This is a genomic window from Agaribacillus sp. DX54 (genome assembly GCF_056858335.1).
On the sequence record NZ_JBXEQE010000005.1, the window covers coordinates 57672 to 115342 of the forward strand.

Sequence of the window (57671 nt, forward strand, 5' to 3'; positions counted from 1 at the left end):
CCTTGGAGACAATGGCGGTATCTCTGACTTTTCGGTCTCTGATAACAGTTTACCACAGAATAATTGAAGGGACCAGTCCGTATTAAAACGCTCAATTAGCTTTTCATCGCTGGTATCCAGTAAGTGTTTTAAAAACATGAGCGCCAACATCCCCTGATTGGTAAACCAGGGCTTTGGGCCTGTTTTGGATTTATCTATCCGTGGAAGGCAACTTGAAAGCGCTTCCCAGGGAATGGTCTGATGGATTTGGCCCAAAGCGGTCTGCTTGAATAAGTGCAATTTTGGATGATCAAACTGCTCAACTTGGAAAAGTGTTTGTTGCATAGTAGATTGAGGTTTGGATTGTTATTTTTCTCAACTACAATCTAACACTAAACCCCAAAAAATGCTATATGTAGTACGTTTTTGGGGTTTTTATTCTAATAATTAACGATCAAAACCCCTAAAAATGCCCTCTAAAGCCATTTTTACCAGAAATAATTAATTAGAAGCGAGGCCTTTTTAGAGCACTTATTACACATTTCATATCGATATTAGTATCAAAATTTTTTGTTTTTATACTCAGATTACCTACAAATACCAAAAATTAACTTTCTGTTTTTCTAAAATATGCTCATTTAAAATCCACAAAATCCCTGTACATTTACCCCAAACATAGATTTTTTTGGTTTTTGCCTTTTTGTAATAATTAACTTTCTGTTTTACCCCCCATACTAAAAGGGTACCAAACTGTGAAATTTCCAATGGAGTGACTGATTAAAAACCAGGGACCTACAAATTTTCTGAAAGTAGTGATCTCGAAAGGATCACGATATCATTTCTATCTGTCTGATATTCAAAAATTTGCCAGGAAACCAGTTTAGACGCCCACCGCTTTGTTCACAAAAAGTGACGGGCTATTATCTAAGAGAACGTATATGACACAATTTTAATACAATTTGAATAAAGATGGCATAGGTTTCCTTAGTTTATTTTGGTATCCCCCATATCTCCCCAAAAAGCATGAAATTCCGTAACATCTTTGATTCTCTGCAACAGCCCTCGGTTACCTAATCCCGGATATAACTGCCAATTAAGCGATTGTTCATGCGGATAGCATCCCAAAACTGGTATAGATTACCCGTAGAATTTCCCATGGAGTGGGCATATTCGCACCAAATCACGGGTCGGTACTTACCCTCAAGATTGGACATTTCAAATTTACCCGATTGAATTGTATATACGGCTGACCATGTCCACATAGTCAGTATCTTTAATCACCCCATCCAAACTTTTTGTTTAACCCCGTGGTTTGTGCGCCTTCTTAATGCATGGATCGCGTTGGATCAAAAGCCCGTATCCAATTGAACATGGTGGTGTAATTGAAACCAAACCTGATTCGTTGCCAAGGATCAGATGGATCATCTAAATCAGCTTTCCGGGACACCTATGTCCTACGAAATGTATGCTTTGGTTAAATGGCTTACCAGTACTTTGGGCTTTCACGGTGAAACGACTTTCAATACCATGCCTGGGACCGAAATATCTCCTTCATCATTTCCCATGGTTCCGATTTCCTCAATCAAATTCCCGGGAATTTTAATATTATCTCCATTGATTTCTACCTTTTCAGTGATGTCTATCGCTTCCGTTGCAAGAAGATCTTGCGCCCATATTGATATGCCTTCCGGTAGCCCTTCCCGGAACTCCATGGATAAAGAGGCATAATTTCCAAATATTCCTATTAATGTATCTATCGTGGCTTCCTTCAAAAAGACATGGGCTTTTGGCTCTATCCAACTGTTTTCTGGAGTAACCCGACCTTCTGTGGCAACGGCAATTGCCCCATTTGGAAATTTGGATGCCATTACGTATGGTTGTATATCGTCTGTCCGTACATTGGGCAAGGCAATGTTGCGGCTCATAATGGCAGGGGCACTTTGTCTCACCATTTTTCCATGTGCCCTTTTAAACCAGGTGTCGTTTACGCCAAATACAATACTATCCAGAAGATTGTGTGCGGAATGTAAATAGGTTCCATAACCAGCGGGCATCGGAGGTGCGATCCGCTGCCACACGGCCAAACGGTCCATTTCGTTGAGTCGTTTGTCCACTTGGCGGTCTCCGGCCATTTGTAGATGAAAGTCTTTTCCCTGGTACATCCTCGGCGTTTTCATGGGGTGGCGCTTCACCGCAACCAAGGTGCCCATTGCCGCAGCAACATTACAGTCATCCTGGATATTCAACATGGCCTTGTACTCCTCATTTCCTGCAGTCTCGACCAGAATATCGTGAATTCTCTGCATGGTGGTCGTAGATACCAGGAGTGGTGCGGCATCATAGGTCCTGAATACATCGGTATTTTTAATGGCATTAAATGATGCTTCTACTTTTTTGGTAGCTCCATCCAATGTAGTGGACTCTTGTAGTTTTTGTGTTACCAATTCCTTTTTACTGTATACGGAAGGGTAATAATCAAGGCCAGACTGATCCCATTTAGGGTTTACAGGGCCAGCACCGGTAATATGCTCCAATACCAATTGGGGATAAACCTCCTTTTTGATCTTTGAGGCGTAGTAGTGTTCAGTATCCCCTCCATCTATTTTCCAGTATTCGATCCCGGCATGTTTGCTCCATGCTATTTGCACTCGCATTTCTTCCTCGGTCAATCTCCCTCTGTACCATAAGCCCAGTCCTTTCCAACCTAATTCTTTGATGTCTTCGTTCATTTGCTTCAATCGATCTTTCGGGGTCAAATGCGAATAACGCGGAAAATCAATGGTATCCATAATCCCTGTAAAGAAGGTGTTCTTCCCTATCCTCTTATCCTGCCAACCATGGTCTATCAAGAAGTAATAATCCCCTCTTGTTTTGGGAAGCATGACCCGGGCCATGCCCTGTTCACCAAAAGTGGTCTTTTCTGTGAGTTCATCCCGAGCCGCAGGGTTCGAGTAGATAGCCCTTGCATCCGGATTGGTAACAGGTTGCCCTTTAAGGATCAGGTAATTTTGCCAATACCAAGTACACCAGTAATTAGGCGCAGTACTAGTTTCCATAGGCACCAGATTTACTGTCTCTTGCGCCATCACCTTATCCAAGTGTTTACAACCGCAGAACGCAAGTATTACCATCAGTGCAATTATTCGATTTGCCTTCATGTTCTTTTTTTGAAATTTTGTTTATTATTTTTAATCATTGAGACTCGTTCAGTTTTAGAGGGAATCCTTTAAAAGTACTCCTCAGGAAATATTTCTTGAGGAGTTACATACTAAATTACTCAACTTAGACTAACTGTCATATAATTCAAAACAGTTCTAGTTCTTAATATCCCGGGGTTTGTCTTAAGACTTCAGTACCCGCTCTCTCATTGGCAATTTCTATGGAGTTGGGATTCAGTGGGAAAAGTACATGGAATGGCTGAATATTTCCTTGTGGAAAATAATCGGGCCCATAATCTACGTTTCGGACAGTTTCTATCAGTCTTCCCCAACGTACCAAATCATATCTTCGGTGCCCTTCCCCGGCCAGTTCATTTCTTCGTTCATCAAATAGGATATCACGAATATCATCTGTAGATAATCCGGTCAAAGGAGGTCTATCCGGTTCATAAGCCCTGACTCTGATCTGGTCTATATGCGCTGCCGCTTCTGCCGTCTTGCCTTGTTCATTTTCGGCTTCGGCCAACATTAAGATTACATCTGCCAATCGAAAAACTATGATGTCTTCTTCGTGATTGGTACGGGGTGATGTGGTCTGGTTAAGACCTTGAAATTTTGCGCAATATGTAAAATTCAAGGGAATCCCTTCGTAAGTATCTACTACAGTGATGTCCTTACGAGTATCATCATCATCAAACCCGGCAATAAGAGTAGGGGTTGGCCCGGCCAGTCCATAACCCGTGAAACCTTCATCATTTGCAGCCAGCGCGTCGATCAATGCTTGTTTTTGTTCGGCATCGGCAGGTTCATCCCCAATTCTGGGGTTATACCAATCGCTAAAATCCTGAGCGCTTAGGTTGCTAATGTATACCATTTTCCAGATTACCTCCGGATTATCCTGATCCCTGGTTGCCCATATATTGGCATAATCCGGATCTAAGCTTAAACCCGATAAAGACAAAATCTCTTCTCCCACGGCTTCGGCCTCTGCCCATCTTCCCAAATACAAGAGCAACTTCATCTGTAAGGTTTTGGATGTCCATTTGGTAGCTTTTCCCGCTTCTGCTGTATTGGGAAGTTCATTACTGGAATCTGCAAGGTCTTTTTCAATACTTTCGACAATAGTAACGGCTTCAGTCTGGGTTAGAAGCTCAATTTCCTCGGTAGACAAATCATCCGTGTAAAATGCATTATCACCAAAAGCATGAGTAAGATGGTAATAGGCCAAGGCTCTTAAGAATTTTGCCTCTCCCAAAACTCTTAACCGGGTTTTTTGGCTTATAGCTTCATTACCTTCTACATTTGCGATCACCCCATTAGCATCAGTAATGACTTTCCACATGGGCCACCAAATTTGATCTGTCCAGCCCCGATCTGTAGAGTTAAGGGTATAGTCGCACAATGGCAAAGCCGGACCGAAGATTCTGGTCGGTACCATTTCGTCAGTCCCAAAAGTATTCCAGATCATCAATGTCCTACCATACAAATTTTGCGACCTCCATTGGGTATACACACCGGCAATGGAAGCATCGGCCTCGGCATCAGATTTAAAAAAGTTATTTGGTGCAAGGATGCTTCTAGGATCTTCAGCTAGGTAGTCATCACAGGAAGTTGTAACTCCCAAAAACATTAGTGATATGTATATAATCTTTTTCATGTGTTTCTTTAGTTAAAATTTCATGTTCAACCCCAGGGTGAAACCCCTATTGCGTGGGTAGGTAGCTGAATCCTGACCTCTTACAACCGAAGTGCTACCCCCGGGAGGGACATTAACTTCAGGATCATACCCAATATAATCCGTTAGAATGGCTAGATTATCTCCAATCACATAAAGATTGAGGCCTTTGATACCTTTAATTTTATCGAACGGAATATCATAAGCCAGTCTCACTGTCCGTAATCTTAAAAATGATCCGTCAAACACAAATTGGGAGTTGGAGGTGGAAGCAGCAACAAAGGAATGCGTACCAGCTCTGGGAACATTTGAAGTTGGATTCTCCGGACTCCATCGGTTTAGTGCGGATACAAAAATATTTGAGGCATGGTCTCCAAAAAAACCTCTCCATGCCATATCCCTCCAAAATATATCATTGCCTTGTGAGAATTGGAGAAACACGTCCAATGTGAAACCTTTATAGGAAAAGGTGTTATTAAAACCTCCAAAAAAATCAGGTTCCGGATCACCTAGTGTCACATAATCGTCTACACTCAACCCTCCACTTTCGTCCAAATCACGAAACACTGGAAAACCTAGTTGGGCATTTCCAGGAAGGAACCAATCTGCCGGCGGATTATCCAGATCGGACTGGTTCTGTACTGTGCCTATGTATTCTAATCCTTTGAATAGTCCCACTGGCTCGCCAACAGTAATTCTTCCCTGAACACCACCAAGAAAAGGGGCGGCACCAATATCCAAAACTTCACTGCGGTTACCGGATATCGCCAGGTTACTTGTCCATTTAAAGGAGCCATTGTCAATATTTACCGAAGACAAGGTCAATTCCAATCCCTTATTCCGAATAGCTCCAAAATTTGCCAATTGGTTTCCGAAACCTGTAATAGGGGAAATACTTACCCCCAAAAGGAGATCTCTTGTCTTTTTATTATAGTATCCTACTTCCATGTTTAGCCTATCACCAAAAAAGCCTGCTTCAAGGGATATATCCAATTGTTCGGTGGTTTCCCATCTTAAATCTGAAGGGGGTCTTCCTTTTACTACGCCCAGCGTTTGGGAAGTACCAAAAAATGCATTCATTGTGTTCAATCGGGACAATGTCTGATAAGGACCTATTGCCTGTGATCCGGCTTCGCCATAACTTGCCCTTAATTTTAGATTGGTAAACGCAGTCAGGTCCCACATAAAGGGTTCCTCGATAATGTTCCAAGCTACAGAAACCGATGGAAAAAAGGCATACTTATTACCTTCTGTAAAAACCGATGAACCATCTACACGCCCTGCAATGGTAAAGAGATACTTATATCGATAGTTGTAATTTATCCTTGCCGGCCAGGATACAATACTCCTTTCCACAAAATTGGAACCCAACCTGTTCTGTTCAGGATTTCCAGTTCCCATATTATTAAATGAAAGTGCATCATTGGTGTAACCTTGGCCTTGACTGAAGGAAGTTTCTTGTTGGGTGGTTTGCCAGGTAAAACCTACGAAAGCATCAAAATTATGGTTATCTCCTATATTCCCTTTATAAGTCAATGTATTTTCATTTAAAAGACTGATAAAGGAACTATTATTGATCGTTGCGAAACCTCCCTGGTTAGAAGCAGCTCTTTCCGGAAGGGTACCTGGTCTATAACGGTTACGTTTTGTTATCCGGATATCCGGACCAAAAGTAGAGCGGAAGGTAAGGCCGTTGATGGGTCTGTAGTCTAAATAAACACTACCCAGAATACCGGTGTTAAATTGATGGTCCTCTACTTCGTTGACGATTTGCACTGGGTTGTTAAAAATATCTAACGTGACCGGGTGTAAATCTGAGTATTCCCCATTTTCATCAAAGACGGGCATAGCGGTAAAGGCCTCTTTGAGTACGGTAAAGAAATTGGTTTTATTGTTTTCAGCTCTACTTCTGCTAAGGTTGAGGCGTGTTCCGACAGAAATTTTTTCCGATGCCTTCTTATCCAGATTCGCCCTGAACACAACCCTGTCCAATCCTGAGTTCTTTATGATACCAGTTTGGTTAAAATAATTGAGCGAGGTATAATAGTTCAAATCCTCGGTATTCCCTGAAAGTGAAGCATCCACATTGTGTATAAGGCCGGTTTGCGCAATTTCTTCTTGCCAATCCGTAGTGGTTACTGCATCCAAATCGGGAAATGGTAGAGGGATATTTCTTATAATAGCCCCTTCATTTTGATATTCCGCAAGGTCTCTACCATTTAAAACATCTATTTTTCGAACAAAGTTTTGCTGGCCCGAGTATGCATTAACAGTAATTTCGGACTGTCCCTCGGACAAACCCTTACCTGATTTTGTGGTGATCAACACCACGCCATTGGAGCCCTGGGCCCCATAAACAGAGATGGCTGTCGCATCCTTTAATATATCAATAGATTCGATATCATTAACATTTAATGCATTCAGGTCGAAGTTTGTGCCAACAACAAACCCGTCCAACACATATAATGGCTCATTATTGGCGTTAATTGAATTGCCCCCCCTTATACGTATGCTGCTTCTTTGTCCTGGCGCACCATTAATACTGGTAACCTGGACACCGGCTGCACGACCGGCGAGAACCTGGTCTACTCTGGAAACAGGCAAGTTTTCAAGTGCCTCAGCATCCACATTGGACACAGACCCCGTAAGTTCCTTTTTGGAAACCTGACCATATCCAATGACCACCAATTCTTCAAGAGCAGAGATGGAAGTTTCCAATGTTATTGAAACATTGACCCTTCCATTAAGTGGTATTTCTTGTGTCGTAAACCCAATATACGAGATCACCAATACGGCATTTTCATCTGCAACTTTTAAGGTAAAGTTCCCATCACTATCGGTTAGCGTGCCATTGGTAGTTCCTTTTTCGACAACATTGGCCCCGGGGAGTGGTTCTCCCTCGCTGTCGACCACGTTACCGGAAATACTCAACTGCACCGTAGTTTCTTCCTTTACCGCCGTTATTTCTTTGTCGACGCCTTCATTGGTAGTAGTTTGTGATTTTTTCTTCGTGAGCAATATTTGACGATTGAGCGTCTTATAATCTATATCAGTGTTTTTAAAGAGCAAATTGAGAATATATCTTATATTCTTTCTGTTTACATTAATACTTACCTTACGATCGAGGTCGATTTCCTGGCTTTCAAATAAAAAACGAAACTCTGACACAGATTCAATTTGATTGAACACGTGCTCAATTGTCACGTCTTCAAGTTCCAATGTCAATTTTGTGTTCTGCGAGTATGTAAAGTTGGCGTGAATTTCGAACACTGAAACTATTAGTAATAAAGTAGTTAGCTTCATTTTCAAGTTAGTTTTGGTTGGCCGAATACTAAATGCCCAACCAAAAAGATATTTTTTCATACTTTTGTATTGGTTAATAACTATACTTTTTTAGTTGTTTGATCAATTAATGAAACCGGAAAATGCTAGACCCATTTTTCGGTTTTCTTTTTTGTCAATAAATCGGAAGACGCTAGACCCATTTTCCGATTTTTTTGGTGATAATTAGTTTTAAGTAGGATTTTTCACTTCATATACCTTTTCGATTTAGTTGATGATTATATTATTGTCTTCAATTGTATATTCAAATGGTGTAACGCTACTAATCGATTGCATCACATCCTCTATGCTTTCAATGTTCACATCAAATCTTGCGTTGAATTTTTTTTGGCTCAAGTTTGCATTCCTATTATAAATTGTAACATCGTATTTTCGCTCTATTTTTTTCATCATATTCTCAAATGACGATTTTCTGAAAATCAGCTCACCATTAATCCAACTTACATGCAAGTCCAAATCAACAGCATTGGTTTTTATAGAATGTTCATTTTTATCAAACCCGGCCTTAAAACCAGGACTCAGTAATACTTTATCGACAGGTGCGTCAGTATTGGTCAATTGTATGGAACCTTCCACTAAAACAGTACTTATTTCCACATCTTCCTCATAGGAAGACACGTTAAATTCCGTACCCAAGACCTCTACAACCAACTTTCCGGTATTTACAATAAAGGGATGTCCGGTATCTTTGACTACCTTAAAATATGCCTCTCCATTGAGGGAAACCTCTCTATTGCCATCACCAATAAATCTGATAGGGTACCTGATGCTACTTCCAGAATTAAGGTGAATAATAGTCCCATCTGACAACTCAATATTAAATATTTTGCCATACGGCACCCAAAGCTCGTTATAGAGCATTTTATCTACATTGCTTTGATTGTAATACACAAGTGAGTTGCCTTTTTGTAGGCCAATGACCGTACCGTCAGAGGATAGGATCTCTTGGTTTTCACCCTCATTAATCATTTTGACCTCTTGTTCCCCGATTTTTAATGTGATAATATTTTCATCAATGGCATTCACAATAGGACCTTGCTTCTTCAGGAACATATAAGAAATTATCGCAATACCTACCAATACTGCCGCATACTTTAAAATTGTAAATCGCACTTTGCGCGCAGAATTGGCTTTCTGCAACCGCTTTTTTACCAAATCCCAATCCGCTTCCGGATCCAGCTCATCCATTAATTGTAAAGAATGTTTTATCAGACCTTTCTTGTACAGGTCTTTCAAAAGTTCCTTTTCGTCTTTTCCCAACAACTGTTTCAATTTCGGATTAATCTTACCTTCTTTTTCAAGTTGTTTAAGCGCTTCCAAAAGCCTTTCCTGATCGCTCATAGTATGGGCAGTTTTAATAATATGTTATGTTTTCTTTTTATTGGGGTGACAGAGATTTTTATGTTTTTTGAAAAAAAAGAGATTTTTATTGCTTTTTTTTAATAAAAAACAATAAATTTTCCAGCGAAATTTCTTATTCCTGTAATAACTATATGATGATAGTTATTGATACAAGTTTGGTAAAATGGCGAAAGAAGAGGTCGATATAGGCGATCAGTTCAGGCAACATTATGCCTTATTGTCCATGGTTGCTTTCAACATTGTAGAGAACCAAGAGGTAGCGAAGGATATCGTACAGGATTTTTTTGTGTGGTACTGCCAAAAGCATAATAGTATTACTTTACGATATTCTTTCAAAAGTTATGCTGTTAAAGCGGTTAAAAATCTTAGCCTGCAATATCTTGAGAAAAAAGAACGCAAAATGAGTTTGCTGAAAAAGATGGATTTGCCTACTTATCAATTACCCAAGTTATTTGAAAAGAGCATTGAGGAAGAAGAATTACAAAAAATACTTGAGAAATTACCTGAAACCCGACGTGAAATCTTTATTTCTTATGTGGTAAGTGGTATGAGCTATGCAGAAATTGCGGACACTTATAACATCTCTATTAATACTGTAAAAACACAGATGAAACGGGCCTATGCTTTTTTTAAAAACCACGTCGTAAAAAAGCCCCTCATATCTATATTCTTGACTTTTTTGCTGTTTGGAAAGGGGCTTTTGATTTTCACGGGTTGATAGGAGAATGATGGTAACCATTCTTATTTAGCCCGGATTTCTACAATTGGACTTGATATTTAATAGGTTAATATGTTTGTGAACATGTTTTCCATAGCTGAACGAAATTGGCGGCTGCCTCCCGGTGGCTGCCTTTTTCCATTTTAAGCTCCTACAAACCATTATTTTTCTTGCTGGTATTAGATTGCTTTTAAACTTCCCCTAAAAGGTTGACATCTCAAGTTATGAAACTTAGTAAAGTACAATTTGAGATTCTCATTTGTATAACTAATTATTGCTCTTTATTTTTAAGTTTTAAGCTGTTGCGGCCTTTAGAATTAGTTAACTTTTGGTTTTTCCAATTATTAACTTTTCGTTTTTCCGTTTATATACCCTTTGTATTTATTTGCCTTGAATTCCAGAAAATATCTATATAGTTATAAAAAATAATAAAAAAGTTATAGTACTTTGAGTAGTTTTGCTCAAAGTGTGAAGCACACGCGCAGACATCACCTCGTCCAAAATCTTGATCTTTTGAAGCTTTATTACCTGGGCTAATCATGGAAAAATCAGCTAATTAGGACACTATTGGTTATATTTATGCCTGGATTGTGGTAGGTGAATCAGCAAACCTCAAGCTCAAATTTTAAAGAACCAGGGAAAGTAGTGTTGTGACAATACCTGGATTTTATTAATGGGATAGATGCCGGACAGATACCTGGCAGAACAGGTGAGTCGACCGGCATGCTGGGTTTTTTAAAATTTCAATGGTAGATACATGAAAAAGATTGTCTTTTTTTTAGGTTGCTTGGTATTTGTTCAGGTTATTGCTTTATCTCAAACCGGCCCCGGAGGTGTAGAAAACACTGCTACGGTTCAGGGGTTTTGGTTCAAGGCTGGCGGTATTGACCCTTTGCCAGCCGATGGTGATGATGCGGGTACATGGAATGATTTGTTTGTAGGTGGCACCGATCATGATGCCACTGATCCAGGCGCTGTGGCACCCTCATTTCAGGATAACATCATAAATGGATTTCCGGCTCTGTTCTTCGATGGCACAGAGGAATTAGCCATCGGTACGGAATCAAATATCAATACCAATGGTCCTTTCACCGCCAAAACCTACTTTATGGTTTTCAGGACGGGGCCTTCTGTAGGTGCTACGCAGGTATTGTATGAACAAGGTGGAAACTCGAGAGGCATTGCCATGTATATTAACGGTGGGGATAATAATCTCTACATGGGTATCTGGAACAATAGCAGTGGCAACAACACCTGGTATGTGAATTTTCCGGTTAGTGCCAACCAAAATTATCTGGTAATGCTCCGGTATGATGGCACCGGAGGTACTGTAGAAGGTTTCGTGAATGGAACCACTAGCACCATCACAACCAACGGTTCTGCTACTGTTCCGGCTTCACTCGATGATCATGGAGGTAACATTGGCCTGGCAAGCGTTAATGGAAATATGAGGGATGCCGGTTTTACCTCACTGACCGACAATGATTTTACAGGATACATTGCTGAATTCATACACTTCAACAAAGCGGTAAATGCTGCCGAAGAAAAGATTATTAAAAATTATCTTAGTGCCAGGTATGCGGTGAATATTCTGACCGATGAGGTTTACACAGGTGATGATAACGGCAACGGTGATTTTGATGATGATGTAATCGGGGTGGGGCGAGAGTCGGGAAGCAGTCATTCGGCCTCGGAGTCCCGGGCTGGTTTGAATATCTCTGAATTTAACAGCAGTCTGGCTAATGGCGATTTTGTACTGGCAGGAAATGACAACGCAGCCACGCAACAGACCACGCTTGATGTGACCGGAAGTGTGGAGGCCCGGTGGTATAATAGCTGGTATTTGGAAAAAACCGGAACGGTCGACCTTAAATTGTCCTTTGATTTTGGTGATGCCGGAGCCTCTGTCACACCAACAAGTCCCGGAACGGACTATGTTTTATTGTTCAGGCCTTCCAACAGCGGTAATTTTACCGGGGTTTCGTTTACAAACCGGGGCACTGAAAATACGGATCAGGTGTATTTCGAGGTGACCAATGCCAACCTTTCAACAGGCTATTATACCCTGGGAACTACGGATGCTGCCAACAGCCCGGTAGCTAACGCACCGCCTAAAACCTGGTACAGTTATAAATCAGGAAATTGGAGTGATCCGACCTCCTGGACCCTGGATGGCTCAGTGGTGCCGCTCTATACTAATCTTTCCGGACAAGTACCCGCCGTAAATGATAGGGTTATTATCACCGCGGGAAGAACTGTTACCCTCGACATAGACCATGTCAATATTCAACAAATAGAAATTATCGGTAACCTGGACGTTGCAAGTACGGCGAACCACGATTTTACTACGATAACCGGTGCAGGAAGAATTAAAATATCAGGCCACAATCCAGGGGCCGGTGTCGTGGATAATTTTCCCGCAGGGGATGCTACAGGCTTTATCGATGCCACATCAGGCGGAACGGTAGAAATAAACGGTACCGGGGTCACACTGGATCAATCCAGGACTTTTAGGAATGTCATTGTTAACATGACTTCGGCGACCGACGCTGCGGTACTAACCGGTAACTACACAATTAATGGGAGCCTTACCATTGAAAACGGAATATTGCAGATGAACGACAACACCGGCACCACGGTTCTGACGCTGGATGTCAAAAATGATGTAACCATAGAGAGTAATGGCCGCATCACAGTAGGTTCAGGCAATACAACCGGCACCTATAATATTGCTGCTTCCGGGGAGGGCGACAGCAATCTGCCGCCGGTGGGGAGTTATCATGCTATCTATCACCAGTTTTATATCGGGGGTAATTTTAACAACCAGGGAATTGCCCGCTTCACCAACCAGACTAATCCTGATTATAACGATTTCTATACCGGAGGTGCTGCCAATGTGTTTTTTACCGGTGCACGGGATAATATCGCAACGCTGAATGGCCAAACGGACTTTTACAATCTCATTATCGACAAGGGGGTGGATCAAACCTATGTTCTGGAGATTAACTCATCGGCTAACTCAAATTTCATGTTATTTGGGCCCAATGTTTTGGTGCATCGGACTGGTTCACCGTTTTCTTCCTCAAATCCGGAAGTGAGAAAACCGCTTTGGATCCGGAACGGTACCTTGAAGCTTACGGGTAATTTATTTATTCCAACATTGGCAGAAGGTGTGGGGTTTAACTTCAGTTTTACCAATGATTTGATAATTCCGCAAAATGGAGCGCTGTGGCTTGCCGGTGATAATGTAACCGTCCATTCCACAGCTTTGAGCACCGATGCGGAAGTTGCCGGGCATGATGGTGTTGAAAATAATTACTGGGGCCAGGGTTTGGCAGTTTACGGAAAACTGCAGGTATCTGCCGGCACCTTGAATACCAGGAATTCCTGGGAGGGGTTGATCTTTTACCCTGGCGTTTCCGCACCGGAGATAATTATTGAGGGAGGAACAGTAACTTCAGGCTGGCTGCGTGATCAGTTTTCTTCGGGCAAGGCTTCTTACACCCAAACAGGTGGCGTGTTTAACGTAACGGGTGGTAACTCCAGCCCTCCTGGTTCGGCAAGATTCGGTATTTCTTCCCCGGACATGATCTTTAATATGTCAGGGGGAACCATTCACCTTGGAGGTAATTCCAGACCCATCACCTTTATTGTGAACTCCGCCCCCGGAAACTACAATGTCACCGGTGGCCGCATCGTCTTCGATATGGATGCTGACGGCAGTACGCTTACTTCGACAGCCAACTTATGGGATGTGGATATCAACAGCACCGGTGGAAGCCGTACACTTACCCTGGCTACTAACCTGACGGCTTCTAATGATGTTAAAATCGGTAGTAATGCGACGCTCGATGTGGACAATACCGATAACTATGACGTTACCATCGGAGGGGATTTTACAATAGAGAATGGCGGTACCTATACACACCGGAATAACACTACCACATTCGATGGCACAAAAGACAGTAACTTAATTTTTAACAATACCGCTGTCACGCAGACCTTCAACAACTTAACCATAGATAAAGTAGAAGCAGGAGACGAGCAGGTGAGGATAGCCGCCGGTGCCACCGTAGCCGTGCAGGTAGATGGAGAATTGAGGTTAGAAAACGGTACACTGGCTTATCAAACTTTCACGGTGAATGCCAAGTCAGATGTTTACATAGCAGATACATTAGGAGTAGTTACTTCAACCGGTAAACTTTTGTTGGATGCTGCTGTCGCCCAGACCATCACTTCCAACAACGGCCTGATAGGTAACCTGGAACTGGATAATAATAATGGGGTAAGCCTGGCAAACAATGACCTGAGTATCAGCAACACCTTGACCCTGACCAATGGTATTTTTGATATCAACACCTACCAATTGACGTTATCGGGCGCAGCAGCTAATATAGCTGGCTCCGGATTCGGCACCACCAAAATGATCCGGACCGATGGCAATGCTTCGGACGGTGGTTTAAAGCTTTACCTCGATGCCGATGAAACATTAACTTTTCCCATAGGAACAGATGCAAACGGGACGGCCCGATACACGCCGGTAACCGGAACATTTAGCAGCTTTTCTGATGATGGATACATCAGAATCAGTTTGGCAGATGAAGAAATTCCTACGGCAAACCCTTCTGCCGGAAGCATTCTATCATATTATTGGAGGGTCACCCACCATGATTTTACGACCTTGCCTAAAGTGACAATTTATGTATTCGGTGGTGATGAGACAGATGATGGCACTAATCCTCCCGATGCCTTCCCAGCTTTGTGGAGACCCGGAAAAATTCTTACCGGATCCCCGTTCACGAGGTCGACCGAAGCCGGCGGAAACATTTCAGGGCATAACATCACCTTCAATGGAGATGGTACGCCCTTCGACCTTGAAAATTGCAGCTACTCAGCAGGCGAAGAGGATAGATTTACGGGCACGCCGGATATCTTCTATAACAATGATAATGCCGTAAGAAACTGGAATAATCCGGGCACCTGGTCTACAGATACGCATAACGGAACCAATCCGGGTAGTCAAATCCCAGGAGCCGGTGACATAGTTTATATTTCCAATCCTAATGGAAACGCTAACACAAATCACTACGTAATAGGCAACGTAAATTTCCAGGTAGGGGCAATCATTTTTGATAAACCCGGAGGAGGATGGGGACCAAGGCTTGTTTTACAAAGAGACAGGACTTATAACCTGGGCTTGGTAAGTGGAAGCAGAGGTCAAATAGGTATTGATCTGGATAACACCTCTTCCAGGAACCCCAATATATCCGGTGATTTAGGAGCCTTCAATACAGAGAGTACCAACCAGGTGATATTTTTTCCCAAGGATAACAACAGTACTATTCCTCATGAAGTACCTTCCAACCTGACAGCGTTTCCCGGAGTCAGGATTCATGGAAGCGGTAACAACGTTTATCGCATCGTGACGTTTACGGAAGATGTTGTCATAAATAATGACCTAAGAATTGACGTGACATCCCAGCTCCGTTTAAATGACGGAGCAAATGGAGATGTCATCATTGTTGACGATTTGTACATCGCTGACGATGCTCGTGGTGGAAGACTCATTTTTCAAAATAGTGGAACAGCCAGAATCGTGACCATTGGCGGCGATTTGAGAATCGAAGGTTCATCGAATGGTTCCGGTATTTCTTCACTGGCGGTGGAAACCGGAGGAAGTGCAGATTTGGAACATCGAATCAGGTTGTCGGGCAACTTTTCTTTGGAAAACGGTAACCGGACCTCCATTGATCTTTTTACGAATAACAGCGGCGGCAGTAACGTAATTCTGGAAGTAACCGGCGAAACCAACGCCGCGCTGATCAAAGAAGCATCCGTTACCACCGTTGTTCCGGAGCTATACAGCGTTGTGTCCAATAAAGGGATCGATCAGACGTATTCATTCGGTTTTAATGAGAATTTTAGTTTAAATGGATCAACGAATGGAGCCACAAAAGCCCTGGAATTACAAAACGGTACCATTGTTATCAACAATAATGTTATCAATATTGACTTAACGACCGGAGGGGATGATTTTAACATTCCCTCAACAGCGGCCTTGGAGGTTACACAAGGTACCGTAAATGTGCGTGGAAACAATACCGGTATCCTGCTTGATGGTTTGTTAAAAATAAACGGGGGTACCGTTGATATGGATGATGGTGCCGGAAACGGTAACAACTACATTGAATATACCTCTACCGGTAATGCCATACTGGAGGTATCGTCAGGCTCCCTGATTGTGGGTTCTCAGATCAGGCGGAACACAACCTTTAGCTCAGGGGCTTTGAAATACAGGCAATCGGGCGGCACAGTGATTATTGGTAAAAATGCCGCCTTTGAAGCCGCCCGTGGCATGTTTGAAGTGTTAAATGCCGGCAGTGAATTTACACATACAGCCGGTGATTTAACCATTGTGCGTCAGAATACGGGTTCACCGGTGGCCGCAGCTTTGATCCTCGACCCAACCACCGGTGATGTTTCCGGCACCAGTACCATAACCATAGGAAATACCGACACACCTTCAGGTCAAAATAACCTGGGCATTAATGCGGCTATTGCTTTAAATAACCTGACCATGAACGGTACCGATAGCCCAACTGCTCGACTCAGCGTCAGGCCGTTAACCGTTAATGGGTTATTGACGGTCAATACAAACAATACTTTAGATGCAAATGGATTGAATTTGACCCTTGGAGGTAATTTTGTAAATGACGGAACTTACCTACCCAATGGTAATACAACGTTGTTCAATAGTTCAGGCAGCCAGCACTTTTCCGGTTCAGGAACTTCTGATTTTTACGATTTCACCAAAACCGGAACGGGAACACTTAACATCGGAAAAACCATCACCATTAATCACGATCTCCATTTAAGTATGGGTATTCTGGCTGATAATGGTAACGCCATTAATGTACGTGGCAATGTCACCAACGATGCGACGCACATAAGTTCAGGGGGCAATGGCATTGTCTTTACGGGCAGCACGTCACAAAGCCTGGCCCGTTCTGCTTCCGGTACCGGTGTTTTTGGTGTAATAACCATCGATAATCCTAATGGTGTTATTATTCAGGATGGCAATGGTTACCATTTTGATATTAACGACAATCTCAGATTATCAAGCGGTGTTTTTGGAATCGGAGGAAGCCTGTTAACCCTGGACAGTGATGCGGTGATCACACCGGTTAACCCCTTTAGCATTACAAATATGATCCAAACCAACAGTTCTTTTACAGACAACGGTGTGAAAAAGGAATTTGCCGCGGCTACTACCTCAGATTTTACCTTTCCGGTTGGAGAAAGCAAGTTTACCCCGGTCACTTTCAACTTCTCCGGCCCCGGTTATACCACGGGAAGCGTCGCAGGGAGCATCATCGTCCGTCCGGCCAACGAACCGCACCCTTCTATCAATGATGGGGTAGACTGGACTTTCCCGGGTGATCCGGACAATGTGTTGCAATATTACTGGATCATAAAGGCACAAACCTTTGCCAATGACTTTGTAGCGGATGCCATATTTACCTATGATCAATCAGATGTGGAAACCGATGATCCGTTATTTACGGAATCCGATTACATAACCGCCAGAATATTAAGTGAAAATAATTCCACTGCTTCGATTAACAAGTTCAGTACGGCGGATGTGAATACCTCGGCAAATACGCTAACATTCAACTTCAACGGTGTAGACTATACGGGTATTGCCGGTGATTATTTTGCAGGGATAGATCAAGCCATTCCACCATCGGTACCGATTTATACCACTGATGCATCCGGGAATGTGGCCGACGACATTTATGATCTTGACAATCCCGGTGGTGCGCCAAGCGGAGCGATTTTAGTGGTTGACAATCAAATGGTGACTTTTGATGTAAACGGGATTTCCCTTTATCAGACGCAGATTGTAAATAATGGTGAGTTGATCATTGATGAAACAGAGGCGCACAGGCTGGGTGAGGTATCGGGAACAGGCACGCTGAGACTGGTCAGTAATTCGAGCTCAGTAGTTGTTCCGGCCGGTAATTATGATGATTTCTTCTCATGTACGGGCGGTACCCTGGCATATGATGGCACCGGCAGCTACGAGATTATGAGTGGGCTGAATCAGATCAGAAACCTCGTGTTAAATGGCTCTGGAACAAAAACACTGGCCAACAATGATATTGTAGTTTGCAATGATATGACTTTGGGAGGACCTGAGTTTGATAATACCAATAACCGGAACATCACCATCCGGAATGATCTTATGCTCAATAGCGGGACTTTTAAAAGCGGTGTTTCCAATACGGTAACAGTCAATGGCAACCTTACAGTGGCCGGAGGTAACTTTAACGGACAATCAGGGGGTACGAGTTCGATCGATGGCGACCTGACCATTAACAGCGGAACTTTCGATATAGGAAATGGCGGTGAGGTCATCGTTCGTGGCAATGTCACAAGATCAGGCGGTACTTTTACCGGTGGGACTTCTTCTGCCAAATTTGTTTTACAAGGCAGTTCAAACCAGGTGATTACCGGGAGTTTTACAGGTATAAATCAAATGCATAAACTGGAAGTCGATAACGGCAACGGGGTTACCCTGACAGGCGATGTGGACGTGAATGACGAGTTGCTGCTTGCCAACGGGTTGATTACCCCTGGCAGCAATAAGTTGAAAATAGATGCTGACGCCATCATTTCACCAGCCATAGGCAAGTCAAATGCCTACGTCAATGGGCCCCTTTCAAAAGTGATGAACCTGAATGCCAGTTTTACATTTCCCGTGGGAAAAGGCAACAGATGGGGCTATGCTTCTGTCGAAGAAGTAACTACCGGCGGGACTGAGTGGACCGTTGAATATTTTAACAACTCTGCGGAGTCAGAAGCCTCCGTTAGCAATTTAATTCCCGCTCCATCTACACCGCAGATCATGACCATTAGCAACAATGAATACTGGAGAATATCGGATAATCCTTCAGGAGCCACTGCAAAGATCGGTCTCAGATGGGATGGACAAAGTAATGTATCGGAGGAGTTGATTGAAAGGGAGACTTTGGAAGTGATGGTTTGGAATGCTGCCAACAGCAACTGGGACAATTTCGGTGGGGAAAACTTCAGCGCCGGCCACACGCAGAGCAATGGTTTTTTCAGTGCGGTTAACCGGATTCCATTCAGTGAGAAGTTTATCACCTTAGGTTCACAGGATGCGGCCAACCCCCTTCCAGTGGAATTAATAAGCTTTGATGCCTATTTAAGAGAAGGAAAAGTGTATCTGGAGTGGAAAACAGCTTCAGAGGTCAACAATGACTTCTTCGAGGTACAACGCTCCGAAAAAGGGGACAACTGGGATGTGATCGGTAAAGTGACAGGCAATGGTACTATTAATGAAACCATAAGCTATGGCTTTATTGATAAAAGTCCTTTATTCGGTGAGTCTTACTACCGGTTCAGACAGGTGGACTTCGACGGTCAGTTTGAGTACTCACCGGTTGTGCGTATCAACAATGCTTTCACAGGAGAGAGCATGAAGGTAGTCATCTTTCCCAACCCAACCTCTCAGGACAACATCAACTTAAGGATAATCACCCAAAACAAAGAAAACACGATCCATATTAGTATGGTTAACATTTCGGGCGAAAATTTCTACGATAAAACGCACTGGGCGAGTGATTTTAGCCAGGATAATAACATTACAATACCAGGAAGGCTTAAAAGCGGCATATATATCCTGATTGTCAAGCAGCACGATCAGGTGCACAGGACGAAACTGATTATCCATTGAGGGAAACAGGGGTTGTAAATGCCTGGTGATGAGAAGTCAGGTAATCCTTCGGTGTTTTTCTGGTGATCAGTTTGAACTGGCGGTTGAAGTTTGAAAGATTCCTGTAGCCGCATTCAAAAGCAATCTCGGAAATATTCTTATCGCCCTGGTCCATTAATAATTTACAGGCATAACCGATACGTACCTCATTCAAAAACTGGACAAACGTCTTGTTAGTAGTTTGTTTAAAGTACCTGCTGAAAGCCGATGGATTCATATGTACAAGATCGGCTGTGCGGTTAAGATTTATTTCCTCTTTGAAGTTATTGAGTATATATTCATACACTTTATCCAGTTTTGTATTGGAGTTCTTGGCGTAGGCATTGATAAATGAATGGCTTGAAAGAAATACCTTTCCTGACTCATCTGCGATTAACCGCAGAATCTGCAACAGGGAAATCACTTTATTTAATTCATTTTCGAAAAAGAGCCCCTCTATCATGCTGGTAATCTTCCTTTTATTGGTTCCTTCCAGCCGTATACCGGTTTTTGCCTCTTCTATTACCTTGTGAATTTTATGCATTTCGGGAATGGTAAAAAACTTATCACCGAAACAATGTGGGTGAAAATGGATAACCATTGCTTCGGCCGTCAGATCCTTTCTTTCAAAATACGCCTTATCATTCAGCCAAAGGTGCGGAAGACAAGAACCGATGAATACCAGGTCACCGGCAGAAAACTGCTCGATACAGTCTCCTATGAATATGGTGCCGGTACTTTTTTTAATATAAACCAATTCCAGCTCTTGATGGTAATGCCATACGTTGAGAAACCGTGGCAGGCGGTGGCGGCTTACCGTGAAGCTTTCATGTGACAGAGAGGTACGGATGAGTTCTTTAGGATTCATTCTCACAAAAATAAATAATATTTTGCATTTTTTTTGTTTAAATCATTAAGGCTGGCAAAAATTTTATTGAACTGAGAAGGGTTCAGAAAATGACATCCGACTGATTAATCTTACATAAGCAATCTAAACAATCGTTTCATCCTTGATCCACCTATTCAAGTTGGCTAGCTTTGGGGCATTTAACAGTCTGATAGCTGGTACAAGGCTTTCGGCGTACCCAGCGATGACTTTTTTTACTACATAACTTAACCTAACTATTTTGGCATATGAAATTAGATAACTTCAACTGGAAAATTTTTGTTTTTGTGAGCATCTTTGCTATAACCAGTGCGTGCAGCTCTGATGATGATTCACCGCCACCTAATACACTTACTATGGACGGTGAAGCCTTTGCGGTTACCACCGCCAATATATTTGGGTGTTTCACTAGACGGGGAAGGACATGTTGCGATCACGCTGGTGAGTACTGACCTCTCAAATACCCAAACCCTCACAATTGACTTTGACTACGTTGTTGGAGAGTCCATCGAGGGAGATTATGCATATCCCAAATCCGGTGATCTTAGATTGCTCGATAGCTGGCTGACCAATTACGTCGAGTTCCAAGGAACTACCAGCACTGCCGGGTCAAATCTGGAAGAAGGAGAATTGACTGTCATTGATAACGGTGATAATAATTACACGATCACTATGGACCTGACCATGGTTGACGGAAAAGTATTTTCCGGAAGCTACACCGGTGATTTTCAAGTCACCTTCAATAACGGATGATTTTTGAATTGACAGTTGACAATTGACAATTAGCAAATTAGTTGTCAATTGTCAACTGTCAATTGCCCTAACCAATGCTACCCAATCTTGTTCATCATTCAATTTATTTATGGGTTGCCAACCTGTGCCTTCGAGGAATAATGGCTTGCCATCCTTCAATGGTCCGCCATGCTGGGGGTCGAACCATTTTATTTCAAACTTTTCCTGATTTTGTTCCAGGTTGATCTTTGTATTATCGCCTTTGCGAAGATAAATAGCAAATATTTCATCTTTTTTTCCAAAGCAATAGGCTTTTTCGGAGCTAACCAATTCGTTCATATTACTCATCTCGGGGAAAGGCAGGTATTCCTGAAAAAAATCAAGTGCCACCGCTGTTAGTGCCCAAAGGTTTTCCCTTGTTCTCCAATCCTCTGCATTGAGGTCATTGTGGGCGTAATTGTAGCCGAAATACCATTCTACTCCGGCACCACCGGCCATGAGGTTACCCCATAACACCTCCTGTCGCAGGGTATCACGTGCCGGATCCACATCATCCGGTACCGCCCCGGTATGCCATTTGCCGATCTCATCCTGGGTCAGAACCCAGATTTTCCCTGAATCGGCAGATCGCTTTAAATATTTCAATGTTTCTTCATGAATGGTGGTTTTGTTACCGATTTGCAGTGATAATCCGTCCAATGCCTCAAACCCATACAAGGCGTCAACAATTGGCTCCCTGGCCTTGGGCGACGCATGGGTATGTACAACTGTAAAATTCCGATAGGGATCATGCCTGTCAAAATAGGTAGCCATAGCCTTGCGTTGGGCATCATTCTGACCGTTTGGTGTGAAAGGGGCGGGGCCATTTTCCTCTCCCAGATTCCAGGTAACAGCCAGGTGATGGGCAAAGCGTGCTATGAGTTCCCGGTAATAAAGTTTACGCAGTGGACCCACATCACCATGGTCCAGCAAGCGTTCGTTTTCGGTTTCCTGGGTAACAAAATGAAGCATAATTCCAAGTTTATCGGCGTGGGTAAACACTTTTTCCCACTGATCGAGCTTGCTGCAATCAAAGCGTTCGAAATCCTGGTGTGTCAGGTATGGCCAAACGTCCTTTCCGTCGCCACCGATATTCATGGTCAAAAAATAAACGACATTCATTTTTTGGCCGGCCAGATAGTTAAGCGCCCCGATGATGCCTTTGCCTTTGCCGTTTTTCCAGGTCACGTCACCCTCTTTCCAATCCCTGGCATGTGCCTCATAGGTTTTTATCAAAACTTTGGAAGTATCCGAGGCGTAAGTACTGTCAAAATCAGCATAGGCAAGAAAGTTCTCAGGGCTATCGGCTCCGCCTTTCAGAAAGTACTGACCGGATTCGCTGAAACGCAGGTAACGCTGCCCGACATATTGTAACCGGCCATGCGCTCTGAAGTCGCGCCCTTCCTTATCTGTAGGCAATACGATGAAGCTGCCGGTTTGGCCATCAAAAGCCACGGGCTCTCCGGCATTAGGATCCTCACTGGTGCTGATGCCCGCCCCGTTTCTGAAAGAGGCGCTGTAATCCCATTCGCCCGTTTCATCAGGGACAAATTTAACCTGCCAGATATGGCCACTGCTAGCCCCGGTCTCACCTGCATGGCCATCTGCTGCGTAATAACCGGGAATCACCAGGCTTCTGTTACCTTTGGAAAATGTAACATTTAAACGGTAGTTCAGAAAGGGATTTTCGGCAGCAGTTTCCGAAGTGGCGGGACCTTCGAAATTCAGGGTAATTGTATGCCACTTGCGATATCCGGTGTCTGCGGACTTTTCATCCACCGGGTTTTTGCAGCCAATACAAATAAAAATGGCGCAGAAGAAAACAAACGTTCTGTTTAGGGTAAAGCAGCCCGGTGAATAGTATTTTTTGAATAGGGTCGACTGAAAAATTTGCATAGGAAAATGGTTGATACAGACAAAAATAAGCGGCTTAATAAGCGCTGAAGTTTTTGATATTATATAGTTTAACTGGTCTCAATGTACAATCTTAATATCTTTCTGTCAAATTTAACCTAATGATAATAAAACATTCCCTTTCTTTTGATATAATTGGGGCTTTCAAACGGAAGGGGATGTTTTCAATTCGATAATTAAAAACTTGATGAATAAATCGGTATATATAGCCACCATAGAGCCCAATAGTGGTAAGTCTATTGTCGTTTTGGGATTGATGACCATGTTATTGGGAAAAACCGCCAGGGTTGGGTACTTCAGACCCATCATCGATGATATGGAAAATGGTGAAATGGACAATCACATCAACACAGTCATTTTGCATTTCGACTTAAAGATTGATTTTGAATCGGCCTATGTGTATACCCGCAGTGAGGTACTGGCGAAACAAAATCAGGGCGGTTCCGGAGAAATTCTTGATACAATTATCAGGAAGTATAAGGAAATTGAAGCAAATTTCGATTTTGTATTAGTCGAGGGAACGGATTTTTCAGACGAGGGGAGTATAACGGAATTCGACATTAATATACTGATTGCCAAAAACCTGGGAATTCCCGTCATCATGATTGCCAGCGGGATCGGTAAAAACGTCGAGGAACTGGTAGGTAACCTATGCCTGGCCTGCAAAACCTTCAAGGAAAAGGATGTGGAAGTGCTTGCCGTATTTGCCAATAAGGTTTCAAAAGACCGACTGGAGGAGGTTTCTTCGAGGTTGGCCAACAGCTTTTCAAAAGAAGTCGAGGTAGTGATAATACCCGAAGTAAAATCATTGTCCAACCCCACCATCAGGGAAATTGTGAAGGCATTGAAAGGGAAAGTACTGTTTGGGGAAGAGTATTTAAACAACCAGGCCGAGAGTTTTGGGGTTGGGGCCATGCAATTACGCCATTACCTGCCGCAGCTTAAAGATAACGGTTTGGTAATTACGCCCGGAGACCGCGCCGATATCATTTTGGGAGCGTTGCAGGCCAATGTTTCGGCCAATTATCCGAAAATTTCAGGAATCATTTTAACCGGTGGACTGATACCCGAGGAGCCCATCTTAAAATTAATTAATGGGGTTTCGGAGATTGTGCCTGTTGTTTCCGTTGGATCGGGGACATTCAAGGTCGCCAATAAAATCGGGGGGATAAAGTCCCGGATTTATGCAGACAATAAACAAAAGGTAACAACTTCCATCAGCACTTTCGAAAAATATGTCGATATAGACAGGCTGGCAGAAAGACTGATTTCTTTCACGCCAGATAAGCTGACGCCCAGAATGTTTTTATACAACTTAATGATACAGGCCCAGCAGCAAAAGAAACACATTGTGCTTCCGGAGGGTGAGGACGACCGCATTCTGATGGCTGCATCCAGGTTGATAGCAGGAGATGTGGTGGACATTACCCTGATAGGCGATGAGGAAAAAATCAAAACCAAAGCGCTTAAGTTGAATATTCCCATAGATTTTAACAAAGTTGCGATTGTTTTACCTGCGGAATCGCCGGATTACAATGATTATGTCAATACATTTTATGCGCTCAGGAAACATAAAGGTGTGAACCTCACCATGGCAAAAGATATGCTGCTGGATGTATCATACTTCGGATCCATGATGGTTTACAAAGGCCATGCCGATGGAATGGTTTCCGGGGCTGCCCATACCACCCAGCATACCATCAGGCCAGCGTTGCAGTTCATAAAAACCAAACCAGGCGCCTCTATTGTGTCCTCCGTGTTTTTTATGTGCATGGAAGACAGGGTTTCTGTTTTCGGGGATTGTGCTATTAACCCCAACCCTGATGCCGGGGAGTTGGCTGAAATTGCTATTGCCTCTGCTGATTCGGGAAAAGCCTTTGGTATAGAACCGAAAATAGCGATGTTATCGTATTCTTCGGGGAGTTCCGGTCAGGGTGAAGATGTGGAAACAGTAAGGGCGGCCACCCAAATTGTAAAGCAAAAACGCCCGGACCTCAATATTGAAGGCCCCATACAATACGATGCAGCGGTGGATATCAATGTGGGAAAAAGCAAGCTTCCTGACTCCAAAGTGGCAGGACAGGCCAATGTGTTGATATTTCCGGATTTGAATACCGGTAATAATACCTATAAGGCGGTGCAACGGGAAACAGGAGCCCTTGCGGTGGGGCCGATGCTGCAGGGATTAAACAAACCGGTAAATGATTTAAGCCGGGGGTGTACCGTGGAAGATGTTTACAACACGGTTATAATAACGGCCATTCAGGCACAGCAAGGATAGGTTTTAGATATTTTATGTCATGAAAATACTAGTTATAAATTCCGGTAGTTCTTCCGTTAAATTCCAATTATTCATCATGCCTTCTGCCGAGGTAGTTTGTACCGGTTTGGTTGAAAGAATAGGATTGGAAAATGCCAAAATTCACTTTCATTCCGAAAAGGATAGCTTTGAGAAAGTGGCACAGGTTCCCCATCATAAGGAGGCTTTGAAAGCCATTGCCTTATGTTTGATGGACCCGGGATATGGCGTGGTAAAAGATCCGGGGGATATCCATGCCGTTGGACACAGGGTAGTTCATGGCGGAAGCGTTTTTACTAAAGCAACGCCAATCGATGAATTAGTGAAGGACAAAATAAAAGAGTTATCGGTACTGGCTTCCTTGCACAACCCTGCTAACCTGGAAGGAATAAAGGTATCGGAAGAGATTTTTCCATCCGCGAGGCAAATTGCGGTATTTGATACGGCTTTTCATCAAACTATTCCCATCGAGGCTTACAAATATGCTATTCCCGGTCATTTTTTGGAGGAAAATGGTATCAGATTGTACGGTTTTCACGGAATGAGCCATAAATATGTGTCCGAAAAGGCCATTGAATATTTGGGCCGGCATGCTTCAAAGATGATTACTATCCATCTCGGAAACGGGTGCAGCATGACTGCCATTGCAGACGGTAGAAGTGTCGACCATACGCTTGGGTTCGGTACAACTACAGGTTTGATCATGGGTACCAGAAGTGGCGATATAGACCCTTCGGTAATTTTTTATCTGATAAATTCCCTTGGTTATACCCCAAAAGAGGTAAATACAATGCTGCAAAAGAAAAGCGGGATGCTTGGACTGACCGGATTCAGCGATTTGAGAGATATCGAACAGGCAGCCGAAGATGGAAATAAAGCGTGCCGGCTTGCCTTACAAATGAATGCCTACAGAATCAAGAAATACATCGGCGCCTATGCCGCGGCAATGAACGGATTGGATGCCATTGTATTTACCGCAGGTATTGGTGAAAACTCAGCGTTGATAAGAAGCCTGGCATGCGAAGAGATGGACTTTTTGGGGATCCGGCTGGACCAGGAAAAAAACAGAATACGATCGAAGGACCTACGTGAAATCAATAGTCCGGACTCGGCTGTAAAAGTGCTCGTTATCCCCACCAATGAGGAGTTGGAAATTGCCAGACAGGCATATAAGCTTGAAATTCCGCAACAATCCCCCTAAACAGTAATCTGTGGATGGGCTCAGTTGGTAAAAACCTTGATTTCCACCCGCCGGTTCAATTGCCGGGTGCTTTCATTCCTGTTATCTCCCACGGGATTGTAAGGGCCGAAACCTGTAGTAATAATGCGTTCACTATTTATATTTTTCTTGTCCATCAGGTATTTTTTAAGAAACTCCGAGCGCTTTCTGGACAAATCGATATTCTCCCGTAGTGTTCCCCTGTTTTCGGTATAGCCGTTTAACGCTACTTTTAAATGAGGATAATTCTGGAGCAAATTGCCCAACCTTACCATTTCCAGGGAGTCTTTGGGAGATAAAAAATCTGTCTCACTTTGTTTGAACAGAATGTGGTTGAATATGGTGTCACTTGTTGTGAATACCTGTACCGAGTCCATTGGCGGTGGTAACTCAGGCTGTTCTTCAGCGGTGGGTTCCTCCACTTCCGGTTTTAGTGCAACCGTACGTTGTGCAAAGATTTTGACGGGTCCCTTAAGGCCTAAAACAGCGTTGCTGAATATCAATGTGCCATTCTTTGTCTGAAATGACTTTTGCGTGGCAAAATCGTAGTGACCGTCCAGAATCAATACACCATTTTCATTGGTGATTTTTCCTTCAAAAATGAGATCGTACAATCCTGAGACATTTTCCGGGGCATAGCAACCTTCTTTGATAATTCCTATGGTTTTCAATTTAAGGTAACCTTCCTTGTAAGTACCGGAAACCCGCGTATACTTTTGAACCACCCCTCCGCTCATATACACCCTCATAAGAAATGTTCCCTTAACATTATTTTCTTCCTGCATCAAGGTAAGCTTAAAAGTAGATTCCCTCCTTACATGACCATTAAAGTCATAGGCTGGTACATTGGTTGTGTTTTCCCACACCCCGCTGATATCTTCAGGATATTTTCGCATGTCAGAATTCGCCACATCGTTTAAACTGCCCCGGGGTCGGGGGCTACCTTTGGTAATAGCGCCGTTCCCTTTTTGAAGGCTCCTGATCGAAGATCGCGTGTGATCCGAATGTGCCAGATCGCTGCTTTGCCCGTTGCTTAGCTGTATCGATAACAGGTTTACCGCAAGGTACCATCCGAACCATGACCGGCGTTTGAAATGAGAAAATCGAGGATTTAGCATGGCTCCACCAATATCTTGTAATTATCCTGACATGTATCAAATTGATTTTTCTTCCTTTAATTTAATGATTTTTATCCACAAAAAGAATGCGATAACGCAAAAATAATTCCCTCTCTATTTGTCCCCAATCTCCCATTTGCCATTACCCTGCAAACTTCAACCCCAATGCCTCCCCTCATCATTCCACCCCATTCCCCATCGTACCATCAGTCCACTTCTCATTCTCCAAAGTTCCATTATTTCACTTCCCCACCATTCCATTCCCCTATTATTCCACCACCATTGACCAAAGTCATTGTCCTTTACCCACAATTTACCTATAATAGCGGGAGATGAAATAAAATGCGGTTTTAAAAGTCAATACCCATGAGCTATCTAAACAAAACCATCTTCCCAGGCTCCCATGGTATGGTTTTCACCATCAACACCCAAAACACCGAAGATGTTGAACATGTCACCCAACACCTGATGCAACAACCCGGAATCAAAAAAATAGCATTTAACAGGGAGGTATATCCCTATGAAATGACCATCACTACCAGCAAGGCCCTGCCCATCGAAGACTTCCAGGAAATGGTCAAACAAGCCGGCTTCCACGCCATCCACAAAACCGTAACCGGCCTCGACTAACCCACCGCCATCCCAACACCAACCCCCATTTCTATTTCCATTTTTATTTTTATTTACTCAGCACCGAAACATTCTCCCCCGACGGCTGGCTATTAGCCATATCGAGACATTCCTGCAACTGCCTTGCCAGGGGTTGTACGGCCGGTTCCTCAAAGAGCGTCAGATGTTCACCAGGCACGACATATACGCTGAGCCCTCCCAGCGCAATGGCCGTCCACCTTTCAATATGGAAGTTTTTATTAGGATCCTCATTGTATTCACTGCTGCGGATGAGCGTTACCTTTTCCTGACACGGTGCCCAGAAATAGTCCTCATAAAGCCGGCCCAGATGTTCCTGCATTTCCCTTAGCTTCCGGGCCTGAGCCGATTCGGTTAAAACGATCCAACGCTTTTTTAACTTCTCCATTCTTTTAGTTATCTTCTTCCGGACAGCCTCTTTGGCTTCCCTGAAACTGAGACCGACAAAGCGTTTCAAACGTTTCTGCATCGGGGGAATAATTATGGCTGCGGGAATGCGCCGCCCCAGTTCCCTGCCACCTGAGTCCACGATCACCAGTAACGAGATAGATTCGCCCATCTCTCTCAACTGATGGGCTATTTCAAGACATACCGCATTACTGAAGCAGGTACCCAGCAAGGCGTATGGGCCCTTTGGCTGTATACTTTGGATTTCCTTCAGGTAGTCTGAAGCCATGGTTTTTATACTTTCATGATAGGCGCTGACACCATCGAGGCCTACAGGCTGCATGGAGTACACCGGCTGGTCATTATCCAGGTATTTAGAAAGGGCGTGATAGAAGTAGACATGCCCTCCGCCTGCATGCATGCAAAAAATGGGTGGTTTGCTGCCTTTCGTTCGTAAGGGTACCAGGGCCGACCAACTGGGAAATGACCGGTTGCCATTAAGTATTCCGGCAAGGGCTTCGATGGTTGGATTTTGCAGCAATGCAGCCGGTGACAGGTTGTGTTTCAGTTTTTTCTCAATTTGTGCCAATAGCTTCACCGCCAGGATAGAGGTGCCGCCCATCTCAAAAAAGTTTTCAGTGACACCCACCGGACTGCGGCCAAAGAGCTGTTCCCATATTTTGGCCAGTTGTAGCTCTGTGGGGTTTCTGGGGGTTATAAAGTTTCGGCGGCTGCCGTTTTGGGACATAAGGCCCCGGGGACTGCCATTTGCCCGCCATTCCATATCCGAGGTATGCTTTTCTGCGGGAGGGCCTTCGAGACTGTCGAATAATTCGGCTACAGTACCCTCTTCCCGTCCGGGTAATGATCGCAGCAATACCTCGAACTGACTACCTAGCCATTGAGCGACTGTGCCTGAAACCTGGCTCTTTTTGAATTTAATCTCAACGTTCAGCACATTCCCGGGGGCTACAATCACAGTGACCGGGTAAGTAGAGGTTATACCCCCTGAAAGGTCCGTCACTTTGATCTCACCGCTTTCCAGGGTGCTCCATGGAAAATTTTCAAATACAAGCAGGCTATCGAACAACGGCAGTTCTCCGGGCCACCCGATCCACTCGCTGAGCTGATCTAGCGTGTTAAACTCAAAATTCTGCAACTCTGACTGTTGGGACTGTATTTTTTTCAACCAATCAGACAAGGTCATTGATGATTCCCAGTTTATTCTTGCCGGTAATACGTTGGTGAACATACCTGCCACAAGTTCCATATTCGTCAATCCGGTATTACGTCCTGAAACAGTGGTCCCAAAAACCGTATCCCGGGTATTGCCATAGCGGGTCGACAAAAGTCCCCAGCAGCCCTGAATGATGGTTCCTGTTGTTACCTGGTGCCTCCTGGCCAAGGATTGCAACCCGGCTGTACCATCGGCTGAAATTGAAAATGAATGGGTTGAAAATTCGTTGGTTTTCCCTGTTTTTGCCCATTTGTTAGCAAGTAAAACAGGTTTTTTAAAACCTTTGAATTTTTGCACCCAAAAAAGCCTTGCCTGTTCGGGATCCTGTTTTTGCACCCAGTTCAGGTAATTCGAGTAGGAGGGCAGTGGTTCAGGTGAAAATGTTTGCTTTTTACATAAAACATCATAAAATTTAAAAACATCCTTGATAATCAGCGCAGCCGACCAGCCATCGAGTAGTATATGGTGGCAACTCCAAAGCATTTGCCAGGTGCCGGCATTTAGTTTTATTAACGTGATACGCGAGACGGGTGCTTTTGATAAGCGAAAGCCTTGTTCATGGTCTTCCCGGGTGAGCCTGGTGATTTTCTTTTTTTGGGCTTTTGCAGACAATCCTTCCAGATCGTGTGTTGTCCATGGCATAGTGGCCTGAGGGTGGATGATCTGTACAGGTTTCTTTATTTTTTCCCAATGTACTGACGCACGCAACGCCCAATGACGTTGTGTGCACTGCTGCCATGCTTCTCTGAGTAGTTCGACATCTAGTGTCCCTTCCAGTTTACACTTCACCTGAAGAAATCCCTGATCATTACTTTCATGCAGGCTGTGTAACAGCAAGGTTTGTTGCATGAATGTCAATGGGTAAATCGCTTCAACTTTAGGTTTTGACATGGTACTTAATGTTTTATAAATCTATTGCTCCCAACAAATTATCCAGATCGTCCTGATTAAGTCCCGCTTCAGGAAAATCCGATGGTGTGAAACCTCCCGTTTCCGGATTGCCGCAGTGTTCAATGAATTTCAATAGTGTTTTTTCAAAGGCCTGCACCAGGCTGTTTATGGTATCGGGCAGGTGTAATTGCCTGTGGTATCCCCATCGTACTTGCAGTTGGTCATCCTGAATGAATGCATTAATTTCCAATAGGTGAAAGCGTTCACTCTGCGGATGTCGTGTACCTTCTTTTACCTCCTCACCGGTTCCCAAACCACCGGCATTAAATGGTGACAGACTGCCCAGGTAATTAAAAATTATGGGCGGACGATATTGCTTATCCATGTTTTCGTGATTTGGCTCGCAAAGATACCGTAGCATGCCATAGCCAAGTCCACCGCGCGGAATTCGGCGCAGTTGCTCTTTGATTGATTTCAGCATGGTTCCTGCCTCTGCCTCCGGGTTGAACGTCAGTGTTACCGGAAAATAAGCGGTGAACCACCCTACGGTATTTGAAAGATCCATCCCGGGATTCATGGTTTCCCGTCCATGTCTTTCCAGGCCAAAACCAATGCCTGTCGCTTTGGTCCAGTTACCGATTACACGGGTAAGTACAGCCAATAAAAACTCATCCAATTTAGTGTTATAAGCAGCCAGGGCCCCGGACCGCAACTTCCAGGTAGTGGGCGTGTCCAGAACAAAAGTGATTGTGGCACAACCCTCTTCCGTAACAGGTAAATTCGTCTCGAAATCGCATGGGAGTAAGGCAGGGCTTTGACGCTGCCGCTGCCAGAATTCACTTTCATCCGCGGTTTGGCTTTCTTTGGCCATTTTCATAAGATGCATTGACCAGTCTTTGTAAGAAGTTGTTTTACGAGGAAGTGTAACCAGGTTCCCTTTCTGTAGTTGGTTACAGATTGTATGAAGATCTTCAACCAAAATACCCCATGACACCGCGTCTACCAATAAATGATGGGCAAACAGCAGGAACCGGCCGGGTTGTTGCTTTCCACAGTCAAAATAAATCCCCTGAAAGAGCGGTCCTTCTGAAAGAATCAGCCCACTTTGTATGACTTTGGTCTTTTCATGAATGATTTTTTCTTGTTCCGGGAGAGACACATTGCCCAGGTCGATTTTTTGAAAGGCGTCTATCTTTTGCGGTTCGGCAATATAAGCTTGCCACTTTCCGGCGTTTTTTACAAACTGAAGTCTTAGCGCATCGTGGTGTAGTGTTAACCGTTGTATGGCCTCATGCAATAGCTCTGGCATTAAATTGCCGGTGTTTTTGAAGAGCAGGCCCTGATTCCAATGGTGAGGCGCGTGTTGGTGTTCTTCAAAAAACCAATGTTGAATGGGTAAAAGAGGTATTTCGCCGGTAATGGTTTCGTTTTGCACGGGCTTTTTTAAACGATCCTCGACGGTCGGCGCCAGTTGAGCAATGGTCTGGTACTCAAACAAGGCATTGGGCTTTAAAACCATCCCCGCTTTATTGGCTTTTGCTATGATCCGGATACTCAGAATGGAATCTCCACCCATCTCAAAAAAATTGTCGTGAATTCCTACCGGATCAAAATTTAATACCTCACTCCATATCTCCGCTAGTTTTTGCTCTCCGGGGTTACGGGGTGCTACATAATCGGCTTCTGATAACCCGGCGGACTCTTCAGGAGCCGGCAAGGCACGGTTGTCTATTTTTCCGTTAGGAAGCTTTGGAAATTCATCCAGTTGGATGAAAGCAGCAGGAACCATGTATTCCGGCAACCGCTCTTTCAGATGATTACGAAAATCGGCAACGGTCATATGCCCGTCATCGATAATATATGCGACCAGACGCTCCGTATTTTGCCCGTTAGAACCGGGCAAGGTCAAATGCCGGGCTTTAAACCGGTATGCCAGCAAAGCCTTTTGTTTAGGCGATAGCTTTTCAATTCGTTCTTTTAATTCTTCCGGATTCATTTTACCGCTTTAATCACTACCATTGAATTTGCCCACCAGGTATCTTTTACATCATCAGGAACATTCAGTTCAACAATTTCTGCTGAAAAGGACGAAAAATGTTTTAAGATCAATCGTTGATGTTCCCTGCTCAGGGAGTCAATTTCATTGGAAAAATAGGTAAACACACCTTCAGGGCTTAAATGCTTTTCGGCTGTTTCAAAAAAGTGCGCTGCGAAAGTGACACTACCATTCACATAGTTCATGTATTCATCCTCATTCAACGGATAGGTGTGAAAAAAAATTCCATCGAAGCACCCCAAGCCATCCATCACATCTTGCCACAATCCGTGTACCAGTCTGATGTCGCGGTCCTGGTAATTGCCTTTCCATTGATAAAAACGGGCTACAATGGCGTCGTTACATTCAATAATCGTATGAGAGCGCACACGGTGACTTTGGATCATATCTGAAGAAATACCCCTGCCAAACCCTATTTCAAGTATGTCACCCTGGCTTTCCGTGACGATTCCGGCCATGGCCTGCATCACAGGTACCTGCCAGTCTTCCATAATCTCCTGGTCATCCAATATCGCCTGTGTACGGTCGATAAATGTGTTTTGTACCGCCCCCTGAACAAACTTGCCAGCCTGGTGATCCAAGGCCGTCAGGTCTTCGGCAAACTCTTTGATAGCCCTGTTCAGCAAGGCATTCCGTTGCGCGTCTTTGGGCGGGCGGATGAACTGATCATCCTTGATTACCAAAGAAATTTCAAATTTGTCTGATCTTTTAATTCTCCGGGTCATACCTAGTTAATTATTCTTAGACTTCTTCATTTTATCCAGCATAAAATCCAACTCCTTTTCAGAGAGCTTTTCGACGGAATTTAGCAGGCCCTGGGCCTCATCGTTTTCCAGTGCTTCCATACAGGTCACCAACTGTGCTGTATCCACTTCACCGGCATCATCGATGAAAGGTATCAGGGGCCCTCGATGCAACAATACAGCGGCATCCCTGACGCTCTCGAGTTGCTTCAGCGTCTCGTTGATTTCGCTCAATTCAATGCGGAAACCGCGAACTTTGACCTGCTCGTCGACACGTCCCAGAAAATCTACAAGACCGTCCGGACGAAAACGGGCCATATCTCCTGTTTTATACATTTTGGCTTCGGGTTCAGCGGCAAAAGGATTACGTACAAATCTGCCTGCGGTGAATTCAGGTTGATTCAGATAGCCCTGGGCGAGTCCGGCACCTGCTATGTATAATTCACCTGCTACACCGGCGGGAACAGGTTGCTGCCGTTCATCCAGAATGTAAATCCGGGTGTCAGGAACAGGGCGGCCTATGGGTACCGGTCCCTTGCTGTCCTTTGCCCTGACTTCATGAACCATGCACCAGACAGTGGCCTCAGTAGGGCCATACTCGTTATACAGTGTAGCGTTTGTCAGTGTGCCGGCGTGAAGTGCGCATAATGACGGCATACACGCCTCGCCCGCCACAATAACCGTTTGAAGGGAACCAAGATGCTCCGTATCGCCATGTTGCAATACCAACGTGTAAAGTGAGGGGAGCATCAGGGTATGCGTTACCTGATGCGAGGCAATTAAACCCGCCAGCCGGTTGATGTCCTGTTCAATTCGGTTTTCACCTAAAACCAGCAATCCACCTGTACCGAGTGTCCAGAAAATGCCTGCCACCGAACTGTCAAAGGCAAAAGAAGATAATAGTAAAAATGATTGCGGTGATGCAGGGTAATAGGCGAGCCGGGAAAGTGTGGAGTGCAGCAAGTTATCGTGGCTGATGACCACTCCCTTAGGTTTGCCCGTACTCCCTGAAGTATATATCACATAGGCCGGATCATCGCCTGAAACCGGAGTGGGCAGCGCTGACCTTGCCGGTGTATGGGTTGTTTCTTCAAAAGTAAGCAGCCGGACGCTGGGGTCAGAAAAATGTGATGTAAACTTTTCATGTGTTAAAATTAAGGATACGGCTGCATCCTGCACCATAAAGTGTGTTCGCTCTGCAGGATACTCCGGGTCAAGTGGTAAATAGGCGCAACCGGCTTTTAGTATACCCAATATTCCTGTAATCAATTCCACTGAACGCTCAGCATAAAGGCCTACAAGTTTGTTCTTCCCGGTTCTTTTTTCAAGGATGTGGGAGGCCACGGCATTTGCCTTTTCATTAAGTTGTTGATAGGTAAGCCGGCTTTCCTGAAAAACCACTGCCGGATTATCAGGGCTTTTTAGCGCCTGCTGTTCAACCATCTGATGTATAAAAAGCTCATTTTCAGGTATTGCCATGCCGGTGCTGTTCCACACCGTGAGAATTTGATGACTTTCCGGTTCTGTAAGTAGTGGCAGATCTGCGATCGATGTCTCGGGATTTTCCACGATTCCTTTCAACAACACCTGCCAGTGATCCTGCATCCGCTCGATGGTAGCGCGCTCAAAGAGATCCGTCGCATATTCAAAGGTGGCTGACAGTCGGCCATTTTCTTCCCCCATGTGCAGGGTAAGGTCAAATTTGGCTGAACTGGCTTCAAAAGTCACCTGCTCGAATTTTACCTCCGGACCGAAAGATGGCAGGGAAGCAGGCTTGTGATACACAAACATCACCTGAAACAATGGGTTGGCGCTCGTATAACGCTCGGGTTTTAACTTGCTGACTAATGTTTCAAAAGGCACGTTTTTATGGGAAAAGGCCTCAAGCGAAGTTTGACGTACGGCTTCCGGCAAATCAATAAATCTGCTTTCTCCCGATATTTCAGATCGCAGCACCAAGGTATCTATGAAATAGCCGATCAGTTTCTCCAGGGATACCTGATCCCTGCTATTGAAGGGGGTGCCTACGAGTATATCCCGTTGGCCGGAATAGCGATACAACAACACTTTATAGACTGACAGTAAAAATACAAATAGGGTGGTGTCGGTCTTTTTGGTAAGGTCTTTCAGCTTTTCTGATAAATCTGCCGGCAACCATCTGGTGCAAAACCCTCCTTTAAAAGAAGGAATCGCCGGTCTGGAACGGTCTGTGGGTAAATTTAGCACAGGAAGCGTGCCCTGTAATTTTCTTTTCCAATAGTCTAAATCCGAAGGATCGGGCTGCCGGGCCTTTTGCCAGTAAGCATAATCCGCATACTGAACGGCTAATGGTTCCCGGGATATATGATGACCTTGTTGCAGCGCGTTGTAGAACAGCGCCCACTCATCCCTTAATATGCCCAGAGACCATTCATCGGTAATGATATGATGCATGGTGACAATGGCGAGGTAATCATCCGGCGCCATACGTACCAGACAAAGACGGGTCAGCGGTCCGGTAGCAAGGTCAAACGGCCGGCCGGCTTCTTGGGCAATAAGCCGTTGCACCTCGTTTTTATGCCCTGTGGCCTCTTTTTGCCTATCTATCGAACTTATATCGATATCAGCGCCCATATCTTTTACCTGGATGGCTTCACCTTCTGTGATCCTGACGGTTGTACGCAGGATATCATGACGGTCAACTACCATGCGGAAGCTTTGTACCAGGTTTTCGGTATTCAACTTACCTTTAAACCGAAAGGCTTCGGTATAATTGTAAAATGGGTTATCAGGGTAAAGTTGCTGTAAAAACCATAACTTTTGCTGCCCGGAAGAAAGGGGAACCGGTTTGTCCTCCGGATGGCGTGTAATGCCTTTTTGGGTTTCCTGTGCCTTATTAAGATTCAACCACCTTTCCAGCAAGGAACCTTTATTTTCGGATGATTCATTTTTTATTGCCATGACTGCCTATTTTCAGTGCTAAACAAAGGCAGCGATTGCCGCAAAAACTGTCTAAAGGAACTCATTAAATCTTTCAAAATACTAAATTAAAAAGCCAAAAACAAATTTGCCCAACAGCAGATCCACTTCAAAAAACCGCTCGGTAAACCAGTAAAGGGATATCAAAATAAGCAAAACCGAACCTGAGAACAGGAATTTGGGGTAGAGCTTCAGGTTACGCAGTAAATAAAGAACGGGAAATATAAGACATATAATGACCACCTGCCCAATTTCCACACCCAGGTTAAAACCAAACAAAGTTAAAGTAAGGTAATGGCTTCCCAACCCTATTTCACCTAGCACACTGGCAAATCCGAAACCGTGAAAAAGCCCAAAACCAAAAGCAATAAGCCAGTCATTCCCTTTAAAAATCGGATAAATATTGTGCAATGCCGCCAGGGCGATCGACAGGGCTATAATCGACTCAACGATACGGGAGGGCAGGCTGAAAATGTCCAGCGCTGCAAGACTGAGGGTGATGGTATGAGCGATGGTGAAGCAGGTAACGATCTTAACGATGTAGATAAATGCTGGCTTAAAGTTTTCCACAGGCCTCCAGTGGCTGCTGATGCCTGATAGAAAGCCATTTTGCGGTACTGTTGCCAGCGCCAGCTTTTCTTCCGTTATCAGCCGCCTGAGTACGGAAGGAAGTATCAGTGCCAGTAAGAACAGGATATGATCGATGCCTATCCATATATGGTGTATGCCTAAATTAACCATCATGGCAAACCCCTGAAACAGAGACCCTTCAGCGATGGCCAGCGTTCTTTCGCGATCGTTGGCATCAAAAATGAGTGAAACCATGGCCTCATTATTAATTACCCCTGCTTTCCAATGTTCGGCAATCACAATCAGCCCCTGATGGGTAGGGTCTTCGTCAAACAAAATCTCATACCGGATATCCAGGTTATCCGGCACCCGGGTGAGTCCTTCAAGGCTAAAATGCAGTTGCACATAGTTGCCCAGGCTACCCCCGTCAAACAGGGTAGTTTTGATAAACCGGATCGTGTGGGAACCGTCTGCAGAGCTGAAAGCGATTTTTTTCAGGACATAGTCTTCGATCTGCGGCAAGTACGGCGACAGTTCCTCCAGCGACATGTCTTGCGTGAGTCCAAGGTGCAGTACCCTGTTAATGTCATCGGTTGTAATTTCTACAATGCCGTCTATTTCATTTTCATAAATATAAAAGAAAATATAGCTTTGGTTGGGTGCATGGGCCTGTACATATACAGGCACCGTAAATACAAATAAACCGGTAATGGCAAGATAGATGAATCGTAATTGCTTCTTCATTTTAATTGGGTTAATCTTAAAAAAACAAACTGGCCAAACAATAGCTTCACAGGTTTTATCATCAGCTTCGATTTGTAAGCCAAAAACAATTTTTTAACGGAGATGTTCTATTCCGGGTTTTAATCGGCGCTGCCGCCCAGGCAGCAGAAATATGTACAAAATTTATTTAAAATAGGATTAAATATATTATATTAGATGGAAAAAAGTTCCAAATTCCGAATTTTTCTTTTTGGTTAAAGCAATCGCCAGATCATGAGATTTAACAAGCGAAAAACAATAATTCTGTCCGGCAGAGATGTCCGGGATATTGTGCAATACCATGGTATTCATGAAGTTATGGACATGTTGATTACCCGGATGTCGGTGGCTTTCGAGACCTTTGATCCGGAAAGTACGATCATTCCCGCCCGGTCCGGATTTAGCTATAACTCCCCTGAAGCAGGTCTTGTCGAATGGATGCCGCTGCACGGAAAAGGTGGCAAAGTGATGATCAAAGTGGTAGGTTATCATCCCAACAATCCGGATAAATATAATCTACCTACCATTTTGTCAACATTGTCAGCTTACGATACGGCTACAGGACACCTCCTTGGGTTAATGGACGGTGTCTTGCTAACTGCGCTGCGTACGGGTGCGGCATCGGCAATTGCCAGTGTTTTGTTGGCTGATCCGGATAGCAAAGTACTGGGACTGATCGGTTGCGGCGCACAATCCGTCACACAACTCCACGCCTTGTCCCGCCGGTTTGCATTTGAAACTGTCTTAATATATGATGTGGATAAGGACGCCACTTCATCTTTTAAGGACCGTTGTTCGGCGCTTGAGCTGGATTTGGAAATTATTCCGTCGGCAATCGCTGAAATGGTTAACTCGGTGGATATACTCTGCACAGCTACCTCCGTGGATGTGGGTAAGGGGCCCTTATTTTCAGACCTGGATACCAAACCCTCTCTGCACATCAATGCTGTGGGTGCCGACTTCCCAGGCAAGGTGGAGCTGCCGCTCAAACTTTTGGAAGATAGTTTCGTGTGCCCGGATTTCAGGGAACAAGCTGTGATGGAAGGGGAATGTCAGCAATTAGCGCCGGCAAAAATAGGCCCCGGGTTGGCAGAAGTTGTGCAACACCGAGAAGCATACACCCCTATTCAAAAGCAGCTAAGCGTGTTTGACTCTACAGGATGGGCCCTGGAAGACCAGGTGGTTATGGAGCTGTTTCTGGAGTATGCCAGAGGGCTGGGACTGGGACAGGAGGTTGAAATCGAATTTATGCCTGAGGATGCCAAGAACCCCTATCATTTTATCGATGTGCTAAGTGCAGTGAGCGGTAAGGGCATTTAAATGCCAGGATGAGAATGCATAGACATCACGTTCGACCTACGCAAGTACAAGGCACCAAGCGGGGTGAAATTTTTTCTGAAAATCCCGGCCCATAACCGGGAGATGCGAAAGGCGTTCATGTTTGCTGAAACTGAATAATTGATTGATTTTGCATAATTTCCATAAAAAATTGTATTAAAAATGTGGAATAATTGTATAATTATGGTTATTATTAGTGTTACTTTTGAACTCTTAAGATACCTTATCGTTAAGTTAACCATGAAAACGGGCTGAGCAGCTATTAGGGGACATCTGATCTGTCAGACAGAAAGAAGTTATTGAAGCAGGACTTTCAACTATCAAACCGGGTGCTGCCCGTACAGGGTATTAAGGATCGGAACAAAAAATTGTAATAATTAAAACCTAAGTAAAACCTGTATAAATATGAGATTTATTTTTACTGCTGTTATTATTTTTGTTATCCCTTATTTCCTCTATGGACAGGCCATCGAAGGCTCGGTGTCTGACTCCGGAAAACTTCCCATCGAGGGAGCCTATGTGATCCACGTTGCATCGGGAAAGCATGCGCACACGAATGAACTCGGTAAATTTTCTATTGAACCGGTGAAAGCAGGGGATACACTGCTGGTCAGACATCTTGGATACAAGAGTATGAAGATTGCCATTGAGAATTTGTCACTGGAATTGGATATTATGCTTTCGGAGACTTCGTTCCGGCTCGATGAAATCATGGTCACACAAAGTGTCAAGGCTGTTAACCTTATTGCTGATATCAACACGGAACTGTATCCTGTAAATTCGTCCCAGGAGATTTTACGGAGGGTGCCCGGTTTATTTATCGGGCAACATGCAGGTGGTGGCAAGGCAGAACAGATATTTTTGAGGGGTTTTGATATTGACCATGGAACAGACGTAGCTATTGATGTTGATGGATTACCGGTCAATATGGTTTCCCATGCGCATGGTCAGGGCTATGCTGACCTGCACTTTTTGATTCCTGAGACTATTGAAAAAATTGACTTTGGCAAAGGACCGTATTATACCGATAGAGGTAATTTTGCGACAGCAGGCTATGTCAGTTTTAAGACAAAAGACCGGTTGGAAAACAGCTCTGTGAGTGTTGAGGCTGGAAATTTTAATACTTTTCGCACCGTGGGATTATTAAAGCTGGCACAATCTGAGCATCATGATGCCTACCTGGCCGGAGAATTTTTGAGATCGGACGGACCTTTTGAGTCATCCCAGGATTTTGACCGAATCAATGTAATGGGCAAATATACCGTTCGCTTTCATAACCTGGACAGATTATCCCTGCTGGTTTCACATTTTGCCAGTGAGTGGGACGCTTCCGGTCAGATCCCGCAACGTGCCGTTGATTCCGGCCTTATTACCCGGTTTGGTGCTATCGACGACACCGAAGGCGGTGAGACCCACCGCACCAACGTGATGTTGAAATACATGAAAAGTTTTAACGACAGAAGCTTCATCAAAAATAGTCTCTATTATTCGGCCTACGACTTCGAACTGTTCTCCAATTTTACTTTTTTCCTCAATGATCCTGTCAATGGCGATCAAATCAGGCAAAGGGAGGAGAGAAACTTATTGGGATTAAACAGCGAATTCAATCATTATTTTGAAATCAACAGAATCGAAGCACTGATGCAGGCAGGTGCGGGGTTCAGATATGACAACAATGATGATGTGGAATTATCCAGGACACGCAACCGGGAGACTACACTTGAGAACATCCAGTTGGGCGACGTGGATGAAACAAACGCTTTTGCCTACCTTAACTTTGAGTTTGACTTAGGGCCTTTGTTGATAAATCCGGGTATCCGGTTGGATTATTTTGATTTTAAATACAAGAATAGCCTGCTTTCGACCGATAATAATGAACGGGATTTAACAAAGTCTATACTAATTCCCAAATTGAATTTTATCTATAATTATAACGAAAACGTTCAGTTTTTCCTGAAATCGGGCATTGGCTTCCACTCCAATGATACCCGGGTGGTTATTCAGGGTGAACGGTCAGTACTCCCGGCAGCGTACGGAAGTGATTTAGGGGCTACCTGGAAACCTGTGCCTAATTTGATAGTAAACACAGCTTTGTGGTATTTGGCTCTGGATCAGGAGTTTGTGTACGTGGGTGATGAAGGAATTGTTGAGCCCAGTGGAAAAACCAGGCGCCTGGGGGTAGATTTTGGGTTTCAATATCAACTTTTGGATTGGCTATTTCTTAACGGGGATGTTAACTATGCCTATGCCAGGAGTGTGGATGAGCCCGGGGGACAGCGATACATTCCCCTTGCTCCGGATCTGACAGCCATGGGCGGTTTTAGCGTCCGGAAGGACGATTTTTCCGTCGGCTTACAAATGCGATATATCAAAGACAGGCCTGCCAATGAAGATAACAGCATTGTGGCCGAAGGCTATTTTATTACGGATTTGAATGCTAATTATCAATGGAAGGCGTTTACTTTTAGCGCGATCGTGGAAAACCTGTTTGATCAGGACTGGAACGAAACACAATTCGCTACAGAGTCGCGACTGGATTTTGAGACGGAGAGCGTGGAAGAAATTCATTTTACCCCGGGTTTCCCATTTTTTCTGAAAGGAAGAATCAAATACCGGTTTTAACTATCAACCATGTTTCCCGGTATCCAACATCTTTTCCTTTCGGTATTAAGGGCTTCGGAACACAATAAAGATTACTATAAAGTATTTACCAATGGATTTTTCCTGGTCGAAAGAGCAAACAACATATCGTGAGCGCATCATCCGGTTTGCGGAGGAAACGCTGAACGAAGATCTGGTGGAGCGGGACAGGCAGGGACAGTTTTCGAGCGATCTTTGGCGAAAATGCGCCCAATTCGGTATTCAGGGCATGGCAGCGCCTGCAGCGTACGGTGGACAAAAGGAGGAAATCGATATACTTACCGCCATGTTGGCCATGGAGGGATTTGGCTATGGCTGCCGTGACAATGGCCTGGCGCTGGCATTGAATGCCCAGATGTGGACTGTGCAGATCCCTGTGGTTCAGTTTGGTACCGAGGCTCAGAAAGAAAAATATCTCAGGCCTTTTACTACCGGAGAAAAAATAGGGGCCCATGCCTTGACAGAGCCTGAGGCAGGTTCTGATATACTAAACATGAAAATGACTGCTGAAAAGTGTGAAGGAGGTTATGTACTCAATGGGGAAAAGCGTTTGATCACATTGGCTCCGTTGGCGGATGTGGTTTTGGTTTTTGCCAATGTCAATCCAAAACTAGGGAGGTGGGGCGTTTCTGCTTTTCTGGTGGAAAAAGGCCCGGAATCTTTTACCACCAGTCCTACCCGGGACAAGATGGGTATGAGGACCGTACCTTTTGGTGAAATAAGGTTTGACAATTGTTTTGTCCCCGAGGAAAATCGACTGGGGGGAGAAGGAGCCGGTTTTAGTATTTTGAACCATTCTTTGGAATATGACCGGTGTTGTATCCTGGCCAGTCAGCTCGGTGCCATGGAGCGTCAGCTTGAACAGACGGTCAAATATGTTCAGGAGCGGCAGCAGTTTGGAAAACCTATCGGACAATTTCAGTCGGTTTCCAACAGAATTGCAGATATGAAACTCCGCCTGGAAACATCCAGGTTGTTGCTATACAAAGTGGCCTGGCTGAAAAATACCGGTAAACCTGCCACACTGGAAGCAGCGCTGTTGAAGCTGCAGCTCAGCGAAGCTTTTATCGAATCCAGCCTGGATGCGATTCGTAGTTTCGGTGGAAACGGCTACCTGACCGATTTTGAAGTGGAACGTAACTTAAGAGACGCGGTGGGCGGCGTGCTTTATGCCGGCACCTCGGATATTCAGCGGAATATTATCGCTAAGTGGCTGGGTTTATAAAGTAAAAGACTGTGACTGCTTACATGAAGATGAATTATTTACTCCCTCATTCGATTGAACAGTCTGCCGAAAGGTTTCCGGAACAGGATGCCTTCAGGTGCGGCAATAACTATATATCCTATAAGGATTTATCGCACAGGACAAATCAATTGGCCCATTTACTTGTGGAACTGGGTGTTAAAAAGGGTGACCGGGTTGGAATCTACCTCCGACGGAGTCTGGAATCTGCGATTGCGGTCTATGGTATCATGAAAGCCGGTGCTGCTTATGTTCCGCTGGACCCGGATGCACCTGAATCGCGAATACGTTTTTTACTGCAGGACTGTGGCCTTCAACATCTGATTACAGCCCATTCACTAATCAAGGCGCTCAAAGAAGTATTCACTGAAGGGGTAAAGCTGCAATCAGTTATTGGCATCGACGATGAACTGCCTGTCCGGACCATTTCCTGGCACGAGGTAGCACAGTTACCTGCTGACCATGGACCACAGGTGCGAATTCTGGAGCAGGATCTTGCCTACATTATGTACACCTCAGGTTCAACAGGTGTACCCAAGGGTATTATGCACTCGCATTACAGTGGTCTAAGCTATGCCAGGCTATCTGCACAACTGTATGGCCTCGATGCTTCCGACCGCATAGGCAATCATGCCGCGCTGCATTTTGACATATCTACCCTCGGCTATTTTTCATCACCCCTTGTCGGGGCCACAACGGTCATTATCCCCGAGGCACATACAAAAATGCCTGCCAGCATGACGCAACTGATGGAGAAAGAAAAATTAACCGTCTGGTATTCCGTGCCCCTGGCTTTGGTGCAGTTGCTTAGTCATGGACTTCCGGATCAACGTGACCTCAGTACGATCCGGTGGGTTTTGTTTGGCGGTGAGCCTTTCCCCTCCAGGCACCTGAAGAAATTGATGGCGCATTGGCCACAGGCGAAATTCAGCAATGTTTATGGCCCGGCCGAGGTCAATCAGTGTACCTACTATCACCTGCCCGCACCGCCTGAAACCGGCGTGTCGATACCCATTGGCCGGGTCTGGGATAATACTGAAATATTGATCGTAGACCAGGACAATACCCCTGTAGCCGCCGGTGAGCCGGGTGAGCTGCTTGTGCGGTCGGCAACTATGATGAAAGGTTATTGGAAACAGCCATCACTTACAGAGAAGTCGCTCTACGTGTCCCGCGATCAGGGATTCGAAAAAGTGTATTACAAAACCGGAGACCTTGTCAGACGCAACGCTGAAGGGGAGCTGATGTTTTTAGGACGAGAGGACAGACAAATCAAAACCCGCGGATACCGGGTCGAGCTCGATGAAATTGAAGCGGTGATATTGGGGCATGAGGCGGTAATGGAGGCTGCGGCTTTTGGCGTTTCCAATGCTTCGGAGGGCCTGCTGATAGAAGCCACTGTGATCCTGAAAGAAGGTGAGACTTTAGAGGAAGCAGATCTATTCAACTACCTTGGGCTTTATTTACCATTATATGCCCTGCCGCGTAAAATAAATTTTGTGCTTTCTTTACCTTATACAACCACCGGGAAAATTGATAGGACTAAACTGCGGGAAACCGCTGAAAATTTTAAAGAAAAAGAATTTTAACATGCGTGAGGTTTTAATAAATTACATAGAGCAGCAATTACTCAGTGGAAGGGCCGGGTTGAAAGTGGACCCAAAAGATGACCTGATGGGAAGTGGTTTGATAGATTCTATGGGAATGATGCGCTTTGTACGGTTTATCGAAGATCATTTTGACCTACAAGTGCCACCCGAAGATCTGGTTATTGAAAACTTCATGACCGTAGAGGATATTGATAATTATTTAAAAAGACGTAAATCGGATTAAAGCAGGTAGTATCTGTGGTCATCGACCAAACATCAAATAAAAATAACTCCCCGTAGCGCGAGCGGACGTGGGTGTTGCACAATTTAAGACTGTGCTTGTATTTTTATTGTATAGCCGAAAACCTCTGTGCCTCTTGGTGTCTTCGTGGTGAAAAAAGGTTAACCACGAAGACACCAAGACACAAAGAGGCACAAAGAATTTTGTTGAGAACGTTGTGCGACAGCTAAAGGCTGGCGCCAGGTTAAGTATTAAGTTTATAGGAGAGAATAAAGTAAAAAACGGATGAATGAGCAAGAGACAACTTCAATCGATTCAAATCTGACGCAAAGCCAGTTATTGCTCTGGACGGGGCAAAAGCTGAGCCCGGAATCTCCGCTTTACAACATGGTATTAACCTTTGAGATACAAGGTGAGCTGGATATTTCGCGATTTCAATTGGCGTTTCAGCGGTTGGTTGATCAAAGTGATGCGCTGAGAACCGTTTTCATGGAAGAGGACGGGATGCCTCGGCAACGGGTGCTTTCAGCATTTAACTACCTTCCTGAGATGCTCGACTGGTCGGATCCCGGCAGGTCGGCAGAAGATGACGCCTCCTGGTTTTCGAATCAGAATTGCATCAGGTTTGATCTTTCGAAGCGGTTGTTTACCTCAGTGCTTATCAAAAAGTCCGATCGTCTCTGGATCTGGTATTTGAATCAACACCACCTGATCACCGATGCCTGGGCAGTGTCTGTCCTGTATCGCAGAATGGCCGTTTTGTATCATCACCTTGGTGCCGGAACACCCGGGAAAGCTCCGGCGTTACCCCTTTATAAAGATTACCTGGCTTATGAAAAAAATCTCCGCTTTGCCGGCCAAAATAAAAAAGTTACCGCGTACTGGGATGTCATTCAGGCCAAACTGCCACAATCCCCCGGGTTATATGGCCATAACTCCCCTGTGGTAACCACGGAAGCGACAAGGGTTACCCTGGAACTTGGCGCTGAGCGTTCCGGGCTTCTTCGCCGTTTAACGAAGGAAAGGGATCTGCGATCGTGGACCCAACACCTCTCACTTTTCAATATTTTTACATCGGTGCTGTTTGCCTACCTGTACCGGATCAGTGCTCAAACCAAACTTGCCATCGGAACCCCCACGCACAACCGGACAACAGCCGATTTCAAAGAAACACCCGGGGTATTTATCGAAGTGCTGCCCCTCATAGCGGAAGTTCGGCCTGACGATACCTTTAGCTCGCTGCTTCAACGTGTCAGGACAGAAGCCAGTGAATTCCTGATGAATGCACAGCCCGGTACTGCCACGCCCGCCCTGAGCCAGGGTTTTAACGTGGTGCTGAATTATATCCATGCTACTTTTTCAGATTTTGACGGCATCCCTGTCAAATCAACGTGGCAGCATCCGGGCCATGTAGACCCAAGACACCATCTACGGCTACAAGTACATGATTTCGAAGAGCAGGGTAGCATCCAACTCCACTTTGACTTAAATCATGATGTGTTTGACAAGGGCCAAAGACAACAGGTGCCCAATCACTTTTTGAAACTGTTGGATGCATGCATCGAAGACCGGTCCCAACCTCTTGGAAAGGTGGCGCTGCAAGACTGTGAAGAATGGGATGAAATGCCCGGAAATTTTGGTCAACCGGATGTTGCGGGACCAAGTACAGTGGTGGATCTGTTTCAAAACCAGGCCGCCTTATCTCCTGATGCCGAAGCTGTTATCTATCAGAATAAATCATTGAGCTACCGGGATTTAGATGAAAAATCAAACCAACTGGCGCAGTATCTCCGCCAACAGGGAATCGCCAAAGGGGAAAGGCTGGCAATTTACCTGCCGAGGACTCCTGAGTTTGTAATCAGTGTATTGGGAACATTAAAAGCCGGTTGCGCATTTATTCCTGTTGCTTCTCATAATCCTTATCGACGGGTTCAACAAATACTCGACTCAGCCAAACCTCGCCTGGTTCTGACCTCCGATAGCCTGGCGGATGTCATATCGGATTCGGGAATTCCAATAGGTAAGGTGGATAAAGCATGGCAAGCCATTGCTAAAGAAAAGTCTATCATTACTGAAGCCGGTCCGACACCGGATATGCTGGCTTACCTCATGTTTACTTCCGGGTCTACGGGAGAGCCCAAAGGTGTCATGATTAAACATCAGTCTCTTGTCCACTATGCCCAATGGGCAAAAGAAAAATATGTCAACCATGAAAAACCTGTATTTCCCCTGTTCACCTCTACGGGTTTTGACCTGACAGTGACTTCTCTTTTCGTGCCGTTGATTTCCGGAGGTAGTATTGCCGTGTTTAGAGAACCTGATACCGGTCCTGACCTGTCACTTTTAGAAGTAATTGAAGATAAAACAGTCAACATTATCAAGCTTACACCGGCCCACCTGGCACTCATAAGGGACAAAGATCTCACGGATACTCCTATAAATACCATCATCGTGGGAGGTGAAGCACTCAGATCGGATCTCGCCGCATCCATTGCCGGATCCCTCCATGCTCCAACACGTATTTTTAATGAGTACGGTCCGACCGAAGCGACTGTCGGTTGTGTAGTGCATGCGTTCGACACCCATGTCGATACACAGGTATCCGTACCTATCGGTAAACCAATTCCCAATATGCAGGTTTACGTGCTGGATGATCATCAAAACCGGGTTCCACAAGGTGTTCCCGGTGAATTGTATCTGGCCGGGGCAGGGTTGGCAGATGGTTACTGGAACGATCCCGGATTAACTGCTGAGCGTTTTGTCAACAATAAATTTGTTGCCGGCTCCCGCATGTACCGTACCGGTGATATGGCAAGGATGAATCAGCGAGGTGAACTGGAATTTTTGGGCCGGATTGACCATCAGGTAAAAATCGGGGGCATCCGGGTAGAGCCGGGTGAAATTGAAGCAGCTTTGCGCACGCATCCGGGCATCGGAGATTGTGTGGTTATGCTGCAAGCCCACCCGGGAGCATCAGCCACTGATGAAATCAGCTATTGCATTCGTTGCGGTCTTCCTTCCAACTATCCCAATGTAGTCTTTGATCATACCGGAACCTGCGCTTTATGCCTTTCTTTCGATACCTATCAGGAAAAAGCAAAACAATATTTCAAGACACCACAGGAACTCCATACATTATTGACGCCCACAGAAAAAAAAGAGCCGACAGGCTATGATTGCATGATGTTGCTGAGTGGGGGAAAGGACAGCACCTATGCCCTGGCCCAGTTGGTGGAAATGGGAGCAAATGTGCTCGCATATACCCTCGACAATGGTTATATTTCCGAAGAAGCAAAAGCCAACATCACCCGGGTTGCTGAGCATCTGGGTGTCGATCATATCTATGGGACCACACCTGCCATGAATGCAATTTTCGTGGACAGCCTGAAGAGACACAGCAATGTTTGCAATGGGTGTTTCAAGACGTTGTATACCTTAAGTACCCAGGTAGCCCTGGAAAAAGGGATTCCCTTTATTGTAACAGGACTTTCCAGAGGGCAGTTTTTCGAGACAAGATTGACCGAAGAGTTGTTTTGGAAAGAAAATGTGGATGTTCAGGGTATCGACGAGATCATTCTGAATGCGCGAAAAGCCTATCACCGGGTAAATGATGCAGTGAGTCAGCATTTAGACACATCTATGTTTGCTGACGACCAGGTCTTTGAAAAGGTGCAGTTTATTGATTTCTACCGGTACAACAACATAAGCATGGATGAAATGATGCAGTATCTGGAGCAGCATTTACCCTGGATCCGGCCATCAGACACCGGCCGCTCCACCAATTGCCTGATCAATCAATTGGGGATTTTTGTGCACAAAAAGGAACAGGGATACAGCAATTACGCCTTCCCTTACAGTTGGGATGTACGCCTGGGGCATAAAACCAGGCAAGGTGCCCTCGATGAGATCAACGAAGAGATAAATACTGAAGAGGTACACCGCATGATGCGCGAGATCGACTATACGGATACAGATCGCCATCCGGAGGATGAAAAACACCTGGTGGCTTTTTACACCACATCCTCCGGAGTTTCACAATCAGAGATTAGAAGCCACCTGGCCGGACGATTACCTGAATATATGATCCCTTCCTATTTCAGATATCTGGAAAGTCTGCCGCTAACAGCCAATGGCAAGATAGATCGCAAGGCCTTGCCTGGTCTGCACGTCGAGCAGCCCGTCATGGATGTTCCGTATGTAGTGCCTGAGACAGAGGTGGAAGCAGTGCTTGCCGACATATGGACTGAAGTGTTGCAGGTCAACCGAATTGGCATCGACGATAATTTTCTTCATCTTGGAGGAAACTCCCTTTCAGCCATACGTATTGTTGCCCGTATTGAAGACAGCCTGAAACTTCAGCTTCCGGTGAACCGTATTTTTGAGAAGCCAACCATTTCAATCCTTGCGGCAGATATTGAAGCAACGATAGTGGCTATGCTCGAAGCCCATAAAAAACAGGCATGATACACATTTTATTTACTTTTTGTGATAAAAAACTCGAAGATGAGATTTTTGAATACCATCTCGCTCGTCTCCCCGAACCCATGCGTCGACGCATCAAAAAGTACAGACGATGGGAGGACGCACACTGTGGCTTATTTGGAAAACTACTACTGATCGAAGGGCTTAAAAAGTATGGCATCGACGAAAAGAAACTGAAAGACATGCTGTATACATCTTACAGCCGTCCTTATCTCAGAGAGGTGGTTGATTTTAATATTTCACATTCAGGTAATGGCGTAGTCTGCGCCCTCAGTGAAGACTGTACGGTAGGCATAGATATTGAAGAGATCAAACCGCTGGACATCGAGGATTTCAGGCGGCAATTCACCAACCGGGAATTAACCCTTATGCGAGAAGCTGAGGATAAGTACCATGAATTTTACCTCTGGTGGACCAAAAAAGAGGCAATTATCAAGGCTGACGGAAAAGGCTTAAACATCCCTCTCAAAGCAATCGACTTTCCGGGCGAGGGACTGGCGGAAGTCAATGGCAGAAGCTGGCAAATCCGGGAGATCCCCTTGCGTGATCAATATTGCTGTCATCTGGCTTTTGCTGGTAAACCCAATGTGCCGGTACAAGTTGAGCCATACAGCATCGGTAGTCCAATCGACCGGTAAAAACAAATCAGAAACCATGCTATGACTGGTTGCGAGGGTATCCTCCTTTCAAATGACTGGAACATTTATTACATTTATAAAGCTACCTGTATTTTTATTTTATTTGCGAAAACCTCTGTGTCTCTTTGTGTCTTTTTGCCAGTTCCTGTCGTGTGTAAGAAAAGTACTTGGCACAAACTTATACAATAAAGTCTGCCAGATATATTTACGGGCCTATCATCAGTGATAAAGACAAGATCCACATACAGTTATATGAACAATTTAATGAAAACGATTCGGCGAATTACCCGGCTTTTAATGTATTGCGGCCTGTGTTATATCTGTATTTCCTGTGAGGAAGATGACGATACTCCTGCTAACAATCCCCCGAAAATTGAAGCACAGAGCTTTTCAGTGGCCGAAAACAGTCCTGGCGGTACCACTGTGGGAACCGTAAAGGCGACGGACCAGGATGAGGATGAGTTAACATTTTCCATCACAGACGGAAATACCGGTGAGGCTTTTGCTATCAATGGCACCTCAGGTGTGATAACAGTGAACGACCCATCGGTATTTGATTTTGAAACCAATCCGTCATTCACCCTGGTGGTTCAGGTAAGTGACGGTACTGACATGGCTTCTGCCAATATCGGCATTGAGGTGACAGACCAGGATGAAAACCTGTCGCCCGTGGTAGAAAATCAAAGCCTTTCCATTGATGAAAACAGCCAGGAAGGGACAGTGGTAGGCACCATCCAGGCTTCTGATCCGGATGAAGATGCCTTAACATTTTCTATAACAGATGGAAATACGGGAGATGCTTTTGCTGTCAATGCCGGAACAGGCGAACTGACGGTGAATACATCTTCGGCGTTGGATTATGAGACAACCCCTTCCTTTACCTTAACCATAGCGGTAAGCGATGGTCAGGTTAGTAGCACTGCCGGGATTACGGTAGAACTCAACGATATCGCCGCAGAGCCATTGGCGACCAGGGCAGAGGTATTGGCGAGCCTCGAGTCAGGGTATGTGGATTTTGGTGCCTACCTGGAATTTACCTATTTGCTAGACGGTGTATATGCCAACACCACGGCTTCCCCTTCTTCGGAATGGGACAATTTGCATGCACACAGCCATAATAGTAATGACGGGCAGGTATTGAATTTGTGGTCAGAAGGTTATGAGCTTATACTTGGTTTGAACAACATTATTCTGAGCGCTGAAAATGCCTTGACTGATAATCAGGAAAAAGGTGAGGTGACAGGACAAGCTATGGCAATTCGCGCATATCTCTATTTCAATTTGATGAAGTGGTTTGGGCCTGTTCCACTGGAATTGGAAATTGAAAATACAGGATCGTTTCGGAGTAGTCAACAGGATGTAATTACGTTTATTCAGAACAATCTTAACTTGTCCATCGGCAAGCTTCCTGCTTCATGGACCGCCGGACAAGAAGGTAAAGTAACAAAAGGCTTTGCACAAGCCCTGCTGGCGAGAACCTATCTTTTTAATGCAGACTGGTCCAACGCTTTAACCCTCGCTAATGAAATAATCGGCAATTCCCTTTATAATTTAAGTGAAAACACGAACAATTTCACGGCAGATAATTCAGAGTTGATATGGGTTTTTGAGCAGACAGGAAATGCTCAGTTTTCCAGCTTTTTCACCAAAGGCAATTATGTTCCTGTTTTCAGGCTTACTGAAGCTTACCTGATAAGCGCAGAAGCGCACACGGCACTTTTTTCTTTGACAGATGCTAAAGATGCCCTGGATGTCCTCAGGTTACGGGCCGGGGAGGCCACCCTGCCGGCAGGTTTATCCCAGAGTGACCTTTCCGGGGAAGTTTTTAGCCAGTGGCAAAGTGAAATGAGTCTGGAAGGCAACTCATTTATTACCCTGAGAAGGTTTTTCAAAGCTGAAAGTGAGCTTTCTATCGCCAATTTTCAATTGCTGCTTCCTGTTCCTTTTGAGATTTTGGTTAATAACAGCAATTTAACCCAAAACCCCGGATATTAAGTGACCGCCTTAATATCCTGATCGAAAGCGCTTGCTGATATTCCTTCTGTATCACTTTCAAATTTTTGATCTGTGATGTACAAGGTACTTAAGCGGCCATAGACCGCTTTTTGCAAATGGCTTAAAGTAAGCACTTCTGATAAAAAGTCAACCAACAGGGCTGTAAGATCCGGGGATTCTATAACCACCAAATGCCCTTTATCAGGCGTCTTCATGCTTTTGCAGGCATTTTATTCAGCAGATGCTCCACCTCCCGCAGTCCGGATCAAATACTTGGCCTTTACCGTATATCGGCCACACGAGGGTGAAAAGAAATGCTTTTCATGGGTGTGCCACTATAAATCCTGCGTTGTCTGACATAATTTTCCTAAATTTATGTAAGAAAAGCGTTAAGGAGTCAGCAATTTCCTGTTTTTTGAAAACCAGGTATGTACCGTGCCGATTAATTAGTTTATTATAAGTTAGTAAGAATTGGTTAAAGGGTAAATAATTAAGATCAGGCTGGTCTGTGATTAGGGTCAAAGTCCACAAAATTGTCTTATTATGAGTCAGATTAGATTAAACGGAGAACAGCAAACATTGGTAACTGAAACAGCCACAGAAGCCTATCGTATACTACAGGCATCTTTCGATAGTATTGAAATTGAGATTGACAAGTTGCGCGACCAACTTCCTCCTGAGTTTGAAAAAGATGTGGATGCGCTGGTTAATAAGGTGTACCATCAATCTGTAGAGACTATGGCATCGGTCAGGGACGATATTTTGAATCTCAACCATGAAGTGGAAGAAGAAGGGGAAACCGGCATTTAGTATCCGGTTTGAAATTTAATGGTATTGTCGGGGTAGAATAGCAGGCGCGATAGAACATGCCGTTGAAATGAATAGCTTAGCTTTAACTTATTATTAAGTTGTTAGCATAATTTATTTATTGCGCTGAACCAATGGGCATAATGGCTAAGGGCTGCTCTTGTTTCTTCATAGTCAAAACATTCTTTACTGCCTGGTCCACAAAGGCGCCAACGATTACCGTCCCTAAATTCAGGGACATGGCCTGCAGGTATACATTTTGTGCAGTATGCCCTGCTTCCATATGTACATATCTTTTCCCCCGGGCCCCATATTTGATGGTGGTACGCTCATAAACCGCTGCAATCACCAGTATCACCGGAGCCTTGGTCATCCAGTTTTGCAATAACGCCGCTTGCGCTACAGCCTTTCTTTTATCACCTTCCAGCTCCAGGCTTAGTTCATGATGGTTTGGCTGGTATCTATACACGCCTTCCGGTAAGTCCTGCACATTGCCAACTACCAGATAAACCTCCAAAGGATACAAGGCTCCGGCAGAAGGTGCCGTACGGAAATTCCTGGAATCGGTGATACCCTGGGCCGCCCATAAAATTTGTGACACCTGAGTCAATGTCAATGGCTCGTCCCTGTATTCCCGTACTGACCTGCGCATTTTCAGGGTCTCCTCTATGGAAGTTTCACCGCTATACACCGGGGAAGGCAATTTGATATTCTTTAATTCGGTATTTGCCGAAGACCGATATTTTTTTCCGGAGAACATGATGGCAGCTAATAGGCCAATAGTCAAAACAGCTATAATTTTCATATTCCTGTAAGTAAAGCTAATCTCAAAAACAAAAAATGATCAAAATCATAACCGGTATTGATTTTGGGAAACTTCTCGCACATAAAAGAGATTGAAAAACTGGCCTTTTGTTCAGGTAAACAGGATCATATTGTTCGTTGAATAGCCATACCCTTTTTTCGATAATAGCACTTTCTGTAACATTTAAAATTTTACAAATATTCAAATTTCTCTGTTAACAAAAATTAATCTTTCCGGATTAAAAAAAAATATGAATAAGAATATATTTCCCACAACTAACTGATTTTCATTATATAAATGATTAACTGAATATGAAAAAAATTAAGTTATTGTTAAATATTTTTTTTAATGTTTTGGCGTAAAATTTTTTAATACCTTTATAAATATGAATTTTTTGGATGCGCTGGTAAAGCGGCTATTCAAGGATTTGGATTCATGAAATAAGCTTTAAAAAGCATAACGTTTTTAGTACCCGGATTTTTGAGAGAATGAGGAATCTGACCATTAAAATACAAAGTATCTCCTTTGTTCAGATGAATAAGTTCATCCTGAAGGCCATAGATAATTTCACCTTCAATAACATAGATCAGTTCAAAGCTGTCATTAGAGATAGGCTTGCGGTATACCCCTGGTTTCACCGTCACCATGTTAATTTTAACAGGCGTATTATGAATGACCTTGGAAATGAGGCTTTCATAAATCAAACCTTTCGAGTCATATCTTATTTCTTCATCACCTTCACCATTTCTGATCAATGTATATAGTTGTTCCGGCTCATCATCGACAGGTTTTACGATTTCCGAAAGTGGCTCTTTCAGGGCTAATGCAATTTTGTAAAGGACCGGAAGCGATGGTGTGGTGCGGAAGTTTTCAATTTTTGAAAGCAATCCGGCAGTTATTCCACTTTCATTGGCCACCTCTACAAGGCTCAGGCCTTTGTCCTTCCGGATTTCGCGTAGCTTTTTACCGATGGCACCTAGTATGTCTGATTTCATCCGTTCAACTTTACAGCCAAAATAGAAAAAATTTATCATCTACTGCACGTGGCAGTAAAAAATTTAAATATGAGCGAAACAATAACTAATTCGACCCCCATTAAAGCAGTGGTTTTCGATATGGCAGGCACTACCATCGATGAGGGAAAAACGGTTTATGAATGCGTCAGGAGGACATTAGAGCAGTTCGGCTTGCATTATTCATTGCCGGAAGTAATGGAACGTGTGGGCGGCATGAATAAAAAGGAAGGGATCAGGTTACTTATGGAGTTGAAGCTGGGTGAAGTGGAAAAGGAAAAAGCAGAAGAGGCAGGCGAAATATTCCGTACGATGGTAGAAGAAGCCTACAGGAACAGTGAAAAAATCAAGGAGATGCCTGGTGCTTCGGATCTTTTTTCCCATCTGCAGCAAAATAATATTAAGGTAGTACTGGATACCGGTTACATCCGCTCCACCGCCGATTTACTGATCGATAAAATGGGTTGGAGGGATAAACAACTGATTGACTTTTCTGTTACTTCCGATGAAGTGAGCCAGGGGAGACCGGCGCCACAGATGATTCAACGGGCGCTGGAACATTTTAATATTAAAAGCGCCGGTGATATCGTAAAAGTAGGGGACACCCGCTCTGATATGGAAGAGGGCATTAATGCCGGGTGTAGATATATTGTAGGCATGATTTCTACTCAATATACGAAGGATGACCTGTTGGCAATGGGAGCTACCCATGCCATTCATTCGCTGGAAGAGCTTAAAGCTATAATTGCAGCCTGAAATGACCCTGAAAGACCGACTTTCCGGCAAAAATGAAAAACTGATTGCACTTACCGCCGGCGTTGCAGCGTTTGGCACTTATTCTTGTATGTATGCTTTTCGTAAGCCATTTACAGTAGCCACTTTCGACTCGATGGTATGGTTGGGAATTGACTATAAAATCTGGCTCATTTTTGCTCAGACTGCCGGTTACACCCTTTCTAAATTTTATGGTGTCAAATTTATTTCCGAAATGGGGCAAAACTCCAGAGCCCGGTTTATTTTGTTGTTTATCCTATCGTCCTGGATAGCGTTGTTGCTTTTCCCTCTGGTACCGGAACCTTTGAATATTACCCTGCTTTTTATCAATGGCTTTCCACTCGGTATGGTGTGGGGGTTGGTATTCAGTTATCTTGAAGGGAGGAGGTATACGGAGTTTATGGGGGCCTTTCTCAGTGTAAGTTTTATTTTCTCCTCAGGCCTTGTCAAGTCAGTCGGCGCCTACCTGATGATTAATTTCGAGGTGAGCCAATGGTGGATGCCAAGCCTTACCGGATTGGTTTTTATGTTGCCTCTGCTCGTGTTTACCTGGCTGCTTGACCAGACACCGGTCCCGACAGCCCAGGATGTGACACTACGCCATGCACGTGTGCCGATGACAGGAAAAGACCGGCTGAAGCTTCTGAAGTCATATGGGTTTGGCATTACATTGCTGGTAATCGCATACGTATTTCTCACTTTGTTAAGGGACGTAAGGGATAATTTCGTTGCCAATATCTGGCAGGAACAGGGACTAGCCGATCAGTCTGCCATTTTTACCCAAACAGAAATACCGATTTCACTAACCGTGCTGCTTATCATCAGCCTGCTCGTATTGATAAAAAACAATTTGAAAGCCCTGATGATTAACCACTTTCTCATTATGATTGGTTTTGCGATCATATTGGTTTTTACCCTGTTATTTTTGAGACAAGCGGTTACACCTGTTCTCTGGATGATAGCGGTAGGGCTGGGCTTATACATGGCCTATGTACCTTTTAATTGTGTGCTGTTCGAACGTTTTATAGCGGTATTTCGGCACGCTGGCAATGCTGGATTTCTAATATATCTTGCCGATAGCTTCGGTTATCTCGGCAGTGTTTCCTTCTTATTTTACAAAGAGTTGGGAGGGTTCAAAAACACTTCGTGGACGATATTTTTCAGTAATACCCTGTTGATAAGTTCGGTGATCGGTTTGTCGATTACACTCATAGCGTCTGTTTACTTTCATCTGAAGTACAAAACTTATACAAGAACATCCGGAAAACAAATTATACTAATTACATAGTTATGACTAAGAAAAAAGCCATTGTGGTAGGAGCAGGTATTGTTGGGTTGGCAACAGCCAGGTCACTTGCCTTGAAAAACTGGCAGGTTGAAGTGTTTGAAAGGCATCCAAAAGCCCAGGGCGCATCGGTCCGAAATTTTGGGATGGTTTGGCCAATTGGGCAACCAACGGGGAAGCTTTATGACCGGGCGCTAAGATCACGGGAGGTATGGATAGAAATGGCGGGCGAAGCAAAGCTTTGGTTTGAGAGAGCAGGAAGCCTTCACCTGGCCCACCGGCCGGAGGAAATGGCTGTTATCGAAGAATTTGCTTTGAAAAACACCCGATGCCAGGTATTGACGCCGGGG

35 protein-coding genes (2 of these 35 cut by a window edge) are annotated in these 57671 nt (G+C 44.4%); 18 read left to right on the forward strand and 17 right to left on the reverse strand.

The features are described from left to right. The 6 genes from AC04NP_RS07835 to AC04NP_RS07860 all read right to left on the reverse strand — a co-directional run. On the reverse strand, positions 1-324 hold the 5' portion of the coding sequence (locus AC04NP_RS07835) for a transposase (protein ID WP_482858985.1). It extends 15 nt beyond the left edge of the window; only the first 324 of its 339 coding nucleotides appear in the window; the start codon lies at positions 322-324; its stop codon lies beyond the left edge, outside the window. Between the two features lie 725 nt (positions 325-1049). Next, entirely contained in the window at positions 1050-1241 is a 192-nt protein-coding gene (locus AC04NP_RS07840) for a glycoside hydrolase family 2 TIM barrel-domain containing protein (RefSeq protein WP_482858987.1), read from the reverse strand. Positions 1242-1481: 240 nt separating this feature from the next. Then, the gene (locus tag AC04NP_RS07845; protein WP_482858988.1) at positions 1482-3035 is read right to left on the reverse strand and encodes a hypothetical protein; all 1554 of its coding nucleotides are present in this window, start codon (positions 3033-3035) and stop codon (positions 1482-1484) included. 265 nt (positions 3036-3300) lie between these two features. Then, positions 3301-4794 (reverse strand): RagB/SusD family nutrient uptake outer membrane protein, encoded by a 1494-nt coding sequence (locus AC04NP_RS07850; protein ID WP_482858989.1) that lies wholly within the window; start codon positions 4792-4794, stop codon positions 3301-3303. A 12-nt stretch (positions 4795-4806) separates the two neighbouring features. After that, positions 4807-8115, reverse strand: a complete 3309-nt coding sequence (locus AC04NP_RS07855) for a TonB-dependent receptor (protein ID WP_482858991.1) — start codon at positions 8113-8115, stop codon at positions 4807-4809. A gap of 246 nt (positions 8116-8361) precedes the next feature. Continuing rightward, entirely contained in the window at positions 8362-9495 is a 1134-nt protein-coding gene (locus tag AC04NP_RS07860; RefSeq protein WP_482858992.1) for a FecR family protein, read from the reverse strand. Positions 9496-9679: 184 nt separating this feature from the next. Here AC04NP_RS07860 and AC04NP_RS07865 point away from each other — a divergent pair, with 184 nt between their 5' ends. Together AC04NP_RS07865 and AC04NP_RS07870 are read left to right on the forward strand one after the other, a co-directional pair. After that, positions 9680-10234 (forward strand): sigma-70 family RNA polymerase sigma factor, encoded by a 555-nt coding sequence (locus tag AC04NP_RS07865; protein ID WP_482858993.1) that lies wholly within the window; start codon positions 9680-9682, stop codon positions 10232-10234. Positions 10235-10991: 757 nt separating this feature from the next. After that, the gene (locus AC04NP_RS07870) at positions 10992-19994 is read left to right on the forward strand and encodes a T9SS type A sorting domain-containing protein (RefSeq protein WP_482858995.1); all 9003 of its coding nucleotides are present in this window, start codon (positions 10992-10994) and stop codon (positions 19992-19994) included. Here the strand turns inward: AC04NP_RS07870 and AC04NP_RS07875 are convergent. Next, on the reverse strand, positions 19984-20880 hold the full coding sequence (locus tag AC04NP_RS07875) for an AraC family transcriptional regulator (RefSeq protein WP_482858996.1): 897 nt from the start codon (positions 20878-20880) through the stop codon (positions 19984-19986). The genes AC04NP_RS07870 and AC04NP_RS07875 overlap by 11 nt on opposite strands. A 414-nt stretch (positions 20881-21294) precedes the next feature. Here AC04NP_RS07875 and AC04NP_RS07880 point away from each other — a divergent pair, with 414 nt between their 5' ends. Then, on the forward strand, positions 21295-21651 hold the full coding sequence (locus tag AC04NP_RS07880) for a hypothetical protein (protein ID WP_482858997.1): 357 nt from the start codon (positions 21295-21297) through the stop codon (positions 21649-21651). 51 nt (positions 21652-21702) lie between these two features. Here AC04NP_RS07880 and AC04NP_RS07885 read toward each other — a convergent pair whose 3' ends face one another. After that, positions 21703-23565, reverse strand: a complete 1863-nt coding sequence (locus AC04NP_RS07885) for a DUF5060 domain-containing protein (RefSeq protein WP_482858998.1) — start codon at positions 23563-23565, stop codon at positions 21703-21705. A gap of 205 nt (positions 23566-23770) precedes the next feature. Here AC04NP_RS07885 and pta point away from each other — a divergent pair, with 205 nt between their 5' ends. Both pta and AC04NP_RS07895 read left to right on the forward strand, forming a co-directional pair. Then, complete coding sequence (gene pta / locus AC04NP_RS07890; RefSeq protein ID WP_482858999.1) at positions 23771-25864, forward strand: phosphate acetyltransferase; 2094 nt, start codon at positions 23771-23773, stop codon at positions 25862-25864. A gap of 19 nt (positions 25865-25883) precedes the next feature. Then, positions 25884-27083, forward strand: a complete 1200-nt coding sequence (locus tag AC04NP_RS07895; protein ID WP_482859000.1) for an acetate/propionate family kinase — start codon at positions 25884-25886, stop codon at positions 27081-27083. Positions 27084-27103: 20 nt separating this feature from the next. Here AC04NP_RS07895 and AC04NP_RS07900 read toward each other — a convergent pair whose 3' ends face one another. Beyond that, complete coding sequence (locus tag AC04NP_RS07900) at positions 27104-28219, reverse strand: OmpA family protein (RefSeq protein WP_482859002.1); 1116 nt, start codon at positions 28217-28219, stop codon at positions 27104-27106. Between the two features lie 366 nt (positions 28220-28585). Between AC04NP_RS07900 and AC04NP_RS07905 the strand changes: the two genes are divergently transcribed. Then, a complete protein-coding gene (locus AC04NP_RS07905) occupies positions 28586-28849 on the forward strand; it encodes a hypothetical protein (protein WP_482859003.1) in 264 nt (87 codons plus the stop codon). Between the two features lie 49 nt (positions 28850-28898). Here the strand turns inward: AC04NP_RS07905 and AC04NP_RS07910 are convergent, their stop codons facing one another. The 5 genes from AC04NP_RS07910 to AC04NP_RS07930 all read right to left on the reverse strand — a co-directional run bounded on the left by AC04NP_RS07910 (position 28899) and on the right by AC04NP_RS07930 (position 38453). Further along, positions 28899-31382, reverse strand: coding sequence for a condensation domain-containing protein (locus AC04NP_RS07910; RefSeq protein ID WP_482859005.1), 2484 nt, complete (start codon positions 31380-31382; stop codon positions 28899-28901). Between the two features lie 13 nt (positions 31383-31395). Continuing rightward, a complete protein-coding gene (locus AC04NP_RS07915; RefSeq protein ID WP_482859007.1) occupies positions 31396-33378 on the reverse strand; it encodes a condensation domain-containing protein in 1983 nt (660 codons plus the stop codon). Then, positions 33375-34163: a class I SAM-dependent methyltransferase gene (locus AC04NP_RS07920; RefSeq protein WP_482859008.1), complete on the reverse strand. Its 789-nt coding sequence runs from the start codon at positions 34161-34163 to the stop codon at positions 33375-33377. The genes AC04NP_RS07915 and AC04NP_RS07920 overlap by 4 nt, the downstream gene beginning before the upstream one ends. A 6-nt stretch (positions 34164-34169) precedes the next feature. Next, on the reverse strand, positions 34170-37121 hold the full coding sequence (locus AC04NP_RS07925; RefSeq protein WP_482859009.1) for a non-ribosomal peptide synthetase: 2952 nt from the start codon (positions 37119-37121) through the stop codon (positions 34170-34172). Between the two features lie 81 nt (positions 37122-37202). After that, complete coding sequence (locus AC04NP_RS07930) at positions 37203-38453, reverse strand: HupE/UreJ family protein (RefSeq protein ID WP_482859010.1); 1251 nt, start codon at positions 38451-38453, stop codon at positions 37203-37205. A 252-nt stretch (positions 38454-38705) separates the two neighbouring features. On the opposite strand from AC04NP_RS07930, the gene AC04NP_RS07935 reads away from it, so the two are divergent. The 8 genes from AC04NP_RS07935 (at position 38706) to AC04NP_RS07970 (ending at position 52637) form a co-directional block, all read left to right on the forward strand. Continuing rightward, positions 38706-39791, forward strand: a complete 1086-nt coding sequence (locus AC04NP_RS07935) for an ornithine cyclodeaminase family protein (protein ID WP_482859011.1) — start codon at positions 38706-38708, stop codon at positions 39789-39791. A 423-nt stretch (positions 39792-40214) separates the two neighbouring features. Further along, entirely contained in the window at positions 40215-42431 is a 2217-nt protein-coding gene (locus AC04NP_RS07940; RefSeq protein ID WP_482859013.1) for a TonB-dependent receptor, read from the forward strand. Positions 42432-42522: 91 nt separating this feature from the next. Next, entirely contained in the window at positions 42523-43674 is a 1152-nt protein-coding gene (locus tag AC04NP_RS07945; protein ID WP_482859015.1) for an acyl-CoA dehydrogenase family protein, read from the forward strand. 23 nt (positions 43675-43697) lie between these two features. Beyond that, on the forward strand, positions 43698-45281 hold the full coding sequence (locus tag AC04NP_RS07950) for an amino acid adenylation domain-containing protein (RefSeq protein WP_482859017.1): 1584 nt from the start codon (positions 43698-43700) through the stop codon (positions 45279-45281). 1 nt (position 45282) lies between these two features. Beyond that, on the forward strand, positions 45283-45525 hold the full coding sequence (locus tag AC04NP_RS07955) for an acyl carrier protein (protein WP_482859019.1): 243 nt from the start codon (positions 45283-45285) through the stop codon (positions 45523-45525). Between the two features lie 282 nt (positions 45526-45807). Further along, positions 45808-49986 (forward strand): amino acid adenylation domain-containing protein, encoded by a 4179-nt coding sequence (locus AC04NP_RS07960; RefSeq protein ID WP_482859021.1) that lies wholly within the window; start codon positions 45808-45810, stop codon positions 49984-49986. Beyond that, complete coding sequence (locus AC04NP_RS07965) at positions 49983-50642, forward strand: 4'-phosphopantetheinyl transferase family protein (RefSeq protein WP_482859023.1); 660 nt, start codon at positions 49983-49985, stop codon at positions 50640-50642. The genes AC04NP_RS07960 and AC04NP_RS07965 overlap by 4 nt, the downstream gene beginning before the upstream one ends. 264 nt (positions 50643-50906) lie before the next feature. Continuing rightward, positions 50907-52637: a cadherin domain-containing protein gene (locus AC04NP_RS07970; protein ID WP_482859025.1), complete on the forward strand. Its 1731-nt coding sequence runs from the start codon at positions 50907-50909 to the stop codon at positions 52635-52637. Here the strand turns inward: AC04NP_RS07970 and AC04NP_RS07975 are convergent. Further along, positions 52634-52852, reverse strand: coding sequence for an archease (locus AC04NP_RS07975; RefSeq protein WP_482859027.1), 219 nt, complete (start codon positions 52850-52852; stop codon positions 52634-52636). The genes AC04NP_RS07970 and AC04NP_RS07975 overlap by 4 nt on opposite strands. 328 nt (positions 52853-53180) lie before the next feature. On the opposite strand from AC04NP_RS07975, the gene AC04NP_RS07980 reads away from it, so the two are divergent. Beyond that, entirely contained in the window at positions 53181-53447 is a 267-nt protein-coding gene (locus AC04NP_RS07980) for a hypothetical protein (protein ID WP_482859029.1), read from the forward strand. 115 nt (positions 53448-53562) lie between these two features. Here AC04NP_RS07980 and AC04NP_RS07985 read toward each other — a convergent pair whose 3' ends face one another. Beyond that, positions 53563-54249, reverse strand: coding sequence for a SagB/ThcOx family dehydrogenase (locus AC04NP_RS07985; protein ID WP_482859031.1), 687 nt, complete (start codon positions 54247-54249; stop codon positions 53563-53565). Positions 54250-54668: 419 nt separating this feature from the next. Then, the gene (locus AC04NP_RS07990; RefSeq protein WP_482859033.1) at positions 54669-55244 is read right to left on the reverse strand and encodes a helix-turn-helix domain-containing protein; all 576 of its coding nucleotides are present in this window, start codon (positions 55242-55244) and stop codon (positions 54669-54671) included. 69 nt (positions 55245-55313) lie between these two features. Between AC04NP_RS07990 and AC04NP_RS07995 the strand changes: the two genes are divergently transcribed. The 3 genes in view from AC04NP_RS07995 to AC04NP_RS08005 are tightly spaced (at most 2 nt apart) and all read left to right on the forward strand, a layout consistent with a single transcriptional unit that may run on beyond the window. Beyond that, a complete protein-coding gene (locus AC04NP_RS07995) occupies positions 55314-56018 on the forward strand; it encodes an HAD-IA family hydrolase (protein ID WP_482859036.1) in 705 nt (234 codons plus the stop codon). 1 nt (position 56019) lies between these two features. Beyond that, entirely contained in the window at positions 56020-57324 is a 1305-nt protein-coding gene (locus AC04NP_RS08000; protein WP_482859038.1) for a DUF5690 family protein, read from the forward strand. Between the two features lie 2 nt (positions 57325-57326). After that, positions 57327-57671: the beginning of a TIGR03364 family FAD-dependent oxidoreductase gene (locus AC04NP_RS08005; protein WP_482859039.1), read on the forward strand. 771 nt of this gene lie beyond the right edge of the window; the window shows 345 of its 1116 coding nt (coding positions 1-345); its start codon is at positions 57327-57329; the stop codon falls past the right edge of the window.

Bases quoted from the DNA above. Each gene is read 5' to 3' on its own strand.
- pta (WP_482858999.1), top strand. From the start codon at position 23,771: ATGAATAAATCGGTATATATAGCCACCATAGAGCCCAATAGTGGTAAG.
- AC04NP_RS07935 (WP_482859011.1), top strand. From the start codon at position 38,706: ATGAGATTTAACAAGCGAAAAACAATAATTCTGTCCGGCAGAGATGTC.
- AC04NP_RS07980 (WP_482859029.1), top strand. From the start codon at position 53,181: ATGAGTCAGATTAGATTAAACGGAGAACAGCAAACATTGGTAACTGAA.
- AC04NP_RS08000 (WP_482859038.1), top strand. From the start codon at position 56,020: ATGACCCTGAAAGACCGACTTTCCGGCAAAAATGAAAAACTGATTGCA.
- AC04NP_RS07860 (WP_482858992.1), bottom strand. From the start codon at position 9,495: ATGAGCGATCAGGAAAGGCTTTTGGAAGCGCTTAAACAACTTGAAAAA.
- AC04NP_RS07900 (WP_482859002.1), bottom strand. From the start codon at position 28,219: ATGCTAAATCCTCGATTTTCTCATTTCAAACGCCGGTCATGGTTCGGA.
- AC04NP_RS07995 (WP_482859036.1), top strand. From the start codon at position 55,314: ATGAGCGAAACAATAACTAATTCGACCCCCATTAAAGCAGTGGTTTTC.
- AC04NP_RS07895 (WP_482859000.1), top strand. From the start codon at position 25,884: ATGAAAATACTAGTTATAAATTCCGGTAGTTCTTCCGTTAAATTCCAA.
- AC04NP_RS07910 (WP_482859005.1), bottom strand. From the start codon at position 31,382: ATGTCAAAACCTAAAGTTGAAGCGATTTACCCATTGACATTCATGCAA.
- AC04NP_RS07975 (WP_482859027.1), bottom strand. From the start codon at position 52,852: ATGAAGACGCCTGATAAAGGGCATTTGGTGGTTATAGAATCCCCGGAT.
- AC04NP_RS07965 (WP_482859023.1), top strand. From the start codon at position 49,983: ATGATACACATTTTATTTACTTTTTGTGATAAAAAACTCGAAGATGAG.
- AC04NP_RS07840 (WP_482858987.1), bottom strand. From the start codon at position 1,241: ATGTGGACATGGTCAGCCGTATATACAATTCAATCGGGTAAATTTGAA.
- AC04NP_RS07990 (WP_482859033.1), bottom strand. From the start codon at position 55,244: ATGAAATCAGACATACTAGGTGCCATCGGTAAAAAGCTACGCGAAATC.
- AC04NP_RS07945 (WP_482859015.1), top strand. From the start codon at position 42,523: ATGGATTTTTCCTGGTCGAAAGAGCAAACAACATATCGTGAGCGCATC.
- AC04NP_RS07905 (WP_482859003.1), top strand. From the start codon at position 28,586: ATGAGCTATCTAAACAAAACCATCTTCCCAGGCTCCCATGGTATGGTT.
- AC04NP_RS07960 (WP_482859021.1), top strand. From the start codon at position 45,808: ATGAATGAGCAAGAGACAACTTCAATCGATTCAAATCTGACGCAAAGC.
- AC04NP_RS07955 (WP_482859019.1), top strand. From the start codon at position 45,283: ATGCGTGAGGTTTTAATAAATTACATAGAGCAGCAATTACTCAGTGGA.
- AC04NP_RS07885 (WP_482858998.1), bottom strand. From the start codon at position 23,565: ATGCAAATTTTTCAGTCGACCCTATTCAAAAAATACTATTCACCGGGC.
- AC04NP_RS07865 (WP_482858993.1), top strand. From the start codon at position 9,680: ATGGCGAAAGAAGAGGTCGATATAGGCGATCAGTTCAGGCAACATTAT.
- AC04NP_RS07870 (WP_482858995.1), top strand. From the start codon at position 10,992: ATGAAAAAGATTGTCTTTTTTTTAGGTTGCTTGGTATTTGTTCAGGTT.
- AC04NP_RS07985 (WP_482859031.1), bottom strand. From the start codon at position 54,249: ATGAAAATTATAGCTGTTTTGACTATTGGCCTATTAGCTGCCATCATG.
- AC04NP_RS07970 (WP_482859025.1), top strand. From the start codon at position 50,907: ATGAAAACGATTCGGCGAATTACCCGGCTTTTAATGTATTGCGGCCTG.
- AC04NP_RS07855 (WP_482858991.1), bottom strand. From the start codon at position 8,115: ATGAAGCTAACTACTTTATTACTAATAGTTTCAGTGTTCGAAATTCAC.
- AC04NP_RS07845 (WP_482858988.1), bottom strand. From the start codon at position 3,035: ATGGAAACTAGTACTGCGCCTAATTACTGGTGTACTTGGTATTGGCAA.
- AC04NP_RS07940 (WP_482859013.1), top strand. From the start codon at position 40,215: ATGAGATTTATTTTTACTGCTGTTATTATTTTTGTTATCCCTTATTTC.
- AC04NP_RS07920 (WP_482859008.1), bottom strand. From the start codon at position 34,163: ATGACCCGGAGAATTAAAAGATCAGACAAATTTGAAATTTCTTTGGTA.
- AC04NP_RS07915 (WP_482859007.1), bottom strand. From the start codon at position 33,378: ATGAATCCGGAAGAATTAAAAGAACGAATTGAAAAGCTATCGCCTAAA.
- AC04NP_RS07950 (WP_482859017.1), top strand. From the start codon at position 43,698: ATGAAGATGAATTATTTACTCCCTCATTCGATTGAACAGTCTGCCGAA.
- AC04NP_RS07925 (WP_482859009.1), bottom strand. From the start codon at position 37,121: ATGGCAATAAAAAATGAATCATCCGAAAATAAAGGTTCCTTGCTGGAA.
- AC04NP_RS07930 (WP_482859010.1), bottom strand. From the start codon at position 38,453: ATGAAGAAGCAATTACGATTCATCTATCTTGCCATTACCGGTTTATTT.
- AC04NP_RS07875 (WP_482858996.1), bottom strand. From the start codon at position 20,880: ATGAATCCTAAAGAACTCATCCGTACCTCTCTGTCACATGAAAGCTTC.
- AC04NP_RS07850 (WP_482858989.1), bottom strand. From the start codon at position 4,794: ATGAAAAAGATTATATACATATCACTAATGTTTTTGGGAGTTACAACT.